This is a genomic window from Cellulomonas hominis (genome assembly GCF_901521055.1).
Taxonomy (GTDB): domain Bacteria; phylum Actinomycetota; class Actinomycetes; order Actinomycetales; family Cellulomonadaceae; genus Cellulomonas; species Cellulomonas endometrii.
The window spans coordinates 1-57,671 of record NZ_CABEGA010000015.1; the positions used below are offsets into that span (position 1 = coordinate 1).

Annotated in this window: 52 protein-coding genes (1 of these 52 running past the window's edge); 48 read left to right on the forward strand and 4 right to left on the reverse strand. The window is 72.7% G+C overall.

Annotated features, from left to right (window positions below; all coding sequences use genetic code 11):
• Positions 1 to 248 precede the first annotated feature (248 nt).
• Positions 249 to 4,451: a S8 family serine peptidase gene (locus KJP73_RS03440; RefSeq protein ID WP_213281365.1), complete on the reverse strand. Its 4,203-nt coding sequence runs from the start codon at positions 4,449 to 4,451 to the stop codon at positions 249 to 251.
• A gap of 555 nt (positions 4,452 to 5,006) precedes the next feature.
• Between KJP73_RS03440 and KJP73_RS03445 the strand changes: the two genes are divergently transcribed.
• From KJP73_RS03445 to tuf, 11 genes are all read left to right on the forward strand, one after another.
• Entirely contained in the window at positions 5,007 to 6,476 is a 1,470-nt protein-coding gene (locus KJP73_RS03445; protein WP_213281366.1) for a D-alanyl-D-alanine carboxypeptidase family protein, read from the forward strand.
• Positions 6,477 to 6,564: 88 nt separating this feature from the next.
• Positions 6,565 to 7,002 (forward strand): OsmC family protein, encoded by a 438-nt coding sequence (locus KJP73_RS03450; protein WP_213281367.1) that lies wholly within the window; start codon positions 6,565 to 6,567, stop codon positions 7,000 to 7,002.
• 134 nt (positions 7,003 to 7,136) lie between these two features.
• Positions 7,137 to 10,088 carry an FAD-binding and (Fe-S)-binding domain-containing protein gene (locus KJP73_RS03455; RefSeq protein ID WP_213281368.1) on the forward strand — a complete coding sequence of 984 codons (2,952 nt, stop codon included), beginning with the start codon at positions 7,137 to 7,139 and terminating at the stop codon, positions 10,086 to 10,088.
• Positions 10,089 to 10,387: 299 nt separating this feature from the next.
• On the forward strand, positions 10,388 to 10,918 hold the full coding sequence (gene rplJ, locus KJP73_RS03460; protein WP_213281369.1) for a 50S ribosomal protein L10: 531 nt from the start codon (positions 10,388 to 10,390) through the stop codon (positions 10,916 to 10,918).
• A gap of 82 nt (positions 10,919 to 11,000) precedes the next feature.
• Positions 11,001 to 11,393, forward strand: coding sequence for a 50S ribosomal protein L7/L12 (rplL, locus tag KJP73_RS03465; RefSeq protein WP_213281370.1), 393 nt, complete (start codon positions 11,001 to 11,003; stop codon positions 11,391 to 11,393).
• A gap of 498 nt (positions 11,394 to 11,891) precedes the next feature.
• Positions 11,892 to 15,398, forward strand: a complete 3,507-nt coding sequence (rpoB, locus tag KJP73_RS03470; RefSeq protein WP_213281371.1) for a DNA-directed RNA polymerase subunit beta — start codon at positions 11,892 to 11,894, stop codon at positions 15,396 to 15,398.
• A gap of 119 nt (positions 15,399 to 15,517) precedes the next feature.
• A complete protein-coding gene (locus KJP73_RS03475) occupies positions 15,518 to 19,387 on the forward strand; it encodes a DNA-directed RNA polymerase subunit beta' (protein ID WP_213281372.1) in 3,870 nt (1,289 codons plus the stop codon).
• 462 nt (positions 19,388 to 19,849) lie between these two features.
• A complete protein-coding gene (rpsL, locus tag KJP73_RS03480) occupies positions 19,850 to 20,218 on the forward strand; it encodes a 30S ribosomal protein S12 (protein ID WP_122147700.1) in 369 nt (122 codons plus the stop codon).
• A 4-nt stretch (positions 20,219 to 20,222) separates the two neighbouring features.
• Complete coding sequence (rpsG, locus tag KJP73_RS03485) at positions 20,223 to 20,693, forward strand: 30S ribosomal protein S7 (RefSeq protein WP_122147699.1); 471 nt, start codon at positions 20,223 to 20,225, stop codon at positions 20,691 to 20,693.
• Between the two features lie 45 nt (positions 20,694 to 20,738).
• Positions 20,739 to 22,856 (forward strand): elongation factor G, encoded by a 2,118-nt coding sequence (gene fusA / locus KJP73_RS03490; RefSeq protein ID WP_282948201.1) that lies wholly within the window; start codon positions 20,739 to 20,741, stop codon positions 22,854 to 22,856.
• Between the two features lie 119 nt (positions 22,857 to 22,975).
• Entirely contained in the window at positions 22,976 to 24,166 is a 1,191-nt protein-coding gene (gene tuf, locus KJP73_RS03495) for an elongation factor Tu (RefSeq protein WP_213281373.1), read from the forward strand.
• Positions 24,167 to 24,246: 80 nt separating this feature from the next.
• On the opposite strand, the gene KJP73_RS03500 is transcribed toward tuf, so the two are convergent.
• A complete protein-coding gene (locus tag KJP73_RS03500) occupies positions 24,247 to 24,642 on the reverse strand; it encodes a hypothetical protein (RefSeq protein WP_213281374.1) in 396 nt (131 codons plus the stop codon).
• A gap of 260 nt (positions 24,643 to 24,902) precedes the next feature.
• Between KJP73_RS03500 and KJP73_RS03505 the strand changes: the two genes are divergently transcribed.
• The 33 genes from KJP73_RS03505 to KJP73_RS03665 all read left to right on the forward strand — a co-directional run bounded on the left by KJP73_RS03505 (position 24,903) and on the right by KJP73_RS03665 (position 52,826).
• Positions 24,903 to 25,841: a type IV toxin-antitoxin system AbiEi family antitoxin gene (locus KJP73_RS03505; protein ID WP_213281375.1), complete on the forward strand. Its 939-nt coding sequence runs from the start codon at positions 24,903 to 24,905 to the stop codon at positions 25,839 to 25,841.
• A gap of 645 nt (positions 25,842 to 26,486) precedes the next feature.
• A complete protein-coding gene (gene rpsJ / locus KJP73_RS03510; RefSeq protein WP_122147693.1) occupies positions 26,487 to 26,795 on the forward strand; it encodes a 30S ribosomal protein S10 in 309 nt (102 codons plus the stop codon).
• Between the two features lie 22 nt (positions 26,796 to 26,817).
• Positions 26,818 to 27,477, forward strand: a complete 660-nt coding sequence (rplC, locus tag KJP73_RS03515) for a 50S ribosomal protein L3 (RefSeq protein WP_213281376.1) — start codon at positions 26,818 to 26,820, stop codon at positions 27,475 to 27,477.
• A 5-nt stretch (positions 27,478 to 27,482) separates the two neighbouring features.
• The gene (gene rplD, locus KJP73_RS03520) at positions 27,483 to 28,175 is read left to right on the forward strand and encodes a 50S ribosomal protein L4 (protein WP_213281410.1); all 693 of its coding nucleotides are present in this window, start codon (positions 27,483 to 27,485) and stop codon (positions 28,173 to 28,175) included.
• Entirely contained in the window at positions 28,172 to 28,474 is a 303-nt protein-coding gene (gene rplW, locus KJP73_RS03525; RefSeq protein ID WP_213281377.1) for a 50S ribosomal protein L23, read from the forward strand. The genes rplD and rplW overlap by 4 nt, the downstream gene beginning before the upstream one ends.
• Before the next feature lie 34 nt (positions 28,475 to 28,508).
• Positions 28,509 to 29,345, forward strand: a complete 837-nt coding sequence (gene rplB, locus KJP73_RS03530; RefSeq protein WP_213281378.1) for a 50S ribosomal protein L2 — start codon at positions 28,509 to 28,511, stop codon at positions 29,343 to 29,345.
• A gap of 15 nt (positions 29,346 to 29,360) precedes the next feature.
• A complete protein-coding gene (gene rpsS, locus KJP73_RS03535; protein ID WP_213281379.1) occupies positions 29,361 to 29,642 on the forward strand; it encodes a 30S ribosomal protein S19 in 282 nt (93 codons plus the stop codon).
• Between the two features lie 56 nt (positions 29,643 to 29,698).
• Positions 29,699 to 30,064, forward strand: coding sequence for a 50S ribosomal protein L22 (rplV, locus tag KJP73_RS03540; RefSeq protein WP_146838613.1), 366 nt, complete (start codon positions 29,699 to 29,701; stop codon positions 30,062 to 30,064).
• A 2-nt stretch (positions 30,065 to 30,066) separates the two neighbouring features.
• Entirely contained in the window at positions 30,067 to 30,912 is an 846-nt protein-coding gene (gene rpsC, locus KJP73_RS03545; RefSeq protein ID WP_213281380.1) for a 30S ribosomal protein S3, read from the forward strand.
• Between the two features lie 3 nt (positions 30,913 to 30,915).
• Positions 30,916 to 31,332: a 50S ribosomal protein L16 gene (rplP, locus tag KJP73_RS03550; RefSeq protein WP_013882863.1), complete on the forward strand. Its 417-nt coding sequence runs from the start codon at positions 30,916 to 30,918 to the stop codon at positions 31,330 to 31,332.
• The gene (rpmC, locus tag KJP73_RS03555) at positions 31,332 to 31,571 is read left to right on the forward strand and encodes a 50S ribosomal protein L29 (RefSeq protein WP_034625876.1); all 240 of its coding nucleotides are present in this window, start codon (positions 31,332 to 31,334) and stop codon (positions 31,569 to 31,571) included. Before rplP ends, rpmC begins: the two co-directional genes overlap by 1 nt.
• A 7-nt stretch (positions 31,572 to 31,578) precedes the next feature.
• Positions 31,579 to 31,872 carry a 30S ribosomal protein S17 gene (gene rpsQ, locus KJP73_RS03560; protein ID WP_213281381.1) on the forward strand — a complete coding sequence of 98 codons (294 nt, stop codon included), beginning with the start codon at positions 31,579 to 31,581 and terminating at the stop codon, positions 31,870 to 31,872.
• An 81-nt stretch (positions 31,873 to 31,953) separates the two neighbouring features.
• On the forward strand, positions 31,954 to 32,322 hold the full coding sequence (gene rplN / locus KJP73_RS03565; protein ID WP_213281382.1) for a 50S ribosomal protein L14: 369 nt from the start codon (positions 31,954 to 31,956) through the stop codon (positions 32,320 to 32,322).
• Between the two features lie 2 nt (positions 32,323 to 32,324).
• Positions 32,325 to 32,672, forward strand: coding sequence for a 50S ribosomal protein L24 (rplX, locus tag KJP73_RS03570; protein ID WP_213281383.1), 348 nt, complete (start codon positions 32,325 to 32,327; stop codon positions 32,670 to 32,672).
• The gene (rplE, locus tag KJP73_RS03575; RefSeq protein WP_282948214.1) at positions 32,672 to 33,250 is read left to right on the forward strand and encodes a 50S ribosomal protein L5; all 579 of its coding nucleotides are present in this window, start codon (positions 32,672 to 32,674) and stop codon (positions 33,248 to 33,250) included. The genes rplX and rplE overlap by 1 nt, the downstream gene beginning before the upstream one ends.
• A gap of 2 nt (positions 33,251 to 33,252) precedes the next feature.
• Complete coding sequence (locus tag KJP73_RS03580) at positions 33,253 to 33,438, forward strand: type Z 30S ribosomal protein S14 (RefSeq protein WP_122147680.1); 186 nt, start codon at positions 33,253 to 33,255, stop codon at positions 33,436 to 33,438.
• 82 nt (positions 33,439 to 33,520) lie between these two features.
• Positions 33,521 to 33,919 (forward strand): 30S ribosomal protein S8, encoded by a 399-nt coding sequence (gene rpsH / locus KJP73_RS03585; protein WP_213281384.1) that lies wholly within the window; start codon positions 33,521 to 33,523, stop codon positions 33,917 to 33,919.
• A 25-nt stretch (positions 33,920 to 33,944) separates the two neighbouring features.
• The gene (gene rplF, locus KJP73_RS03590; protein WP_213281385.1) at positions 33,945 to 34,481 is read left to right on the forward strand and encodes a 50S ribosomal protein L6; all 537 of its coding nucleotides are present in this window, start codon (positions 33,945 to 33,947) and stop codon (positions 34,479 to 34,481) included.
• A 2-nt stretch (positions 34,482 to 34,483) separates the two neighbouring features.
• A complete protein-coding gene (rplR, locus tag KJP73_RS03595) occupies positions 34,484 to 34,855 on the forward strand; it encodes a 50S ribosomal protein L18 (RefSeq protein ID WP_213281386.1) in 372 nt (123 codons plus the stop codon).
• A gap of 40 nt (positions 34,856 to 34,895) precedes the next feature.
• Entirely contained in the window at positions 34,896 to 35,531 is a 636-nt protein-coding gene (gene rpsE / locus KJP73_RS03600; protein WP_213281387.1) for a 30S ribosomal protein S5, read from the forward strand.
• The gene (rpmD, locus tag KJP73_RS03605) at positions 35,531 to 35,713 is read left to right on the forward strand and encodes a 50S ribosomal protein L30 (protein WP_168630730.1); all 183 of its coding nucleotides are present in this window, start codon (positions 35,531 to 35,533) and stop codon (positions 35,711 to 35,713) included. The genes rpsE and rpmD overlap by 1 nt, the downstream gene beginning before the upstream one ends.
• A 2-nt stretch (positions 35,714 to 35,715) precedes the next feature.
• Positions 35,716 to 36,417, forward strand: coding sequence for a 50S ribosomal protein L15 (gene rplO, locus KJP73_RS03610; protein ID WP_213281388.1), 702 nt, complete (start codon positions 35,716 to 35,718; stop codon positions 36,415 to 36,417).
• 241 nt (positions 36,418 to 36,658) lie between these two features.
• Positions 36,659 to 37,957 carry a preprotein translocase subunit SecY gene (gene secY / locus KJP73_RS03615; protein WP_213281389.1) on the forward strand — a complete coding sequence of 433 codons (1,299 nt, stop codon included), beginning with the start codon at positions 36,659 to 36,661 and terminating at the stop codon, positions 37,955 to 37,957.
• Positions 37,954 to 38,544, forward strand: coding sequence for an adenylate kinase (locus KJP73_RS03620; RefSeq protein ID WP_213281390.1), 591 nt, complete (start codon positions 37,954 to 37,956; stop codon positions 38,542 to 38,544). Before secY ends, KJP73_RS03620 begins: the two co-directional genes overlap by 4 nt.
• An 18-nt stretch (positions 38,545 to 38,562) precedes the next feature.
• Complete coding sequence (gene map, locus KJP73_RS03625) at positions 38,563 to 39,414, forward strand: type I methionyl aminopeptidase (RefSeq protein WP_213281391.1); 852 nt, start codon at positions 38,563 to 38,565, stop codon at positions 39,412 to 39,414.
• Positions 39,415 to 39,617: 203 nt separating this feature from the next.
• Positions 39,618 to 48,224 (forward strand): SdrD B-like domain-containing protein, encoded by an 8,607-nt coding sequence (locus KJP73_RS03630; protein ID WP_213281392.1) that lies wholly within the window; start codon positions 39,618 to 39,620, stop codon positions 48,222 to 48,224.
• Positions 48,225 to 48,709: 485 nt separating this feature from the next.
• Positions 48,710 to 48,931, forward strand: a complete 222-nt coding sequence (gene infA, locus KJP73_RS03635; RefSeq protein WP_013770189.1) for a translation initiation factor IF-1 — start codon at positions 48,710 to 48,712, stop codon at positions 48,929 to 48,931.
• A 77-nt stretch (positions 48,932 to 49,008) separates the two neighbouring features.
• Complete coding sequence (gene rpmJ / locus KJP73_RS03640; protein WP_013117849.1) at positions 49,009 to 49,122, forward strand: 50S ribosomal protein L36; 114 nt, start codon at positions 49,009 to 49,011, stop codon at positions 49,120 to 49,122.
• 217 nt (positions 49,123 to 49,339) lie between these two features.
• Positions 49,340 to 49,720, forward strand: coding sequence for a 30S ribosomal protein S13 (gene rpsM / locus KJP73_RS03645; RefSeq protein ID WP_122147671.1), 381 nt, complete (start codon positions 49,340 to 49,342; stop codon positions 49,718 to 49,720).
• Positions 49,721 to 49,820: 100 nt separating this feature from the next.
• Entirely contained in the window at positions 49,821 to 50,222 is a 402-nt protein-coding gene (gene rpsK, locus KJP73_RS03650; protein ID WP_213281393.1) for a 30S ribosomal protein S11, read from the forward strand.
• A gap of 151 nt (positions 50,223 to 50,373) precedes the next feature.
• Positions 50,374 to 51,384 carry a DNA-directed RNA polymerase subunit alpha gene (locus tag KJP73_RS03655; protein WP_213281394.1) on the forward strand — a complete coding sequence of 337 codons (1,011 nt, stop codon included), beginning with the start codon at positions 50,374 to 50,376 and terminating at the stop codon, positions 51,382 to 51,384.
• Between the two features lie 67 nt (positions 51,385 to 51,451).
• On the forward strand, positions 51,452 to 51,991 hold the full coding sequence (rplQ, locus tag KJP73_RS03660; protein WP_213281395.1) for a 50S ribosomal protein L17: 540 nt from the start codon (positions 51,452 to 51,454) through the stop codon (positions 51,989 to 51,991).
• Between the two features lie 100 nt (positions 51,992 to 52,091).
• Positions 52,092 to 52,826 (forward strand): alpha/beta fold hydrolase, encoded by a 735-nt coding sequence (locus tag KJP73_RS03665; RefSeq protein ID WP_213281396.1) that lies wholly within the window; start codon positions 52,092 to 52,094, stop codon positions 52,824 to 52,826.
• 7 nt (positions 52,827 to 52,833) lie between these two features.
• On the opposite strand, the gene KJP73_RS03670 is transcribed toward KJP73_RS03665, so the two are convergent.
• Complete coding sequence (locus KJP73_RS03670; RefSeq protein WP_213281397.1) at positions 52,834 to 53,601, reverse strand: ROK family protein; 768 nt, start codon at positions 53,599 to 53,601, stop codon at positions 52,834 to 52,836.
• A 42-nt stretch (positions 53,602 to 53,643) separates the two neighbouring features.
• On the opposite strand from KJP73_RS03670, the gene KJP73_RS03675 reads away from it, so the two are divergent.
• Complete coding sequence (locus KJP73_RS03675; RefSeq protein WP_249669074.1) at positions 53,644 to 54,585, forward strand: tRNA pseudouridine synthase A; 942 nt, start codon at positions 53,644 to 53,646, stop codon at positions 54,583 to 54,585.
• 118 nt (positions 54,586 to 54,703) lie between these two features.
• Here the strand turns inward: KJP73_RS03675 and KJP73_RS03680 are convergent, their stop codons facing one another.
• Positions 54,704 to 55,114: a DUF5709 domain-containing protein gene (locus tag KJP73_RS03680; RefSeq protein ID WP_213281398.1), complete on the reverse strand. Its 411-nt coding sequence runs from the start codon at positions 55,112 to 55,114 to the stop codon at positions 54,704 to 54,706.
• 88 nt (positions 55,115 to 55,202) lie between these two features.
• Between KJP73_RS03680 and KJP73_RS03685 the strand changes: the two genes are divergently transcribed.
• The 3 genes from KJP73_RS03685 to rpsI all read left to right on the forward strand — a co-directional run.
• A complete protein-coding gene (locus KJP73_RS03685; RefSeq protein ID WP_213281399.1) occupies positions 55,203 to 56,897 on the forward strand; it encodes an ABC-F family ATP-binding cassette domain-containing protein in 1,695 nt (564 codons plus the stop codon).
• Positions 56,898 to 57,134: 237 nt separating this feature from the next.
• Positions 57,135 to 57,581: a 50S ribosomal protein L13 gene (gene rplM / locus KJP73_RS03690; RefSeq protein ID WP_213281413.1), complete on the forward strand. Its 447-nt coding sequence runs from the start codon at positions 57,135 to 57,137 to the stop codon at positions 57,579 to 57,581.
• Positions 57,582 to 57,621: 40 nt separating this feature from the next.
• Positions 57,622 to 57,671, forward strand: the beginning of a protein-coding gene (gene rpsI / locus KJP73_RS03695) for a 30S ribosomal protein S9 (protein WP_213281400.1). 439 nt of this gene lie beyond the right edge of the window; only the first 50 of its 489 coding nucleotides appear in the window; the start codon lies at positions 57,622 to 57,624; the stop codon falls past the right edge of the window.

The window sequence follows — 57,671 nt, forward strand, 5'->3', positions numbered from 1 at the left end:
GGGGCGGTGCGGGGGGGGCTCCGCCGGCGGCCGCGGCCCCCCGGGCCCCAGGGGGGGGGCCCCCCCCCCCGGGGCCCCCCCTGCCCCCCGCCCCGGCGGTCGCCCCCCCCGGGGCCGCCCGCGGGGCCGCGGCGGCGGGAGGAGGCCGGGATCCCCCGGGCCCCCCGGGCCGCCCCCGGGGGGGGGGGGGGGGGGGGGGGGGGCCCCCCCGGGGCCCGCCGCACCGCGCCTGCGCGGGTGCGTCCCCCTCAGCGCACCCGCAGCACCCCCAGCGTGAGTGTCGGGGTGTAGCCGCCGTCGCCGGTGTACAGCGCGGTGACGGTGGTGGTGCGGTTGACCGCCGGCAGGGTGACCGTCGCGGCACCGTCGGTCAGCGGGACCGTGGCGACGGGGCGGATGCCCACGAGCACGGTGACCTTCCCGCCGGCGACGGGCCCGCCCTCGACCCCGGAGACGGTGACGGTCACGGGCGGCGTGGCGCCCTTCGCGACCGTCCACGACGGGGTGTCGAGCGTGATGGTCGGCACCGTGGCCAGCACGCGGTAGGCCCGCTGGCTCTTCGAGCCGTCGACGTCGGCGCTGCCGGTGAACACCGCGGTCAGGGTGTGGGACCCGGACTTCAGGTCCCGCGGCAGGGCGATCGTGACGGTCGCGTCGTTCCCCGTGCCGGCCACGAGCTCGCCGGTCCCCAGGACGGTGTCGCGCTCGCGGATCTCCACGGTGCCGGTGGGCACGGCGCCCTGACCGGTGACGGTGACGGTGGCGCTGACCTCGGACCCGTACCGCCCCGAGTTCTGCGACAGCGTGACCTTCGTGGTCGAGCCGGCCTTGCGGACGTCGACGGAGACGGCCTCCGACGTGGAGCCGGCCCACGCCGTGCTGTCCGGCGTGAACACCGCGGCGAGGCTGTGCGCCCCGCCGCCGAGCCGGACCGTGGCGGTGGCCGTGCCGCCGGCCACCGGCGCGGTGGCGATCTCCGTCTCGCCGTCCCGGAACGACACGGTGCCGGTGGCCTCCGCGGGGGCGACCGTGGCGGTCAGCGTGACGTCCTGGCCGACGCGGGGCGACCCGGAGACGGCGAGGGTGGTGGTGGTCGGCGTGGCCGCCGGGACGGTGACGTCGAGCACCTGGGCGCGGGTCGTCGGGTCGGCGTTGTGGCTGTGCAGCACCAGCAGCCGGTCGGGGGTGACGGTCGAGGTCGTCGACCGGTGCACGGTCAGCTCCGTGGTGTCGGAGCCGACGTACCAGAGGGCGTCGGTGACCCCGGCGTCGAACCAGTACGGCGGGTCGAACGGGTCGACGGTGAACGGCTCCACCGCGTCGAGCTGACCCGAGGGGTCGGCGGCGTAGTCGGAGTACGTCCACACCGTGGCGGTCGGCGTGGCACCCGGGGCGAGCCCGAGCGCCGCGATGCTGACCGGCGCGACGAGCACCGAGTTGTCGAACACCGTGGTGTCGACGTCCCCGAACGCGCCGTTGACGCCCTGGACGTCCAGGACCTCGCCGGAGTCGTAGTCGAACGTCGCGGCGACCGTGACGTCGGCCGCCTCGCTCAGCTTCTGCACGACCGTCTCGACGTCCGGCGTGCCGTCGGCGTCGACGTCCCAGTCGATGACCGGCAGCACGGCCTGGCCGAGCGTGGCCCAGTCGCCGTCCACCGCGATGCCCACGCCGAGGTACCCGTCGGCAGGGTCGCCGCCCGCGGCGGCCTGCTGCGGTGCGGTGGACGTCCAGCCGACCCAGCGCAGGTCGCCGGACGCGACGGCCGACTCCGAGGTGATGAAGCCGGGCACGTCCTCGAGCTTCGGGCTGGTGGCGGCGAGGTTCAGCGGCGCGACCAGGGAGGTCCAGCCGCCGGAGTCGACGCCCCGGCCCGACAGGGTGAGCGGCGCGGTGGTGGCACCCGCGTCGGCGAAGGACACGGGGTCCGCGGTGAGCTCGCTGACCAGCCGGGGAGCGGCCTGCACCGGGACGCGCAGCTCCTGCTCGCCCGAGGTCAGCACGAGCCGCCCGGACAGCGCCGCCACGTACTCGCGCGGCACGCCGCCCTGGGACGTCGCCGAGGTCGGGTCGATCTCCCGCTCGAGCGTGGCCGGGTCGGCCGTGAGGGTCAGGGTGACGAGCTCCTGCTGACCGGCGGGCACCGTGAGCGTGGCCGGCGAGGTGGTGATGGTCGCGCCGCCGGTGGTGGTCGCCGCGACGAACGCGGTGTCGAAGGTGGCCGCCTCCGTGCCGGTGTTCTGCACCGTGACGGTCTTGCGGAGCTCGACGGTCTCGTCGGCGACGTCGACGACGCCGAAGGTCACGGACACCTGGTCCGGGTCCTCCGAGCCGTACGCGAGCACCGTCTCGGCGACCGCCGCCCGGGCGTCCACGCGGCCGGAGCCGACCCGCTGCGGGCCGTACGTCGTGCCGGTCTGGCCCGCACCGGTCCACACGTCGTGCGTCGCGGTGTTCATCACGGCGGCCTTCACCTGGGCCGGCGTCCAGCCCGGCTGGGTGGCGCGCACGAGGGCGGCGATGCCGGCGACGTGCGGGGATGCCATGGAGGTGCCGGACAGCGACTGCGCGGCGTTCCCGGAGCCCGAGGCGGCCGAGAAGATCAGCGTGCCGGGAGCGGCGACGTCGGGCTTGATGATGCCGAGCGAGCCGTGCGCCCCGCGGGACGAGCCCGGGTTCAGCGCGTCGCCGACCTCGTCCGCGGTGACCGCGGCGGCGAGCGACGGGCCGATGTGCGCGGTGACGCCGCCCGCCTGGATCGCCGGCAGCAGCGCGTCGGTGGAGGACGCGGTGAGCTGCGCGCCGGGGATGGTCGCGTTGCCCGAGATGCCGGCGGCGAACACCGTCGACTCCGTGCCGAGCAGCACGCCGGCCGCTCCGGCGGCCTCGGCCGCGTTGAACCGGGCGACGCTGCCGCACGCGCGGGTCGCGTCGTCGTCGTCCCACCACAGGTAGACGATGTTCCCGGCGATCTGGTCGGCGTACGGCGTCAGCGGCGTGCAGCCGTCCACGTCGTCGCCCAGGTACACGACCGGTGCGGTGACGTCCGCGGCGCCCGCGTAGGCGATGGAGTTCTGCGCCGACCAGGTGCGGACGAGCGCCGGGTCCGGGGCCTGCGTGACCTCGACGCCGTCGTAGGTCTGCGGGCTGCCGACCGAGTTCGCGACGGTCAGGCCGGATGCCGCGGACCCGGGGGAGCCGCCGACGTCGGTGATGTCCGCCGAGTTGCCCGCGGACAGCACCGCGAGGGTGCCGAGGTCGGACAGGCGGTCGATCAGCAGGTTGTCCGGGTCGTCGGACGGGGTGGCGGAGGCGCCGAGCGACAGGTTCACGACGTCGAGGTGGTCCCCGAAGTCGCCGTCGCCGTCCGGGTCCGCCGCCCAGTCCAGGGCGAGGCCCGTCAGGTCGGTCGAGCCGCCGATGTCGCCGAAGACCTTGAGGGCGTAGAGGCCCGCCTCGGGAGCGGCGCCCGGCCCGACCTGCCAGTCCGACAGGTCGGTGAGCGAGGCGTAGTCGCCGGTGAAGGTGGTGCCGTCGGCCTGCACGCCGTAGCCCGCGGCCGAGCCGGCGACGTGCGTGCCGTGGCCGGAGTTGTCGGACGTGTAGACCGAGTCGATCGGGTTGGTGTCCTCGGTCGGCGTCAGCGTCGCGCCGGGGAGCTCCGAGGCGGGGTCCGCGTCGTACAGCGGGCCGGCGAAGTCGTGGCCGCCGAGGAACTTGGCGGGGTCGTACAGGCCCTCGGGGACCGGCTGCGTGCCGTCTTCGCCGTAGGCGGCGGCGTAGGCCTCGAGGGTGCCGGGACCGCCGAAGTCGGCGTGGGTGTAGTCCAGGCCGGTGTCGATGATGCCGATGCGGATGCCCTCGCCGGTCTCACCGGTGTCCTGCCACACCTGCAGCGCCCGCGTGAAGGCGTCGGTGGAGGAGTTGTCGGCGGTCTTGGTCGTGACGCGGTACACGGCGACGACGTCGTCGGAGCCCGCGAGCGCCCGCACCTGGGCGGCGTCACCGGTGACGAGGGCGCCGGACACGAGGTTCGACAGGGTGGCGATGCGCTGCGGCTCGACGGCGGCGGCCCGCGCGGCGGGGTCGACCTCGGCGGGCACGACGGCCTCGGCGACCTGCTCGACCTGCGCGGTGGCCTCCTGCACGGCGGCGGCGTCGCCACCGTCCTCGGCGACGTCCAGGCCGGACGGGGTGTCGAGCTGCACGAAGGCGGTGACGGTGCCGTCCGCCTCGGCGAGCCCCGAGCTGACCTTGTCCTCGGTGCCCGCCAGCACGTCGTCCGAGGCGACGGGGTCGCCGGCACCGGTGGCGAGATCGCCGGGCGACAGGGGTGCCGGCGGTGACGCGGCACCCGGGCCGCCGGCGGTGGCGACGCCCCCGGCCCCGAGGGTGGTGGTGGCGGCGAGCGCCAGGACGGTCAACGAGGCACGGAGCGAGCGACGCGTCATGCGGGGATCCGATCTAGGGCGAGGGCCAGACGCCGCCACCTCGTGACTGACGGTCACGGTGGTGGTGACAGGTGGCACACGCTACAAAGTTCTGGGCGATTCGTCACGGTTTCCCCACACATTGGTTGCTCAGCGCACGCACAGCCGTCGCTAGGATGGGTGACCTGGACCACATCGGGTGTGCTCACGGCCTCGGCCGGCACCTGGGCGCTCTGAGGACCACGGCTGTGCGGATCTCGTGAAGATCGCGCGGCCTCATCGTCACGGGATCTTCGCGTCCCTGTCGCGTCACCCTTGAACGGCCCCGCGGTCCGTTGCCTAACCTCGTGCCCCGTGAGTGACCGCATGCCCGCCCCGCGGAGCGCCTCCCGGGGACGGCATGCCGCCCCGCGCGGCGCATCCGAGCCGGCCTTCGCGACGACACCCACGCCCCCTGCACGGGAGGCGGGCGTCGGCGCGCCTGCCGGTCGGCCCGACGCCGCCACCGTCGCCCCCGCGACGGCCGAGCCCGCGTCGACCGCGACGACCCCGACCGAAGGTGCAGCTACCCGCCCCGTGACGTCCTCGCCCTCCACCCCCACCCCCGCGCTCCCCGACACCACCTCCGCGCTCCCCGGCGCCCGCACGCCCGACGCCGGCACCGCCGCGACGGCGCGTGCCCACGGCCGCCGCGCCGCCGGCCCCGCCGACGAGCACGCCACGGACAGCCCGCGCCGGTCGGCTCCCACGGGCCGCCGCGCCGCCGCCCCCGGTGGCCGCCGCGTCGCCGAGCCCGCCGACCGGCGCGGCTCCCACCGCGCCGAGGGCCGCCCCTCCGTGCGCACCCCCGCCCGCGGCGTCCCGGTCCCCGCGACCCTGGCGACCGCGGACGCCCCGGCGAACCGTGCCGAGCGCCGGCGGCGGCGCGCCCCGCGCCGGTCCGCGACCCGGGTGGCGCAGGGTGCCGTCGCGGTCGGCCTCGCGTTCGGCGTCGGGGGCTTCGCGATCGCCCCGGCCGCCGTCGAGCGGGCCGCGGCCGGTGCCGCGCGCGCCGCGACCGCGGACCCGACGCAGGACGCCTCCGTCACCGAGCCGGCGGCGACCCTCGAGCCGGAGGTCGTCGAGGAGCGTCAGGCGGCCGTCGTCCTGGCGAGCACCACCGCGCAGCAGGCCGACACCGCGAAGGCCGACGCCGTGGCCTCCGCCGTGCCGACCGACGCCGTCGCCGCGCTCAGCACCGCGGTCGCCGAGCTCGACACGCTCATCGCCGCGACGCAGTCCGAGCAGCCCGCGCTCCGGGCGCTGCAGCCGGCGGACCCGCCCGCGCCGGTGCTCTCCGGTGACGTGCTGGCCCAGGCCGTCGAGGTCGCCGGCGCCGCGGGTCAGGCCGACGCCGCCGCGTCCGCGGGAGCGGTCACGACGTCGGACGACGCCGCGGCGCCCGAGCCGACGGCCGAGGTCTCCGAGCCCGCCGTCGCCGCGGAGGACCCCGAGGACCCGGCCGCCGCGCGCCTCACCGCCGCGGTCGAGCGGGTCGCGACGCTCACCGCCGAGCTGCAGGTCGTCACGCAGCAGACCCAGGAGGCCGCGGCTGCAGCGGCCGCCGCCGCGGAGGCCGCCCGCAAGGAGGCCCAGCGCACCTCGCTCGACAGCTACGACAACGGGCAGATCCCGGCGTCGGCGCTGTGCGACCTCGGGTTCGCGCCGGGCCAGCAGTTGCGCTGCGACGCGGCCGAGGGCCTCGAGCGGCTCAACACCGCCTTCACCGCGCAGTTCGGCACCAACCTCGTGATCACCGACTCCTACCGGTCGTACGGCCAGCAGGTCGCGTGCCGCCGCCAGAAGGGCAGCCTGTGCGCGACGCCGGGCACGTCCAACCACGGCAACGGCACGGCGATCGACCTCGGCGGCAACGCCTACTCGTTCGGCACGGACCAGCACGACTGGATGCTGGCGCACGCCGAGGAGTACGGCTGGACGCTGCCGGACTGGGCACGTGCGTCCGGGTCCAAGCCGGAGCCGTGGCACTGGGAGTTCGTGGGCTGAGGCGCGTGCGCGGGTGCCCGGCGCGACCTACGGTGGGTCGCGCGGGCGGCCGGCCGGTCGCCCTCCCGTACTCGTGAGGAGCCCCGACATGCCCACACGCACCGCACGCACCGCCTGGAACGGCACCCTCAACGAGGGCGGCGGCCAGGTGGAGCTCAGCAGCTCGAAGGTCGGCACCTACGACGTGTCGTTCCCGAAGCGCGCGGCCGAGGAGGCCGGTGGCACCACCAGCCCCGAGGAGCTGATCGCGGCCGCCCACTCGTCCTGCTTCGCGATGCAGCTCTCGGCGCTGATCGGTGAGGCGGGCGGCACCCCCGAGTCCCTGGAGGTCACGGCCGACGTCACCCTCGGCCCGGACCCCGCCGGCGGCTTCCGGATCACCGGGATCGCGCTGAAGGTGCGCGGCGAGGTGTCCGGCCTCGACGAGGCGGGCTTCCTGCAGGCCGCGCAGGACGCGAAGGCGACCTGCCCGGTCAGCAAGGCGCTCACCGGCACCGAGATCACGCTGGACGCCGCGCTCGACTGAGCGACGCCGTCGACGACGCCCCCGCGGACCCGGTCCGGCGGGGGCGTCGTCGTCCTCGGGGACATCGCGCCCGCCCCGCCCGGGTGCTGGACGTCCCGGCCGACCCGCGCCGGGCCGGTGCGAGACTGGGGCGCGTGTCGACCGCCACGTCCCTCCCCCCGGGCGCCACGCCGCGCGCCGACACCGCCGCCGAGGCCGCCGAGCTCGTCCGGGCCCTGCGCTCCGCGGTCGCCGGCGGCGTGGACGACTCCTCCCGGCGCCGGGCCGAGTACTCCACGGACGCGTCCAACTACCGGGTCGTCCCGTCCGTCGTCGTGTTCCCCCGCGACGTCGACGACGCCCTCGCGGCGCTGGAGGTCGCGCGGGGTCTCGGCGTCCCGGTGACGTCGCGCGGCGGCGGCACCTCGGTGGCCGGCAACGCGGTGGGCACCGGCGTGGTGCTCGACTGGTCCCGGCACGTCAACCGCGTGCTGGACGTCGACCCGGGCACCGCGACCGCGCGCGTCGAGCCGGGCGTCGTCATGGCGATGCTGCAGAAGGCCGCCGCCCCGCACGGCCTGCGGTTCGGCCCGGACCCCTCGACGCAGGCCCGGGCGACGCTCGGCGGGATGATCGGGAACAACGCGTGCGGGCCGCGCGCGGTGGCCTACGGGCGCACCGCGGACAACGTGCTGGAGCTCGACGTCGTGGACGGCCGGGGCCGCCGGTTCACCGCCGGCAAGGGCCTGGACCCGGTTCCGGGGCTGGACGAGCTGGTCCGCGCCGAGATGGCCACGCTGCGCACGGAGCTCGGGCGGTTCGGCCGCCAGGTCTCCGGCTACTCCCTGGAGCACCTGCTGCCCGAGCGCGGCGCCGACCTGGCCAAGGCCCTCGTGGGGACCGAGGGCACCGTCGTGACGCTGCTCGGCGCGACCGTCCGGCTGGTGCCCGTGTCCGCCGCGCCGGTGCTGGTCGTGCTCGGCTACCCCGACATGGCGACGGCCGCGGACGCGGTGCCCGCGCTGCTCGCGCACCGGCCGCTCGCGATCGAGGGGATGGACGCGCGGCTGGTCGACGTGGTCCGGCGCGTCAAGGGCGCCGCCGCGGTGCCGCCGCTGCCCGAGGGCGCCGGCTGGATGATGGTCGAGGTCGGCGGGGACACGCTCGACGAGGCGCTGGAGCGGGCGCGCGCCCTCGCGGCGGACGCCGGCACGCGAGCGGTCGGGGTCTTCCCGCCGGGGCCCGAGGCCGCCGCCATGTGGCGCATCCGCGAGGACGGCGCCGGGCTCGGCGGGCGCACCCCGTCGGGCGAGCAGGCGTGGCCCGGCTTCGAGGACTCCGCGGTGCCGCCCGAGCGGCTCGGGGCGTACCTGCGCGAGCTCGAGGCCCTGATGGCGAGCCACGGCGTGGACGGCCTCGCGTACGGGCACTTCGGCGACGGCTGCGTGCACCTGCGCCTGGACGTGCCGATGGAGCGGTCGGGCGACCCCCTGCGCGCCTTCATGACGGACGCGGCGCACCTCGTCGCCGCCCACGGCGGGTCGCTGTCGGGGGAGCACGGCGACGGCCGGGCGCGCTCCGAGCTGCTGCCCGTCATGTACTCCGAGAAGGCGCTGGCGGCGTTCGGCGCGTTCAAGGACCTGCTCGACCCCGACGACCTGCTCAACCCCGGCGTGCTGGTGCGCCCCCGCCCGCTGGACGCCGACCTGCGACGGCCGCACGCCCGCCCGATCCCCGCCGGCCACGGCGGCTTCGCGTACGCGCACGACCACGGGGACTTCACCACCGCGGTGCACCGTTGCGTCGGCGTGGGCAAGTGCCGCGCGGACTCGTCCGCCACCGGTGGGTTCATGTGCCCCTCGTACCTGGCCACGAAGGACGAGAAGGACTCCACCCGCGGCCGCGCCCGGGTCCTGCAGGAGATGGCGAACGGGTCGCTGGTGTCCCGCGGCTGGTCCTCGCCGGAGGTGCACGACGTCCTCGACCTGTGCCTCTCGTGCAAGGCGTGCTCGTCGGACTGCCCCGCGGGCGTCGACATGGCCCAGTACAAGGCGGAGGTGCTGCACCGCACCTACCGCGGCCGGCTCCGCCCGGTGAACCACTACGTGCTCGGCTGGCTGCCCCGCTGGACCCGGCTCGTCACCGGCGTGCCCGGCCTCGCGCGGCTGAGCAACGCGGTGCTGGGCGTCCGGCCGCTCGCCAAGGTCGTGCTCAGGCTCGGCGGCATGGACACCCGCCGGAAGATGGTCGACTTCGCCCCCGCGCCGTTCCGGTCGCGGGTGCGCCGCGGCGAGGTCGACGTGCGCCGCGGGGGAGCGCCGTCGACCGCGGGCGGGACCTCCCTGTCGGTGACCGGCACCTCCGGCCGGCCCCCGGTCCTGCTGTGGACCGACTCGTTCAGCGACGCGCTCGCCCCGTCGATCCCGGTCGCCGCGGTGCGGGTGCTCCGCGCCGCGGGCTACGAGGTGCTGGTCCCGGAGCACGACGCCTGCTGCGGCCTCACCTGGATCTCCACCGGGCAGCTCGACGGGGCCCGCAAGCGGCTCACGCACCTGCTCGAGGTGCTGGGCCCGTACGCCGTCAACGGCGTGCCGATCGTCGGGCTCGAGCCGTCCTGCACCGCCGTGCTGCGTTCCGACCTGCTGGACCTGCTCCCCGACGACCCGCGAGCCGTCGCGGTCGCCCGCGCGACGCGGACGCTCGCCGAGCTGCTGACCGCCCCGTCGCCGGTCGGCCCCGGCGACCGGTGGGAGCTCCCGGACCTGTCCGACGTCACCGCCGTCGTGCAGCCGCACTGCCACCACCACGCCGTCATGACGTACACCGCGGACCGGACGCTCCTGTCCGAGGCCGGGGCGTCGTTCTCGACCCTCGCGGGCTGCTGCGGCCTCGCCGGGAACTTCGGCATGGAGGCCGGGCACTACGACGTCTCCGTGCAGGTCGCCGAGCACGCCATGCTGCCCGCGCTGCGCGACGCCGCCCCGGGGGACGTGCTGCTCGCCGACGGGTACTCCTGCCGGACGCAGGCCGACCAGCTCGCCGGCGTGCAGGGCGTGCACCTCGCGGAGCTGCTCGCGTCGCACCTGCCCGGGGCGTCGCGCGACTGACGGGCGCCTCCGACGAGCCGCTCACGGCCGGTGACCGGCGGATTTGGGCCCCCGGCGCGCGTGCCGTAGTCTGGTCGCTGCCCAAGACCGCAGGTCGTCGGCTCCCGTGCTCCTCCCGCTTCCGTGGGGTGCGCCCGAGAGCCGCCCGAAGTCCCGCTCCGGCGGAGGCCCGCGCAGGTTTCGAAGTTCGATGGTCGTGCGTGAAGACGTGCGTGCTGCGAGCCCCGGCCTGCGCCGGGGCTCTTTCGCGTTCGGGGTCGAGGACGACGCCCTGCGGCACCACCATCGGAAGGATCGACATGGCGAGGCCGGACAAGGCAGCCGCAGTCGCCGAGCTCACGGACCAGTTCCGTGACTCGAACGCGGCCGTGCTGACCGAGTACCGCGGGCTCACCGTCGCGCAGCTCAAGTCGCTGCGTCGGTCGCTCAGCGGCAACGCGAACTACGCCGTGGTGAAGAACACGCTGACCGCGATCGCGGCCAAGGAAGCCGGCATCGAGGGGATCGCGGACGAGCTCAAGGGCCCGTCCGCCATCGCCTTCGTCACCGGTGACCCGGTCGAGGCCGCCAAGGGTCTGCGGGACTTCGCTCGCGCGAACCCCGCGCTGGTCATCAAGGGTGGTGTCCTCGACGGACGCGCCCTGACCGCCGCGGACGTCACCAAGCTCGCGGACCTCGAGTCCCGCGAGGTCCTGCTGGCCAAGGCTGCCGGTGCGATGAAGGCCAAGCTGTTCCAGACGGCTTACCTCTTCACCGCGCCCGCGTCGAAGGCCGTGCGCACCGTCGAGGCTCTCCGCGCCCAGCAGGAGACCGCCGACACCGCTGCCTGAGCCGACCAGGCTCAGCCGCCCCACACCCTGCCCCTGCCGGTCGCCGTGACCGGAGGGGATCGAGACGGAAGGAACCGCCACCATGGCGAAGCTCACCACCGACGAGCTCATCTCCGCGTTCAAGGAGCTCACCCTCATCGAGCTCTCCGAGTTCGTGAAGGCGTTCGAGGAGACCTTCGAGGTCACCGCTGCGGCCCCGGCCGCCGTCGCCGTCGCCCCCGCTGCCGGCGGTGCCGGTGCGGACGCCCCGGCCGAGGAGGAGAAGGACGAGTTCGACGTCATCCTCGAGGCCGCCGGCGACAAGAAGATCCAGGTCATCAAGGAGGTGCGCGGCCTCACCTCGCTCGGTCTGAAGGAGGCCAAGGACCTCGTCGACGGCGCGCCGAAGCCGGTCCTGGAGAACGTCAACAAGGAGACCGCGGACAAGGCCAAGGCCGCCCTCGAGGGCGCCGGCGCCACCGTCACCCTCAAGTGACCCGCCCCGGGGGCCCGGCGCTCACGCGCTAGGCCGCCCGGACGCTCCACGCGAAGGCCCGCACTCCCTCCGGGGGGTGCGGGCCTTCGCTGCGCCTGCCCCCGGCGCGGCGACGGCACCCCGCGGCGCCGACGGCACCCCGCGGCCGAGACTGCGCCCCGTGCACAGTGCGCGGTCCCGGCTACCGGGCGCACTCCGTGGCGCGCGCCAGCGCAGCCGGGGGAGCGGGAATGTTCCGGGGGAGGGGCGGCGTTGCAGCGTCCGGACCCCGCGACGTGGCCGGGTCCCCGGCGGGTGTGGCGCACGTCCCATACCACGGCCGTTGGACTTGCCGCCACATTCGTACTACGCTAGCGCTTTGCGCTGGCCTGTGCCCGCGATCCCGTATAACCCGCGCTCACCAGCATCGTAGTACGCGATGCCCGGAGGCCCGAGGCCGGGGGGTCGCGAACCGCCGGGCACGGCGCAGGGAACTCGATCTGCTGGGAAGGACCCCTCTTGGCTGCCTCGCGCACCTCCTCCGCAACGTCCGAAGCCATCGCGAACCGCACCGCATCCCGCCGCCTCTCCTTCGCCCGGATCGACGAGCCGCTGGAGGTCCCCGACCTCCTCGGCCTGCAGACGGAGAGCTTCGACTGGCTGCTGGGCAACGAGAAGTGGCAGGCCCGGGTCGCCGCCGCTCTCGAGACCGGTCGCCAGGACGTACCGGAGACCGCTGGACTGGAGGAGATCTTCGAGGAGATCTCCCCCATCGAGGACTTCGGCGGCACCATGTCGCTGTCGTTCCGCGAGCACCGTTTCGAGCCGCCGAAGTACACGGCCGACGAGTGCAAGGAGAAGGACTTCACCTACGCGGCGCCGCTGTTCGTCACCGCGGAGTTCGTGAACTACACCACCGGTGAGATCAAGAGCCAGACCGTCTTCATGGGCGACTTCCCGCTCATGAGCGAGCGCGGCACCTTCATCATCAACGGCACCGAGCGCGTCGTCGTCTCGCAGCTGGTGCGTTCCCCGGGCGTGTACTTCGAGCGCACCGCCGACAAGACGTCCGACAAGGACATCTTCACGGTCAAGATGATCCCGAGCCGCGGTGCGTGGCTGGAGTTCGAGATCGACAAGCGCGACAACGTCGGCGTCCGCGTCGACCGCAAGCGCAAGCAGAACGCCACCGTGCTGCTCAAGGCCCTCGGCATGACGGAGTCGGAGATCCGCGAGGAGTTCGCGCAGTTCCCGGCCGTCATCGACACCCTGGAGAAGGACCACGTCCAGACCCAGGACGAGGCGCTGCTCGACCTGTACCGCAAGATCCGCCCGGGCGAGCCGCCGACGGTCGAGGCCGGCCGCGCGCTGATCGAGAACTTCTACTTCAACCCGAAGCGCTACGACCTCGCGAAGGTCGGCCGCTACAAGGTGAACAAGAAGCTCGGCATCGACGTGCCCCTGGCCGACTCGGTGCTGTCCAAGGACGACATCGTCGCCGCGATCAAGTACATGGCCGCGCTGCACGCCGACGTGACGACCCTCCCGGGCCGCCGCAACGGCGAGGCGATCGAGGTCCGCGTCGAGACCGACGACATCGACCACTTCGGCAACCGCCGCATCCGCGCGGTGGGCGAGCTCATCCAGAACCAGGTCCGCACGGGCCTGTCCCGGATGGAGCGCGTCGTGCGCGAGCGCATGACGACGCAGGACGTCGAGGCGATCACGCCGCAGACGCTGATCAACATCCGCCCCGTCGTGGCCTCCATCAAGGAGTTCTTCGGGACGAGCCAGCTGTCGCAGTTCATGGACCAGAACAACCCGCTCGCCGGCCTGACGCACAAGCGTCGTCTGTCCGCGCTGGGCCCGGGTGGTCTGTCCCGCGACCGCGCCGGCATGGAGGTCCGTGACGTCCACCCGTCGCACTACGGCCGCATGTGCCCGATCGAGACCCCTGAGGGCCCGAACATCGGCCTCATCGGCTCGCTCGCGACGTTCGGGCGGATCAACCCGTTCGGCTTCGTCGAGACCCCGTACCGCAAGGTCGAGAACGGCCGCGTGACGGACGAGGTGCACTACCTCACCGCCGACGACGAGGACCGCTACGTCATCGCCCAGGCCAACGCGGCCGTGCGCGAGGACGGCCGGTTCGCCGAGGACACGGTCCTGGTCCGCGTCAAGGGTGGCGACACCGAGGACGTCGCGGCCGAGGTCGTCGACTACATCGACGTCTCGCCGCGCCAGATGGTGTCGGTCGGCACCGCGCTGATCCCGTTCCTCGAGCACGACGACGCCAACCGCGCCCTCATGGGTGCGAACATGCAGCGCCAGGCCGTGCCGCTGGTCCGCTCCGAGGCGCCGCTCGTCGGCACCGGCATGGAGTGGCGCGCGGCGGTCGACGCGGGTGACGTCATCGTCGCCACGAAGCCCGGTGTGGTCACCGAGGTGTCGGCGGACCTCATCACGGTCGCGAACGACGACGCCACCACGACCACGTACCGCGCGGCGAAGTTCCGCCGCTCGAACCAGGGCACGAGCTACAACCAGCGCGTCCTGGTCGACCAGGGCCAGCGCGTCGAGGTCGGCTCGGTGCTGGCGGACGGCCCGGCGACGGACGAGGGCGAGCTCGCGCTCGGCCGCAACCTGCTGGTCGCGTTCATGTCGTGGGAGGGCCACAACTACGAGGACGCGATCATCCTGTCGCAGCGCCTCGTGCAGGACGACGTCCTGTCCTCGATCCACATCGAGGAGCACGAGGTCGACGCCCGCGACACCAAGCTCGGCCCGGAGGAGATCACGCGGGACATCCCGAACGTCTCCGAGGACGTCCTGGCGGATCTGGACGAGCGCGGCATCATCCGCATCGGTGCCGAGGTCGCGGCCGGCGACGTGCTGGTCGGCAAGGTCACCCCCAAGGGCGAGACCGAGCTGACCCCGGAGGAGCGCCTGCTGCGCGCGATCTTCGGCGAGAAGGCGCGCGAGGTCCGCGACACGTCGCTCAAGGTCCCGCACGGCGAGTCCGGCACGGTCATCGAGGTGCGCACGTTCAACCGCGAGGACGGCGACGAGCTGCCCGCCGGCGTGAACGAGCTCGTCCGGGTGTACATCGCCCAGCGCCGCAAGATCACGGACGGCGACAAGCTCGCCGGCCGTCACGGCAACAAGGGCGTCATCTCGAAGATCCTGCCCGTCGAGGACATGCCGTTCCTCCCGGACGGCACGCCGGTCGACATCGTCCTGAACCCGATGGGTGTCCCGGGGCGCATGAACGTCGGCCAGGTCCTGGAGGTCCACCTCGGGTGGATCGCCAAGCAGGGCTGGAACGTCGAGCTGGCCGAGGGCGACCTCTCCTGGATCGACGAGGTCCCGGAGATCGCCAAGTCCTCGACCCCGGGCAACCCGGTCGCGACGCCGGTGTTCGACGGCGTGCCGGAGGAGACCCTCACCGGTCTGCTCGGCTCGACGCTGCCGAACCGCGACGGCGAGCGCATGGTCGGCGTCGACGGCAAGGCGCGGCTCTTCGACGGCCGCTCCGGCGAGCCGTTCCCGGAGCCGGTGGCCGTGGGCTACATGTACATCCTCAAGCTGCACCACCTGGTGGACGACAAGATCCACGCCCGGTCGACCGGCCCGTACTCGATGATCACGCAGCAGCCGCTGGGTGGTAAGGCGCAGTTCGGTGGCCAGCGGTTCGGCGAGATGGAGGTGTGGGCCCTCGAGGCGTACGGCGCCGCCTACACGCTGCAGGAGCTCCTGACCATCAAGTCGGACGACATCCCGGGCCGCGTCAAGGTGTACGAGGCGATCGTCAAGGGGGAGAACATCCCCGACTCGGGCATCCCGGAGTCGTTCAAGGTCCTCCTCAAGGAGATGCAGTCGCTCTGCCTGAACGTGGAGGTGCTGTCCTCGGACGGCGTGTCCATCGACATGCGCGAGAACGACGACGAGGTGTACCGCGCCGCCGAGGAGCTGGGCATCGACCTGTCCCGGCGCCCGAACGCCGCCAGCTCCATCGACGAGATCTGACGCCGAGCGTCCGCCGGCCCACCGTGAGGAGGGCCGGCGGGCCGCCCGCACCCCTTGCACCATTCCGTTCCGCCGGACCGCGTACCGCGAGAACCGGCAAGCGAAGGAAGTAGGACCCCTTGCTCGACGTCAACGTCTTCGACGAGCTGCGTATCGGCCTGGCCTCGGCCGACGACATCCGTGCCTGGTCGCACGGTGAGGTGAAGAAGCCCGAGACCATCAACTACCGGACTCTCAAGCCTGAGAAGGACGGTCTGTTCTGCGAGAAGATCTTCGGTCCCACCCGGGACTGGGAGTGCTACTGCGGCAAATACAAGCGCGTGCGCTTCAAGGGCATCATCTGCGAGCGCTGCGGCGTCGAGGTGACCCGCTCGAAGGTCCGTCGTGAGCGCATGGGCCACATCGAGCTCGCCGCGCCCGTCACGCACATCTGGTTCTTCAAGGGTGTGCCGTCGCGCCTCGGCTACCTGCTCGACCTCGCCCCGAAGGACCTGGAGAAGGTCATCTACTTCGCGGCCTACATGATCACGTGGGTCGACACCGAGGGTCGTCAGGAGGACCTCCCGAACCTCCAGAACGAGATCGACCTGGAGCGCAAGGAGATCGCGGACCGCCGCGACAACGACATCAACACCCGCGCGCAGAAGCTCGAGGCCGACCTGGCCGAGCTCGAGGCCGAGGGTGCGAAGGCCGACGCCCGCCGCAAGGTGCGCGACTCGGCCGAGCGCGAGATGGCCCAGATCCGCAAGCGTGCGGACGCGGAGATCGAGCGTCTCGACACCATCTGGGACAAGTTCAAGAACCTCAAGGTCGCGGACCTCGAGGGCGACGAGCTGCTCTACCGCCAGCTGCAGGACCGCTACGGCAACTACTTCGAGGGCTCGATGGGCGCGCAGGCGATCCAGAAGCGCCTGGAGGCCTTCGACCTGGAGGCCGAGAGCGAGAACCTGCGCGAGATCATCCGGTCGGGCAAGGGCCAGCGCAAGACCCGTGCGCTCAAGCGCCTCAAGGTCGTCAACGCGTTCCTCACCACGACGAACTCGCCGACCGGCATGGTGCTGGACGCCGTCCCGGTCATCCCGCCGGACCTGCGCCCCATGGTGCAGCTCGACGGCGGCCGGTTCGCCACGTCCGACCTGAACGACCTGTACCGCCGCGTCATCAACCGGAACAACCGCCTCAAGCGGCTCCTGGACCTGGGCGCGCCGGAGATCATCGTCAACAACGAGAAGCGGATGCTCCAGGAGGCCGTGGACTCGCTGTTCGACAACGGCCGCCGCGGCCGCCCGGTCACGGGCCCCGGCAACCGCCCGCTGAAGTCGATCTCCGACATGCTCAAGGGCAAGCAGGGACGGTTCCGCCAGAACCTGCTCGGCAAGCGCGTCGACTACTCGGGCCGTTCGGTCATCGTCGTCGGCCCGCAGCTCAAGCTGCACCAGTGCGGTCTGCCCAAGCAGATGGCGCTCGAGCTGTTCAAGCCGTTCGTGATGAAGCGCCTGGTCGACCTGAACCACGCGCAGAACATCAAGTCGGCCAAGCGCATGGTCGAGCGCGCGCGCCCGGTCGTGTGGGACGTGCTCGAGGAGGTCATCACCGAGCACCCCGTGCTGCTCAACCGTGCACCCACGCTGCACCGTCTGGGCATCCAGGCGTTCGAGCCGCAGCTCGTCGAGGGCAAGGCGATCCACCTGCACCCGCTCGTCTGCGGCGCGTTCAACGCCGACTTCGACGGTGACCAGATGGCTGTCCACCTGCCCCTGAGCGCGGAGGCGCAGGCCGAGGCCCGCATCCTCATGCTCTCGAGCAACAACATCCTGAAGCCGTCGGACGGCCGTCCGGTGACCATGCCCTCGCAGGACATGATCATCGGCCTGTTCCACCTGACCTCCGACAAGGAGGAGCCGGTGGGTGCCGGCCGCGCGTTCAGCTCGGTCGCCGAGGCGATCATGGCGTTCGACCAGGGCAGCCTGGACCTCAACGCGGTCGTGCGGATCCGCATGGACGGCCTGGTGTTCGCGCCGGGCACCGAGCCGGAGGGCTTCGTCGCCGACGAGCCGTTCCTGTTCGAGACCACGCTGGGCCGCGCGCTGTTCAACGAGCTGCTGCCGGTCGACTACCCGTACGAGAACGGGGTCGTCGACAAGAAGCGCCTGTCGGTCATCGTCAACGACCTGGCCGAGCGGTACCCGAAGGTCGAGGTCGCCGCGTCGCTGGACGCCCTGAAGGAGGCCGGCTTCCGCTGGGCCACCCGCTCGGGCGTCACGATCTCCATCTCGGACGTCGCTGCGCCGACGGCCAAGGCGGAGATCCTGACCGAGCACGAGGCGCGCGCGACGAAGGTGCAGGGCCAGTACGACAAGGGCCTCATCACCGACGACGAGCGTCGCCAGGAGCTCATCGAGATCTGGACGCAGGCCACCGACAAGGTCGCCAAGGCGATGCAGGAGAACTTCTCGGCCCGCAACACCGTGTTCCGCATGGTCGGCTCCGGTGCGCGAGGCAACTGGATGCAGGTCCGGCAGATCGCCGGTATGCGCGGCCTGGTGGCGAACCCGAAGGGCGAGATCATCCCGCGCCCGATCAAGGCGAACTACCGCGAGGGCCTCTCCGTCCTCGAGTACTTCATCGCGACGCACGGTGCCCGCAAGGGTCTGGCGGACACCGCTCTGCGGACCGCCGACTCGGGCTACCTGACCCGTCGTCTGGTGGACGTCTCGCAGGACGTCATCGTCCGCGAGGAGGACTGCGGCACCGAGCGCGGCCTCACCATGCCGATCGGCGTCAAGGGTGCCGACGGCACGCTGCGCCGGCACGACAAGGTCGAGACCTCGGTCTTCTCCCGCACGCTGGCGACCGACGCCGAGATCGACGGCGAGGTCATCGGGCACGCGGGTGAGGACATCGGCGACGTGCTGCTGGACCGCCTGCTGGCGGCCGGTGTCGAGTCGCTGAAGGTCCGGTCCGTCCTGACCTGCGAGTCGCGCGTCGGCACCTGCGCGAAGTGCTACGGCCGTTCGCTGGCCACCGGCAAGCTCGTCGACATCGGCGAGGCCGTCGGCATCATCGCGGCCCAGTCGATCGGTGAGCCCGGCACCCAGCTGACGATGCGTACCTTCCACACCGGTGGTGTCGCGTCGGCGGAGGACATCACGCAGGGTCTGCCGCGTGTCCAGGAGCTCTTCGAGGCCCGCACCCCCAAGGGTGAGAGCCCCATCGCGGAGTTCTCCGGCCGGATCACGATCGACGAGGCGGACCGCACGCGCCGCATCGTCCTCACCCCGGACGACGGCTCCGAGGAGATCGCCTACCCGATCACCAAGCGCTCGCGCCTGCTGGTCAGCGACGGCGACCACGTCGAGGTCGGCACGCAGCTCGTGCAGGGTGCGGTGGACCCGAAGAAGGTCCTGCGCATCCTCGGCCCCCGCGCCACCCAGAAGCACCTGGTGGACGAGGTCCAGGAGGTCTACAACTCCCAGGGCGTGGACATCCACGACAAGCACATCGAGGTCATCGTGCGGCAGATGCTGCGTCGCGTGACCGTGCTGGACTCCGGGGACACGGGCCTCCTGCCGGGCGAGCTCGCCGAGCGCGGCCGGTTCGAGGACTTCAACCGCCGTGCGGTCGCCGAGGGTGGCCAGCCGGCCTCGGGCCGTCCGGAGCTGATGGGCATCACGAAGGCGTCGCTCGCGACGGACTCGTGGCTGTCGGCGGCGTCCTTCCAGGAGACGACGCGCGTCCTCACCGAGGCCGCGATGTCGGGCCGGTCCGACCCGCTGCTGGGCCTGAAGGAGAACGTGATCCTCGGCAAGCTGATCCCCGCCGGCACCGGTCTTCCCCGGTACCACGAGGTGGCGGTCGAGCCCACCGAGGAGGCGAAGGCCGAGCTGTACCCGTCCTTCGGCTACGACGAGATCGACTTCCCCGCCCTGGGCCTCGGCTCGGGCGAGGCGATCCCGCTCGAGGACATCGACTTCGGCGACTACCGCTGACGTCACGCCTCACCGGTCCGAGGGGGTCCGCCGTGCTCGTCACGGCGGGCCCCCTCGGCCGTGCTCCGGCCGCCCGGGTCCTCCCGCCGGGGCGGCCGGGAACACACGGCGGGGGAGCGACGTTGTGCTTCCTGACCGACGTGGCAGGCCGGCACCCTCAGGCTTTGACGGGTGCGCGGACCGCCGAGTAACGTTGGACACCGTGCCCGCGCCGTCGGGCCCTCACGCGCGCTCGACTCACGAGCGCAGGGTGGTCACCCCCACCGCACCGCACCTCGACCCCGGTCTCCCGGGGGATGGTGTGCGGGACGGGACCGGGACGACACGCCCGGGTGCGGGGGTCGGTGCGGGAGGAAAGACCCACCGGGGTAGTCGCGCGACGGGCGACGATCCGGACCAAGCCGGCCGTCCAGGGTGACGGGTGCCGGTCAGACCAGACTTCCTCAACATGACGGAGACGTAGTGCCTACGATCCAGCAGCTGGTCCGCAAGGGCCGGACGCCGAAGACCAACAAGTCGAAGACGCCCGCACTGCAGGGCAGCCCGCAGCGCCGCGGCGTCTGCACCCGCGTGTACACGACCACCCCGAAGAAGCCGAACTCGGCTCTCCGCAAGGTCGCCCGCGTCAAGCTCTCCTCGGGCATCGAGGTCACGGCCTACATCCCCGGTGAGGGCCACAACCTGCAGGAGCACTCCATCGTGCTCGTCCGCGGCGGTCGCGTGAAGGACCTGCCCGGTGTCCGCTACAAGATCATCCGAGGCGCTCTGGACACCCAGGGCGTGAAGAACCGTAAGCAGGCGCGTAGCCGCTACGGCGCGAAGAAGGGCTGAACCGATGCCTCGCAAGGGTCCGGCCCCTCGGCGGCCGCTCATCGTCGACCCGGTCTACGGATCCCCGGTCGTCACCCAGCTGATCAACAAGGTCCTGCTCGACGGCAAGAAGTCCGTCGCGGAGGCCATCGTCTACGGCGCGCTCGAGGGCGTCCGTGAGAAGACCCAGGGCGACCCGGTCGTCGTCCTCAAGCGCGCGCTGGACAACGTCCGCCCGTCGCTCGAGGTGCGCTCCCGCCGTGTCGGTGGCGCGACCTACCAGGTCCCGGTCGAGGTCCGCCCCGTCCGCCAGACCACCCTCGCGCTGCGCTGGCTCACGGACTACTCCCGCGCCCGTCGCGAGAAGACCATGACCGAGCGCCTCATGAACGAGATCCTCGACGCCAGCAACGGCCTGGGCGCCGCGGTCAAGCGCCGCGAGGACATGCACAAGATGGCCGAGTCCAACAAGGCGTTCGCCCACTACCGCTGGTGATCCCAGCGGGACCGGCGGACCCGAGCCAACTGAAGGGCTGAACCTGTGGCACTGGACGTGCTGACGGACCTCAACAAGGTCCGCAACATCGGCATCATGGCGCACATCGATGCCGGCAAGACCACGACGACCGAGCGGATCCTGTACTACACGGGCGTCAACTACAAGATCGGCGAGACCCACGACGGTGCGTCGACCACGGACTGGATGGAGCAGGAGCAGGAGCGTGGCATCACGATCACGTCCGCTGCTGTGACCGCCTTCTGGAACAAGGGCAAGTCGAACGAGACGCAGATCAACGTCATCGACACGCCCGGTCACGTCGACTTCACCGTCGAGGTGGAGCGTTCGCTGCGCGTGCTCGACGGCGCGGTCGCGGTGTTCGACGGCAAGGAGGGCGTGGAGCCCCAGTCGGAGACCGTCTGGCGCCAGGCCGACAAGTACGAGGTCCCCCGCATCTGCTTCGTCAACAAGATGGACAAGCTGGGTGCGGACTTCTACTTCACGGTCGACACCATCGTGAACCGCCTCAAGGCCAAGCCGCTGGTCATCCAGCTGCCGATCGGCTCCGAGAACGACTTCATCGGCGTCGTCGACCTGGTCGAGATGCGCGCGCTCGTGTGGCGTGGCGAGACCGAGATGGGCGCGAAGTACGAGGTCGAGGAGATCCCGGCCGACCTCCTGGAGCGGGCCGAGCAGTTCCGCAGCGAGCTGCTCGAGGCCGTCGCCGAGACGGACGACGACCTGCTCGAGAAGTTCCTGGGCGGTGAGGAGCTCACGGTCGCCGAGATCAAGTCCGGCATCCGCAAGCTCACCATCTCCGGCGAGGCGTTCCCGGTCCTGTGCGGCTCGGCGTTCAAGAACAAGGGCGTCCAGCCCATGCTCGACGCCGTCGTCGACTTCCTCCCGTCGCCCCTCGACGTCCCGGCCATCCAGGGCCACGACGTCAAGGACGAGGAGGTCGTCATCGAGCGCCACCCGGACGCCTCCGAGCCGTTCTCGGCCCTGGCGTTCAAGATCGCCGCGCACCCGTTCTTCGGCAAGCTCACCTTCATCCGCGTGTACTCGGGGAAGGTCGTCCAGGGCGCCCAGGTGCTCAACGCGACCAAGGGCAAGAAGGAGCGCATCGGGAAGATCTTCCAGATGCACGCCAACAAGGAGAACCCGGTCGACGAGGCCACGGCGGGCCACATCTACGCGTTCATCGGCCTGAAGGACGTCACCACCGGTGACACCCTCTGCGCCCTCGACGCGCCGGTGGTCCTCGAGTCCATGACCTTCCCGGAGCCCGTCATCGACGTGGCGATCGAGCCGAAGACCAAGGGTGACCAGGAGAAGCTCTCCACGGCCATCCAGAAGCTCGCCGAGGAGGACCCGACCTTCCGCGTCCGCCTGGACGAGGAGACCGGCCAGACCGTCATCGGCGGCATGGGCGAGCTCCACCTCGACATCCTCGTCGACCGCATGCGTCGCGAGTTCAAGGTCGAGGCGAACGTCGGCAAGCCGCAGGTGGCGTACCGCGAGACGATCCGCCGCAAGGTGGAGAAGATCGACTACACCCACAAGAAGCAGACCGGTGGGTCGGGCCAGTTCGCGAAGGTGCAGATGACCTTCGAGCCGCTGGAGTCCGAGGACGGCGCGCTGTACGCGTTCGAGAACGCGGTCACCGGTGGCCGCGTGCCGCGCGAGTACATCCCGTCGGTCGACCAGGGCATCCAGAGCGCGATGCAGCTCGGTGTGCTGGCCGGCTTCCCGCTGGTCGGCATCAAGGCCACGCTGCTCGACGGTGCCGCGCACGACGTCGACTCGTCCGAGATGGCGTTCAAGATCGCCGGCTCCATGATCCTCAAGGAGGCAGTCCGCAAGGCGGACCCGGTCCTCCTCGAGCCGATCATGGCGGTCGAGGTCCGGACGCCCGAGGACTACATGGGCGACGTGATCGGCGACATCAACTCGCGGCGCGGCATGATCCAGTCCATGGAGGACGCGACGGGCGTGAAGGTGATCCGCGCCCAGGTCCCCCTCTCCGAGATGTTCGGGTACGTCGGTGACCTGCGGTCGAAGACCCAGGGTCGCGCGGTGTACTCGATGCAGTTCGACAGCTACGCCGAGGTGCCTCGGAATGTTGCCGACGAGATCATCAAGAAGACCCGGGGCGAGTAGTCCCACAGGTCGAACCGAGTACGACCAATCAACCCGACCCGTAGGACCGCACGTCCGCAGGGGCACTGAGCCCCTGCATCGTTCGGCAATCTCTACACCAGAGTCCTGAGGAGGACCCAGTGGGCAAGGCGAAGTTCGAGCGGACCAAGCCGCACGTCAACATCGGGACCATCGGTCACGTCGACCACGGCAAGACGACGCTGACTGCTGCGATCTCGAAGGTGCTGCACGACAAGTACCCCGACCTGAACCCCTTCACGCCTTTCGACGAGATCGACAAGGCGCCCGAGGAGAAGCAGCGCGGCATCACGATCAACATCGCGCACGTCGAGTACCAGACGGAGAAGCGTCACTACGCTCACGTCGACGCGCCGGGTCACGCCGACTACATCAAGAACATGATCACGGGTGCGGCGCAGATGGACGGCGCCATCCTCGTGGTCGCCGCCACCGACGGCCCGATGGCCCAGACGCGTGAGCACGTCCTGCTCGCCCGTCAGGTCGGCGTGCCGTACCTGCTCGTGGCGCTCAACAAGTCCGACATGGTCGACGACGAGGAGATCCTCGAGCTCGTCGAGATGGAGGTCCGCGAGCTGCTGTCGTCGCAGGGCTTCGACGGTGACGAGGCGCCGGTCATCCGCGTCTCCGGCCTGAAGGCCCTCGAGGGCGACCCGGAGTGGGTCAAGTCCGTCGAGGACCTGCTGGACGCCGTGGACGAGTCCGTGCCGGAGCCGGTGCGTGACATGGACAAGCCGTTCCTCATGCCGATCGAGGACGTCTTCACGATCACCGGTCGTGGCACCGTCGTCACCGGCAAGGTCGACCGCGGCAAGCTGCAGATCAACTCCGAGGTCGAGATCGTCGGCATCCGCCCGGCGCAGAAGACCACGGTCACCGGTATCGAGATGTTCCACAAGCAGATGGACGAGGCGTGGGCCGGCGAGAACTGCGGCCTCCTGCTCCGTGGCACCAAGCGTGAGGACGTCGAGCGCGGCCAGGTCGTCGTGAAGCCGGGCTCGATCACGCCGCACACCGAGTTCGAGGGTCAGGTCTACATCCTGGCCAAGGACGAGGGCGGGCGTCACAACCCGTTCTACTCGAACTACCGTCCGCAGTTCTACTTCCGGACGACCGACGTCACCGGCGTCATCACGCTGCCCGAGGGCACCGAGATGGTCATGCCGGGCGACAACACGGAGATCTCCGTGACGCTGATCCAGCCCATCGCGATGGAGGAGGGCCTCGGCTTCGCCATCCGCGAGGGCGGCCGCACCGTCGGCTCGGGCCGCGTCACCAAGATCGTCAAGTGATCTGACCCCTTCGGGGAGCTAGACCACACCGGGAGGGCCCGGGTGCTTCGGCACCCGGGCCCTCCTGCGTCCCCGCTCGGTCAGTGGCTGTCGGCGTAGCCCGCGGACCCGTCGCCGTCGAGGTCGGTGCACAGCCCGTGCGCCTCGTCGCGGCCGGCCGACGCCCACTCGGCGACGCAGTCGGCGTACCCCGCGATGTGCCGGAACGTCTCGTCCACCGTCGCGTCCGTGCAGTCCGGGTCGCCGGCGGCCGGGTCGCACGGGTCGCCGGGGGTGGGCGTGGCCCCGGAGGCGGGGGTGTCGTCGGTGGCGGCCGGCGCCGGGGTGGGCGAGCCGGCCCACTCCGCGGCCGGGACGGGGTCGGAGGTCGTGCCGGCGTCGGGCTGACCGGTGCAGCCGGCCAGGGCGAGCGCGAGGGCGGCGCAGGCAGCGGCGCCGGTGAGCCACCGGCGGTCTCGCTGGGAAGGTGTCGTCATGTCCGGCACGGTAGCGCCGCCCCCGCCGCCTCCCGCGAGGCGCGGCCGGGCCGGAGCCGGAACCTCCCGGCCCGGTGCTCGGGTTCGCGCCCGGTCCGCGGGTTCGCGCCCGATGCTCGGGTTCGCGCCCGGTGCAGAGGGCGCAGGCGCGTGCGCCGGGCGCAGTCTCGGCGGCCGGCGCAGGAGGCGCATCGACCTGCTACGGATGTGGGTTGGGGACGACGGGCTGCCGGGCCGGGGGCCGTGCGAGCGTGGCCGGCATGGAGTCTCCCGTCCTTCCTCTGGCGCCCGGCGCGGTGCTGTCCGCCGCCGAGGCCGGCGCCCGGGGTGCGGGGCCCGACGTCCTCGCGGCCGCCGTCCGCTCGGGAGCGCTCGTCCGGGTGCGGCGCGGGATGTACGCGGACGGCACGGGGTGGCGGGACAGTGCAGACGTGCAGCGGCACCTCCTCCGCGTGCGGGCGGCGGCCCGGGCCCTGGGCGACCCCGTGTTCTCGCACCGGTCGGCTGCCGCCGCGTGGGGCATCCCGGTGCTGGGCGGGTGGTCGGACAGGGTGGAGGTCGCGGTCGGCCCCGCTGCAGGCGGTCGGTCACGGAACGGGGTCCGCCGCCGGACCTCCACCGCGCCGCCGCGCTCCGTGGTCCGCGACGGGCTGCGCGTGACGCCGCCGGCGACGACGGTCGTGGACCTGGCGAGGACGGAGAGCTTCGCCTCCGGTCTGGTCGCGGTGGACCATGCGCTGCGGGAGCTGGTCCGCGACCGGGCGGTGCTCGAGTCAGAGCTGGACCGTCTCGGGACGGCCTGGGGGGTGCGCCGCGCGCGGCGGGTGCTGGCCGCTGCCGATCCGCTCTCGGAGTCGCCGGGGGAGTCCCTGAGCCGCGCACGCATGGTCGAGCACGGTGTGCCGGCTCCGGTGCTGCAGCACGTGGTCGCCGATGCCCTAGGCGCCGTAGGCCGCGTCGACTTCTGGTGGCCGGACCTTCGGTTGGTGGGGGAGTTCGACGGGCGGATGAAGTACCGGGTGGCGGGCGTCCGGGACGGTCGAGCACTGGAGGAGCGCGTCTGGGCGGAGAAGCTCCGGGAGGACCGGCTCCGGGCGCTGGGCCTCTCGGTCGTCCGCTGGACCTGGGCCGACGCGTTGGACGGCGCGCCTCTCCTCCGTCGCCTGTCGGCCGCGGGCCTCCTACCGGCCCGGCGCTGAAGCCGGCCGTGCGGGCCTGAGTCTCCCGCACGGACTGCGCCTCCTGCGCGGACTGCGTCCCCCGCATGGACTGCCTCGCGCGCGGACTGCGCCCCCCGCACGGACTGCCTCGCGCAGAGTGCGCCTGGCGCACGGGACTGCGCCCGTTGCTGGGGGCGCAGTCCCGTGGGGCGGGCGCACTCTCTGATGGGGCAAGGGGCGCACTCTCTCCGGGCCGCCGGGCGCGCTCGCTCACGGGGCGCGGGTCCGGCTTCCCCAGCGGGCGTGGATGCCCCGCAGCCGTGGCGGTCGCGGCCGCCCGCGGGGCCCCGGTAGCATCGCCTGGCGCGTGATCATGCGGGTGTGACGCAGGTCCGGTTGGCTTTATCGCGCCGTGCCTGGCACACTAGACAAGTTGCCCGGGGAGGGGCCTGTCTGTGCGCGTGCGCTCGGACGGCCGGAACCCCAGGGCAGGGACGCGTTGAGAGCCCAGCTGGAAGCCCGGGGTCACCCGGTGCACGGGCTCCATCCATCAACGACCTCGTCCCCGTCAGCGCGCCCCGTGCGCACGACGGAGACCGGCGCAAAGGTACGTCGCGAAAAGCGACACGCCCGAGTGCGGGGGTCGGACAGCAGCAGGACGAAGAGAGAGAAGCAGACGACGCCATGGCGGGACAGAAGATCCGCATCCGGCTCAAGTCCTACGACCACGAGGTCATCGACAGCTCGGCGCGCAAGATCGTCGACACGGTGAGCCGCGCTGGTGCGACGGTCGTTGGCCCGGTGCCGCTCCCGACGGAGAAGAACGTCTTCGTCGTCATCCGGTCGCCCCACAAGTACAAGGACAGCCGCGAGCACTTCGAGATGCGCACGCACAAGCGGCTCATCGACATCATCGATCCCACGCCGAAGGCCGTCGACTCGCTCATGCGTCTCGACCTGCCCGCGGACGTGAACATCGAGATCAAGCTCTGACGCTGGGAAGGAACTGATCTTCATGGTTACCCAGCAGAACGCGCGCCCCGTCACGGCGGTGCTCGGCACGAAGCTCGGTATGACGCAGGTCTGGGACGCCGATGGCCGTCTCGTCCCCGTCACCGTGGTCGCTGTCGGCACCAACGTCGTGACCCAGGTCCGCTCCGCTGAGGCTGACGGTTACTCCGCGATCCAGCTGGCCTACGGCCAGATCGACCCGCGCAAGGTGACCAAGCCGCTGAAGGGCCACTTCGAGAAGGCGGGGGTCACCCCCCGTCGGCACGTGGCCGAGATCCGCACGTCCAACGCCGCCGAGTTCACCCTCGGCCAGGAGATCACCGCGGAGGCCTTCGCGGCCGGCGCGCTGGTCGACGTGATCGGCACCACCAAGGGCAAGGGCACCGCCGGTGTCATGAAGCGCCACGGGTTCTCCGGCGTCGGCGCCTCGCACGGTGCGCACCGCAACCACCGCAAGCCGGGCTCGATCGGTGGCGCCTCGACGCCGTCGCGCGTGTTCAAGGGCGTGCGGATGGCCGGTCGCATGGGCCACGCCCGCCAGACCACCCAGAACCTGACCGTGCACTCGGTCGACGTCGAGAAGGGTCTGCTGCTGCTCAAGGGCGCGGTTCCCGGCCCGAAGCGTGGCGTCGTCGTCGTGCGTACCGCCGTGAAGGGGGCATGAACCCCATGTCCGAGACGCTGACCGTCGACGTCGTCGACACCACGGGCAAGAAGGCCGGCACGGCCGAGCTGCCCGGTGAGGTGTTCGACGCCCAGACGAACATCCCGCTGATCCACCAGGTCGTCGTGGCGCAGCTCGCCGCGGCGCGCCAGGGCACCCACGACACGAAGAACCGTGGCGAGGTCCGTGGTGGCGGCAAGAAGCCGTACAAGCAGAAGGGCACCGGCCGCGCCCGTCAGGGCTCGACCCGTGCGCCGCAGTTCGCCGGTGGTGGCGTCGTCCACGGCCCCACCCCGCGTGACTACTCCCAGCGGACCCCGAAGAAGATGAAGGCCGCGGCGCTCCGCGGTGCTCTCTCGGACCGCGCCCGCGCAGGCCGCGTCCACGTCGTCACCGGCTTCGGTGTCAACGAGGCGCCCTCGACCAAGGCCGCCGTGAGCGTGCTGGACCAGCTGTCCGGCCGCAAGCACGTGCTGGTCGTCGTCGAGCGTGCGGACGAGCTGGCGTGGAAGTCGCTGCGGAACGTCGAGCGGGTCCACCTGCTCGTCGCCGACCAGCTCAACACCTACGACGTGCTCGTCTCCGACGACGTCGTGTTCACCCAGGGCGCGCTCGACTCGTTCCTCGCCGGTCCCGCCAAGGGCCGCACGGCGACCGCTGTCGCGACGTCGTCCGAGGTCGAGGAGGACGCCAAGTGACCACCGTCGTCAAGGACCCCCGCGACATCCTGATCGCACCGGTCGTCTCGGAGAAGAGCTACGGGCTGCTCGACGAGGGCAAGTACACCTTCATCGTCGACCCGCGTGCGAACAAGACCGAGATCAAGATCGCCGTGGAGCAGGTCTTCGCGGTCAAGGTCGAGTCCGTGAACACGATCAACCGCAAGGGAAAGACGCGGCGGACGAAGTTCGGGATGGGCAAGCGCAAGGACACGAAGCGCGCGATCGTCACCCTCCGCGAGGGCACGATCGACATCTTCGGCGGACCGGTCGGCTGACCGGGTCCTGAGAGCAGATTGAGGACAGATCCCCATGGGAATCCGTAAGTACAAGCCGACGACGCCGGGCCGCCGCGGCGCCAGCGTCGCCGACTTCGTCGAGATCACGCGCTCGGAGCCGGAGAAGTCGCTGGTCCGTCCGCTGCACAAGACCGGTGGTCGTAACTCGACCGGCCGCGTCACCATGCGGCACCAGGGCGGCGGGCACAAGCGCGCCTACCGCGTGATCGACTTCCGTCGTCACGACAAGGACGGCGTGCCGGCCAAGGTCGCGCACATCGAGTACGACCCGAACCGCACCGCGCGCATCGCGCTCCTGCACTACGCCGACGGCGAGAAGCGCTACATCATCGCGCCGAACAAGCTGAAGCAGGGCGACGTCATCGAGAACGGTGCCGGCGCCGACATCAAGCCCGGCAACAACCTGCCGCTCCGCAACATCCCGACCGGTACGGTCATCCACGCCATCGAGCTCAAGCCCGGTGGCGGCGCGAAGATCGCCCGCTCGGCCGGTGCGTCGGTGCAGCTGGTGGCGAAGGACGGCCCGTACGCGCAGCTGCGCATGCCGTCCGGCGAGATCCGGAACGTCGACCTGCGCTGCCGCGCGACGATCGGCGAGGTCGGCAACGCCGAGCAGTCGAACATCAACTGGGGCAAGGCCGGCCGCATGCGCTGGAAGGGCAAGCGCCCCTCCGTCCGTGGTGTCGCGATGAACCCGATCGACCACCCGCACGGTGGTGGCGAGGGCAAGACGTCCGGTGGTCGTCACCCGGTGAGCCCCTGGGGCCAGCCGGAGGGCCGCACGCGTCGTCCGAACAAGCCGAGCGACAAGCTCATCGTCCGTCGCCGCCGCACCGGCAAGAAGCGCTGATAGGAGCCTAGCGATATGCCTCGCAGCCTGAAGAAGGGGCCCTTCGTCGACGGCCACCTGCAGAAGAAGGTCGACGCACAGAACGCCAGCGGGTCCAAGAACGTCATCAAGACGTGGTCCCGCCGTTCGATGATCACGCCGGACTTCCTCGGCCACACGTTCGCGGTGCACGACGGCCGCAAGCACACGCCGGTGTTCGTGACGGAGTCGATGGTCGGGCACAAGCTCGGCGAGTTCGCCCCGACGCGCACGTTCCGCGGCCACGAGAAGGACGACCGTAAGGGCCGTCGCCGCTGACCCCCGGGTCAGCCAGGCGACTGCCCTGACGGCAGAGACAAGAAGGCAGGACAGCAATGGAAGCCAAGGCGAAGGCGCGGTTCGTCCGCGTCACGCCCCAGAAGGCCCGGCGCGTCGTGGACCTCATCCGTGGCAAGCAGGCCGGCGAGGCCGTGTCGACGCTGAAGTTCGCGCCGCAGGCCGCGGGGGAGACGGTCCTCAAGGTCGTCGAGTCCGCGATCGCCAACGCCCGCGAGGGCGCCAAGCGTGCCGGTGAGCGCTTCGACGAGACCAACCTCTACGTCGCCGAGGCGTACGTGGACGAGGGTCCGACGCTCAAGCGGTTCCGCCCCCGGGCGCAGGGTCGTGCGAGCCAGATCCTCAAGCGCACGAGCCACATCACCGTGGTCGTCGCCGAGCGTGAGACGAAGGGAAGGGCCTGACAGTGGGACAGAAGGTCAACCCGCTCGGGTACCGCCTGGGCATCACGACCGATCACCGTTCGCGGTGGTTCGCCGACTCGACCAAGCCGGGTCAGCGGTACCGCGACTACGTCCGCGAGGACGTGCAGATCCGCAAGCTCATGAGCACCGGTCTCGAGCGCGCGGGCATCGCCAAGGTGGAGATCGAGCGGACGCGTGACCGCGTGCGCGTCGACATCCACACGGCGCGCCCGGGCATCGTCATCGGTCGCCGTGGCGCCGAGGCGGACCGCATCCGTGGCGAGCTCGAGAAGCTCACGGGCAAGCAGGTCCAGCTGAACATCCTCGAGGTCAAGAACGCCGAGATCGAGGCCCAGCTGGTCGCCCAGGGCATCGCCGAGCAGCTGGCGAGCCGCGTGTCCTTCCGTCGTGCGATGCGCAAGGGCATGCAGTCCGCGCAGCGCGCCGGCGCCAAGGGCATCCGCGTCCAGGTCTCCGGCCGCCTCGGTGGCGCGGAGATGAGCCGCACGGAGTTCTACCGCGAGGGCCGCGTGCCCCTGCACACGCTCCGCGCGAACATCGACTACGGCTTCTTCGAGGCCCGCACGACCTTCGGCCGCATCGGCGTGAAGGTCTGGGTCTACAAGGGCGACATGACCGAGCGCGAGTTCGCTCGCGAGCAGGCCACCCAGGCCCCGCGCCAGAACCGCGGTCCGCGTGCGGACCGTGGCGGCGAGCGCGGCGGCGACCGTGGCCCGCGCGGCGGCGGCCGTCGGAACGAGCGGACCGAGGCCCCGGCCGAGGCGACCGCTGCTCCGGCTGCGGCCTCCGGCGAGACGACCGCTCCTGAGACCGGAACGGAGGCCTGAGCCGTGCTGATCCCGCGCAGGCTGAAGCACCGCAAGCAGCACCACCCCGGGCGCTCCGGCGCCGCGACCGGTGGCACCGCGATCTCGTTCGGCGAGTACGGCATCCAGGCTCTCGAGCCCGCCTACGTCACGAACCGCCAGATCGAGGCTGCTCGTATCGCGATGACCCGCCACATCAAGCGTGGCGGCAAGGTCTGGATCAACATCTACCCGGACCGTCCGCTCACCAAGAAGCCCGCCGAGACCCGCATGGGTTCCGGTAAGGGTTCCCCGGAGTGGTGGATCGCCAACGTCAAGCCCGGCCGAGTGATGTTCGAGCTCGCCGGCGTCCCGGAGCCGCTGGCTCGCGAGGCCATGCGCCGCGCGCAGCACAAGCTCCCGATGAAGACCCGTTTCGTGGTTCGCGAGGGTGGTAACTGATGGCTATCGGCACCAAGGACCTGGCTCCCAGCGAGCTGGACGCCTTCGACGACGAGCGCCTCGTGGCCGAGCTGAAGAAGGCCAAGGAGGAGCTGTTCAACCTGCGCTTCCAGTCGGCCACCGGTCAGCTCGAGAGCCACGGCCGCCTCAAGGCCGTGCGTCGCGACATCGCCCGGATCTACACGATCCTGCGCGAGCGCGAGCTCGGCATCCGGACCGCACCGAGTGCGAGCGAGTGAGGACTCGATGAGCGAGAACACCAACGAGGCCACCACCGCTGTTGCGGCGAGCCGTCCGTACCGCAAGACGCGGCGCGGCTACGTGGTCAGCGACAAGATGCAGAAGACCGTCGTGGTCGAGGTCGAGGACCGGGTCAAGCACCCGCTCTACGGCAAGGTCATCCGGCGCACCAGCAAGGTCAAGGTCCACGACGAGGCCAGCACGGCCGGCGTCGGCGACCTCGTCCTCATCATGGAGACCCGCCCGCTGTCCGCGACCAAGCGGTGGCGCGTGGTGGAGATCCTCGAGAAGGCGAAGTAAGCCGCGCCCTCTTCGGCCATATTCCGTTCGGCCAGGCTCGCCCTCGCGGTGAGAACCGGCAGACGACAGGAGTTGAAGTAGATGATTCAGCAGGAGTCGCGACTTCGGGTCGCCGACAACACGGGTGCGAAGGAGATCCTCTGCATCCGTGTGCTCGGTGGTTCGGGCCGTCGCTACGCCGGTATCGGTGACGTCATCGTCGCCACCGTCAAGGACGCCATCCCCGGCGGCAACGTCAAGAAGGGCGACGTCGTCAAGGCCGTCGTCGTGCGCACCCGCAAGGAGCGCCGGCGCGTGGACGGCTCGTACATCAAGTTCGACGAGAACGCCGCGGTGATCCTCCGCAACGACGGCGAGCCGCGCGGGACCCGCATCTTCGGTCCCGTGGGCCGCGAGCTGCGCGACAAGAAGTTCATGAAGATCATCTCGCTGGCTCCGGAGGTGCTCTGACCATGGCGAAGATCAAGAAGGGCGACCTCGTGGTCGTCATCTCCGGCTCCCGCAAGGACCGGGGCAAGCAGGGGCGCGTGCTCGAGGTGCTCGCCGACCGTGACCGCGTGCTGGTCGAGGGCATCCACCGGGTGACCAAGCACACGAAGGTCGGCCAGAGCCAGCGCGGTTCCCGCACGGGTGGCATCGAGACCGTCGAGGCCCCCATCCACGTCAGCAACGTGATGCTGGTGGACCCGGAGACCAAGCGTGGCACCCGGGTCGGCTACCGCACCGAGCAGGTCGAGCGTGACGGCCGGACCCGCACCGTTCGGGTCCGCGTCGCCAAGCGCTCCGGTAAGGACATCTGATGACCGCCATCGACGAGACCACCCGGTCCTACCCGATGCCGCGCCTCAAGGTGCGGTACAACGACGCGATCCGTGGGGCGCTCCGCGAGGAGTTCCAGCACGAGAACGTCAACCAGGTCGCGCGCCTCGTGAAGGTCGTCGTGAACATGGGTGTCGGTGACGCGGCCAAGGACTCCAAGCTGATCGAGGGCGCCATCCGCGACCTCCAGCAGATCACGGGTCAGAAGCCGCAGGTCACCAAGGCCCGGAAGTCCATCGCGCAGTTCAAGCTGCGTGAGGGCATGCCGATCGGCGCGCACGTCACGCTGCGCGGCGACCGTGCGTGGGAGTTCCTGGACCGCCTGCTGTCGACCGCGCTGCCGCGCATCCGCGACTTCCGCGGGCTGTCGCCCAAGCAGTTCGACGGCCACGGCAACTACACCTTCGGTCTGACCGAGCAGTCGATGTTCCACGAGATCGACCAGGACAAGATCGACCGGGTCCGCGGCATGGACATCACGGTGGTCACCACCGCCACGACAGACGCGGAGGGCCGGGCGCTGCTGAAGCACCTGGGCTTCCCCTTCCAGGAGGCATGAGCATGGCGAAGACCGCCCTGATCAACAAGGCCGCCGGCAAGCAGAAGTTCGCCGTCCGCGCCTACACCCGGTGCCAGCGGTGCGGGCGTCCGCACTCCGTGTACCGCAAGTTCGGCCTGTGCCGGATCTGCGTGCGGGAGATGGCCCACGCGGGCCAGCTCCCCGGTGTGACCAAGAGCAGCTGGTAAATAACGACGTCGTAGGTCCGCGACCGCCCGTCCTGACGGACGGGCGGCGTGGAAACCACGGCGAGGAAGGGCGATAGCCCCCATGACGATGACCGACCCGATCGCAGACTTCCTGACGCGTCTGCGCAACGCGAACTCGGCGCACCACGACTCGGTGACCATCCCGTACTCGAAGCTGAAGTCGCACATCGCCGAGATCCTCCAGGCGGAGGGTTACATCTCCGGCTGGACCGTCGAGGACGCCCGTGTGGGCAAGAGCCTCGTGGTCGAGCTGAAGTACGGCCCCAGCCGCGAGCGTGCGCTCGCCGGCATCAAGCGCGTGTCGAAGCCCGGTCTGCGGGTCTACGCGAAGTCGACCAACCTGCCGAAGGTCCTCGGCGGCCTGGGCGTGGCGATCCTGTCCACGTCCTCGGGTCTCCTGACGGACAAGCAGGCCGCCAAGAAGGGCGTGGGTGGGGAAGTCCTCGCCTACGTCTGGTAAGTCCGAGACGGAAAGGAGCTAGCCCATGTCTCGTATCGGCAGAATCCCCGTCCCGGTCCCGGCCGGGGTCGACGTGTCCATCAACGGTGCCGTCGTGACGGTCAAGGGTCCCAAGGGCACCCTGACGCACACGGTCCCGTCGCCCATCGAGGTCGCGCGCGACGGCGAGGACCTCGTGGTCACCCGCCCGAACGACGAGCGCCTCTCGCGGTCGCTGCACGGCCTCACGCGCACGCTGCTCGCCAACCTCGTGACCGGCGTGACCGCCGGCTACGAGAAGAAGCTGGAGATCGTCGGCACCGGTTACCGCGTGACGGCCAAGGGTGACGCGCTCGAGTTCGCGCTCGGCTTCAGCCACCCGGTGTCCGTGACGCCGCCCTCCGGCATCAGCTTCGCCGTCGAGAGCCCCACGCGGTTCTCGGTGGCCGGCATCGACAAGCAGCAGGTGGGCGAGGTCGCCGCCAACATCCGCAAGATCCGCAAGCCTGAGCCGTACAAGGGCAAGGGTGTGCGTTACGCGGGCGAGAACGTCCGCCGCAAGGTCGGAAAGGCTGGTAAGTAGCCATGGCGATCACGGTTATGGGCAAGGGCAAGTTCAAGGCCCGCAAGCGTCGCCACCTCCGGCTGCGCAAGAAGGTCGCCGGCACCGCTGCGCGTCCGCGCCTGGTGGTCACCCGGTCGAACCGGAACCTCGTGGCGCAGGTCGTCGACGACGCCGTGGGTCGCACCCTGGTGTCGGCCTCGACGCTCGAGGCCGACCTGCGTGGCGGCGAGGGCGACAAGACGGCGAAGGCGCGTCGCGTCGGCGAGCTGATCGCCGAGCGTGCCAAGGCGGCCGGCATCGACGCGGTGGTCTTCGACCGCGGCGGCAACAAGTACCACGGCCGGGTGGCTGCGGTCGCAGACGGGGCCCGCGAAGGCGGTCTCGCGCTGTGACGACGTCGACCATCCCCGCATCGAAGAAGAGGATCCACTGATGGCTGCTCCTCAGCGCAGCAACACGGGCGCTCCCCAGGGCGGCGGTGACCGCCGCGACGGTGGTCGCCGCGACGGTCGCCGGGGCGACGCCGCAGAGAAGAGCGCGTTCCTGGAGCGCGTCGTGTCCATCAACCGCGTCGCCAAGGTCGTCAAGGGCGGTCGCCGGTTCAGCTTCACCGCCCTGGTCGTCGTCGGTGACGGCGACGGCACGGTCGGTGTCGGCTACGGCAAGGCCAAGGAGGTGCCCGCCGCGATCGCGAAGGGTGTCGAGGAGGCGAAGAAGAACTTCTTCCGCGTCCCCCGCATCCAGGGCACCATCCCGCACCCCATCCAGGGTGAGGCCGCTGCCGGCGTCGTGTTCCTGCGTCCCGCGTCGCCGGGTACCGGTGTGATCGCCGGTGGTCCGGTGCGTGCGGTGCTGGAGTGCGCCGGCGTCCACGACATCCTGTCGAAGTCCCTGGGCTCCTCCAACGCCATCAACATCGTGCACGCCACGGTGGCGGCGCTGCAGGGCCTCGAGGAGCCGGCCGCCGTGGCCGCGCGCCGTGGCCTGCCGCTCGAGCACGTCGCCCCGGCGTCGCTGCTCAAGGCGCAGGCGGCGGGCCGCCCGTCGGCAGAGAAGGTGGGTGCCTGATGGCCCGCCTGAAGGTGACCCAGACCAAGTCCGCCATCGGCGGCAAGCAGAACCAGCGCGACACGCTGCGCACCCTGGGCCTGAAGCGGATCGGCGACGTCGTCGTCAAGGAGGACCGCCCTGAGATCCGCGGCATGGTCAACACGGTGACGCACCTCGTCGCGGTCGAGGAGGTGGAGTGACGATGGCGGAGAAGGAGACCGACAAGGTCGAGGAGACCGCTGCCGCGGCTCCCAAGGCGACCCGCGCCAAGAAGGCGGCGACCACCGAGTCCGCCGCCGAGAAGCCGGCCGCCAAGAAGCCCGCCGCCCGCACCACCAAGGCCAAGGCCGAGGCGGCTGCGGCGGCGGAGGAGAAGCCCGCTGCCAAGGCGAAGGCCCCGGCGAAGGCTGCTCCGAAGGCCGAGCCGAAGGCCAAGGCCGAGGCTGCGCAGACCGGCGCCGGTGGCACCCTCAAGGTGCACCACCTGCGTCCCGCGCCGGGCGCCAAGACCGCCAAGACCCGCGTGGGTCGTGGTGAGGCGTCCAAGGGCAAGACGGCCGGTCGCGGTACCAAGGGCACCAAGGCCCGGTACCAGGTCTCGGCCGGCTTCGAGGGCGGGCAGATGCCGCTGCACATGCGGCTGCCGAAGCTCCGCGGCTTCAAGAACCCGTTCCGGGTCGAGTACCAGGTGGTCAACCTGGACAAGCTGTCCTCGCTGTACCCCGAGGGTGGCGACGTCACGGTGGCCGACCTGGTCGAGAAGGGTGCCGTCCGCAAGGGCGCCCCGGTGAAGGTGCTCGGCACCGGCGAGCTCACGGTCAAGCTGACCGTGGCCGTCGACGCGTACTCCGGCTCCGCCAAGGAGAAGATCCTGGCGGCCGGCGGCAGCGTCGCGCAGGACTGATCCCTCGGAACGGGGTCGGCGGAGGCACCACGCCCCTGCCGGCCCCGTTCTGCATCTCCACCCGGGGCGGGACCGCCCGTCCGGGTTCCACGAGGCCGCCGCGCCCGGGCCGTGCCCGAAGGATCGGCGAAGTCGGTTAGGGTTCCGCAGGGCGACGGACGGGCACCGCCCGCCGGACGAGGCCGGGCCCCGGGCGCCCGACCGGTAGACGACATCCCGCTTCGGCGGAGCAGGAGGACACGTGCTCAGCGCATTCGTGCGGGCGTTCAGGACACCCGACCTGCGGCGCAAGCTGCTGTTCACGATCGGGATCATGGTGGTCTTCCGGATCGGCTCGTTCCTGCCGACCCCGGGCGTGTCCTACCCGAACGTCCAGGTCTGCATCGACCAGGTGAGCGGCTCGAACACGCTCCTGGGCCTGGTGAACCTGTTCAGCGGCGGTGCGCTGCTGCAGCTGTCGGTGTTCTCGCTCGGGATCATGCCGTACATCACGGCGAGCATCATCATCCAGCTGCTGCGCGTGGTGATCCCCCACTTCGAGGCCCTGCACCGTGAGGGCCAGTCCGGCACCGCGAAGCTCACGCAGTACACGCGGTACCTGACGATCGGCCTGGCGGTCCTGCAGTCGACGACGGTCATCATCACCGCCCGCAACGGCCAGCTGTTCCCGGGCTGCTCCGTGGACGTGATCCCGGACGGCGGCATCGTCACCACGCTCATCATGATCGTGACGATGACGGCCGGTACCGGTCTGATCATGTGGCTGGGCGAGCTCATCACCGAGCGCGGTGTCGGCAACGGCATGTCGCTGCTCATCTTCACGTCGATCGCCGCGTCCTTCCCGGGCGCCATGTGGTCGATCGCCGGCGGCTCGGGCGGCATCGGCGCCTTCCTGGTCATCCTGGCGATCATCGTGCTGGTCATCGCGCTCGTCGTCTTCGTCGAGCAGTCGCAGCGCCGGATCCCGGTGCAGTACGCGAAGCGGATGGTCGGCCGGCGGATGTACGGCGGCTCGTCCACCTACATCCCGATCAAGATCAACATGGCCGGCGTCATCCCCGTCATCTTCGCGTCGTCCCTGCTGCAGGTCCCGGCGCTGCTGTCCGGCTTCGGGGACCCGACCGCGGGCTGGCGGCAGTGGGTGGCGAACAACCTGGCCGCCACGGACGCGCCGCTGCACATCGCGCTCTACGTGCTGCTGATCATCTTCTTCTGCTACTTCTACACGGCGATCACGTTCAACCCGGACGAGGTCGCGGACAACATGAAGCGGTACGGCGGGTTCATCCCCGGCATCCGCGCCGGCCGCCCGACGGCCGAGTACCTGGACTACGTGATCACGCGCATCACCGCGCCCGGGTCGATCTACCTCGCGCTGGTCGCGCTCATCCCGACCATCGCGTTCATCGTGCTGGGGGTCGGGACGAACATCCCGTTCGGCGGCTCCTCGATCCTCATCGTCGTGGGCGTCGGCCTGGAGACGGTGAAGCAGATCGAGTCGCAGCTCCAGCAGCGGCACTACGAAGGGTTCCTGCGATGACCGCCCGCCCCACCGCCCGTCTCGTCCTGCTCGGCCCTCCCGGGGCTGGCAAGGGCACCCAGGCGGCCCGGCTCGCCGAGCAGCTGGGCGTCCCGGCGATCTCGACCGGGGACATCTTCCGGGCGAACATCAAGGGCGGCACGGAGCTCGGCCGCACGGCGCAGGAGTACACCGCCCGCGGTGCGCTCGTCCCGGACGAGGTCACGAACGCCATGGTCCGCGACCGGCTCGCGCAGCCGGACGCCGCCGACGGGTTCCTGCTGGACGGGTACCCCCGCAACGTGGCGCAGGTCGCGGAGCTGGACGCGATCCTGTCCGAGACGGACCGCGCGCTCGACGCCGCGCTCGAGATCACCGCGGACGCCGACGTGGTCGTGGAGCGCCTGCTGAAGCGCGCCGAGATCGAGGGCCGGGCGGACGACACGGAGCCGGTCATCCGGCACCGGCTGGACGTGTACGCCGAGCAGACGGCGCCCATCTCGGGCGTCTACGCCGAGCGCGGCCTGCTCGTGCAGGTCGACGGCATCGGCGAGGTCGACGAGGTGACGGAGCGGCTGCTCGCGGCCCTCGCGTCCCGCGTCGGCTGACCGCGACGGGGAGCCGACGTGTTCGGACGTGAGCGGATCGAGCTGAAGACGCCCGACCAGGTGCTGCTGATGCGGCGGGCCGGGCTGGTCGTCGCGGACGCCCTGGCCGCCGCGCGCGCCGCGGCGGTGCCGGGTGCGACGACGGCCGACATCGACGCCGTGGCGGCCGCGGTCATCGCGGACGCGGGCGCCCAGCCGTCGTTCCTCGGGTACATGGACTACCCGGCGACCGTGTGCGTCTCGGTCAACGACGAGGTCGTGCACGGCATCCCCTCGGGGCGCGTGCTGGAGCCGGGCGACGTGGTGTCGATCGACTGCGGGGCGATCGTCGAGGGCTGGCACGGGGACTCCGCGCTGACCGTCGTGCTGCCGGACGCGGACCCGGCCGACCTGGCGCTGTCCGCCGTCACCGAGAAGGCCATGTGGGACGGCATCGCCGCGCTGGCCTCGGGCAGCGGCCTGGCGGACCGCCTGGGCGTGGTCGGGGAGGCCGTCGAGCTGGCGGTCGAGGAGGCGGACCCGGCGCCCAACGGCGGCGTGCCGTTCGGCATCGTGCAGGACTACGTGGGCCACGGGATCGGCTCGGCCATGCACCAGCCGCCGGACGTGCTGAACTACCGCACCCGGGACCGCGGGTCCCGGCTGAAGCCGGGCATGTGCCTGGCCGTCGAGCCGATGATCACGCGCGGGTCCGCCGGGACCGAGGTGCTCGAGGACGACTGGACGGTCGTGACCGTCGACGGGTCGCGGGCGGCGCACTGGGAGCACTCGGTGGCGCTGCACGAGGGCGGCATCTGGGTGCTGACCGCCGTGGACGGCGGTGCGGCGGAGCTCGCCGCGCGCGGGGTCACGGTCGCGCCGCTGGGCTGAGCGCCGGCCCTCGGGCTCACCCGTCCGGGTGAGCGCGTTCCCCGGCGTGGGTGCCACCACCCGGGACGGATGCGGTCGAACCGGACGAAGGGGTGCTTTCACCCCATTTCGGATTCATGTCGGCTCAGGCAACTGCCGAAGAGATGTCGTTCCCCGCGCCACGGCCCCGGTCGTCGCGCGCCCGTGCGACCTCCCGGACCGACATGAACCTGCTGCACCGTCTCCGCCGCCCCGCCGTGCTCTCCGCCGTCGGGGCGCTGCTCGCGCCGATCGTCCTCGGCACCGCCGCCGCGCCCGCGACGGCCGCCGGCGACGCCCCGGCGCCGACGCTGCAGGTCACCTCGTTCACGGTGACGGCCGGAGCGGCCGCCGCGAACCCCCAGCCGGCGGCAGACCCGGCCTACGCGTCCGACCTGCAGTACGCGGCGAGCGCGGCGACCGGCACGGTGACGTCGACGTTCGGGTACCGGTGCGCCAGCGACACCGAGGACTGCGTGGACGCCGCGGCGATGGTGGTGCTCGGGCAGCTGCGGCTGACCGGCCCCCTGCCCGCGGTCGACCTCGACCCCACGACCGTCGTCACGTACTTCAGCGACGCCGCCGCCACGACGACCACCGCCGACCCGGCGCAGGCCGCGGCGTTCCGGGTCGCGTTCCGCAGCGCGCTAGACGACGGCGGCACGGGGCTGCGTGCGGGCAGCAACGGCTCGCTGCGGTTCGACTCGGTGCTGGTGGCGCCCTCGGCCGGCGGTGCGCAGACCGGGTCTGCCGTCGCGACCCCGTCGTCGCAGGCCGGCGCCGGGCTGCCGTCCCGGGTCCGGGTCACCGGTCAGTTCCCGGTGAACCTCGCCACGACGACGGCCCTGTCGTGGTCGCGGACGAGCTACCTGTCCGGCGTCGACGACGGCGTCGAGCAGCCCACCAACACCGCGACGGTCGTCGCGACGAGCACCGGGGACCCGGCCGAGCAGCTGACCGTGACCTGGGGCGGCGCCGACCCGTCGCTCCGCCCGGCTGCCGGCACCGCGGGGATGCTCACGGACCTGACGAGCACGGCCGTGACCGGCTGGCCGGCGGGCGCGGCGAGCCTCGTGGTGACCGGGTGGCGCTGGACCGGCGCGTCGTCGGCGACGGCCCAGGTCGCGGTCGGGACGTTCACCCCGGCCGACCAGGGCCGCGACCTGCTCGCCGGCCTGGACGCGGGCACCCGCGCCGGGCTGACCGGGCTGCGCCTGGTGTTCGCGGCGGCCGACGGCACGCTGCTCGACGCTGGGGCCGTGGCGACCACCGTCATCGCGGTCCGCGAGCACGGCAGCGCTGGGTCGACCCCGGTCGCCCGCACCGGCGCCGCCGCGGAGTACGTCACCACCGCCCCGGCCGCGACGTTCGACGTCGCGTCCGACCTCAACACCCTCGCCGTGGCGGGCACCGCGACGTCGTCCGCGAAGCGCGGCGCGAACGTCACGGGCGCCGCCGCCGTCACGCGCGGGTTCCGCGTCTTCGACCCGCGGGCGTACGCGGGCTCGGCGACGTCGCTCCGGGGCCTGTCCGCCGGGACCGTGTACGGCGGCGGCTACGTCGTCGCGACGGCGGCCGGGACCAACTGGTCGCGCCGCGCGGTCGAGCAGCTCGAGCTGGCCGTGCCGTCCGCGGCGTCCGACGTGACGGCGACCAACGCGGCGCTCGACCCCGACCTGCCGGCGCTCGACGCGCGCGTGCTCGGGACCGGCCTGACGTTCGCGGGCTTCGGCGCGGCGCGCAGCGGCGCGGCGGGCGACGGGTCCGGGATCGTCGTCTCGGGGCTCACCGGTCCGGCGCAGCTCGTGCTGGCGGTGCGGACCTCGAGCGGCCCGGCCGGCTCCGTGGTGCTCGACGCCGCGGCGCCCGTCGTGCCGACCGGCGCGGCCTCGTTCGGCCTGACCGACTGGTCGCAGGTGACCGGGTTCACCGCGACGCTCCGGAGCGCGGACGGCACCGGCGCGCCCGTGCCGATGGGCGCGTCCGTCGCCGTGCCGTACCTGGTGCGCGCGGCGACCTCCGCTCAGGCGCAGACCTACGCCGCGCACACCACGGCCGCGACGGTGCTCGGCGGCACCCGGTCCGCGCTCACGCCCCGCACGGCGCAGAGCGGCAACCGCCCGGTGACGGCCGCGACGGTGGCCGTCGCGGTGCCGACCGTCGGCGTCGACGGCACCAAGTACGTCGCCGAGCCGTACGTCCCCACTACCGCGGGCAGCACCGTGACCGCGATCCTGGAGGCCGTGGCGCGCGCCGGCGCGAGCGGGCACCTGCCGGACACGCTGACGATCGAGGACAGCGCCAGGGCGGCGACCTCCTCGAGCGCCACCGGCGCGGCGTGGTGGAACGCGTTCCGGCCCGTCTCCGTGGACCCCGGCGCACCCGCCGGCGTGACCGCGACGGTGCAGTACTACACCAACACCGGCGGCGCCCCGGCGTGGCAGGACTACGCCGGCGACCGCGCGGACCTGTCCGGCTCCGACGCGTGGCGCGGCATGCGCGTCGTGGCCGTGCGGGCCGACGGCACGACGTTCGCCGACGGCACCGTCCTGCGCACCCGCATCACGTTCGCCGTGCGGGACGCGGTCCTCGACACCGCGGCCTGGAAGGACGGCGCCGTCCCGCGCAACGTCGCGGAGATCACCTCGTCGGCGACGATCGAGGGCAACGTGGTCACGAGCGTGGTCCGGCGGCCCTCGGACACGGTGTCGGTGCTGGGCGTCGCGGCCGGCGCCGGCGCTCCGGCGCTGCTGAAGACCCTGAGCCGGCTCGACGGGACGGAGGGCACGGCGCAGACGACGACGGCCACGCTCACCTGGGGCACCGGCGGGAACGACCTCGCCTCGGCGACCGTCGCGGACGGGAACGGGCTCGCCGACGGGCAGGGCACGCCCGACGTCGGCGGTGCCGCGAGCTTCTTCGACACGTTCGACCTCACGGGGATCACGCCGATCACCTCCGGCGCGTCCCCGTCGGGCGTGCACGACCCGTACCTCGTGTTCGACCAGGTGACCGACGTGCGCGTGTACGACGCCGTCGCCCGGGAGTGGCACTCGCTGCGCACGCAGAAGTGGGACGGCACCGGCTGGGTCGCCGTGGGCGCCTCCCGCGACGACGTCCGGTTCACGAGCGGCGCCGCGGTCGGCGCGTTCCCCTACAAGGGGTCGTTCCCCGGGCTGACGGTCAACGCGTCGCTGCAGGCCCGGGTCGGTGGCGTGCAGCTCGTGTACGAGGCCCGGACCGACGCCGAGCGTGACGCGCTGCCTGCCGGTGACTGGCGCCGCGCCCTGCTGCCGACGCTCACGCCGGGCGCCGTCGCGTCGACCGACGGCCCCGCCCGCCCGGTCGCCCTCACGCTGGCCCTGCGCGACACCTCGCGGGCGACGGGCACGCCGGTGAACAACGCGTTCCGCTACACCGGGACCGCCGCGGGCACCGTCGTGAACTCCGGGCGCGTCACCGGCTGGACCGGGCCGGGCGGCACGGGTGACGACCTCGACCTCGGCGGCCCCGTGAACCCGGTGGGCCAGCAGACGTTCACGGTGCAGCCCGCGTCCCTCGGCGTGACGGCCACCAAGACGTGGCTCCGTGACGAGAACGGCACGCCGCTGGAGCCGAGCACCGACCTGGACGAGCTCGCCCTGCCCGTTGAGGGCCAGGACGCGCCGGCGGACCAGTGGCCGACCGCCACGCTGACGGTCACGGGCACGAGCACCTCCACGACCCGGGTGGACGCGCTGACCCTGACGGAGCCGAGCGGGATCGACCGCACGGCCACGCTCGACCCGGCCGCGCTCGACCCGTCCGCGCCGTTCGCCCGGTTCGCGATCACCCGCATCACCGGTGTCACCACCGCCGCGGCCGTCACGGGCGCCACCGACGCGCAGGTCGTGCTCTACCGGTGGACGGCGGAGGACGGCGTCACGGCGTCCGCGCCCGTGCCGGTCGCGACCGCGCTCGGCTACGACGCGACCGCGCTCGCCGACGTGGTCGGCGTCCAGGTCCGGTACACCGGCCGGATCCAGGCCGACAGGACGGCCCGCCTCACGCTGGCGACGCGGCTGCTGCCGCAGAACCGCGTCAGCGGCCTGGCAGTGTCGGCCGACACGGTCGTGACGAACGACGTCGAGGCGACCGTGTCCGACGCGCGCGTCTGCGCGGACGAGACCGGCAGCCCGACCGCGGCGACCGGCTGCACCGCCGCCGTGCGCGCCGCTGAGGCGAGCGCCACCACGACGGTCCGCGAGCCGGACGTGCAGGCGTTCCCGGCGCTGGAGGTCACGCCCGTCGACGTGCAGCGCGACGCGACCGTGCCGACGGTGACCGCCGTCCTGTCGACCCAGAACTTCGGTCTGACCCCCGCGGACGCGCTGCTGGTGACCGACGCGGACCCGCGCTACTTCAACGCCGTGGCCGCGCGCAGCGTGCGCGTCGACCGGGTGCCCACCGGCGCGGAGCGGGCGGACCTCGAGGTGCTCGTCGCCGGCGCGGACCTGGAGATCGGGGCCGACGGCACGTACGACGGCGCCCGCACCTGGCGCGCGTGGGGGAGCGGCGCGCTCGGCACCACCTGGGACCTGGCGACGCTGGCGGCGGCGCACGGCGCGACCGCGGACGACGTCGTGGGCGTGCGGGTGCGGTTCGTCGACACCGACCAGGACCGGATCACCGCCCCCGGCCAGGGCTTCGGCGAGGCGACGCTGGCCGGCGTGCTGCGCGAGGAGCTGCGCACCGGCGGCCTGCCGAGCGCCGTGGGCGCGGACGGCTGGCGGTACGAGGGCGCCGAGGAGCACGCGACCAACCCCGGTGAGACGACGCGCGGCGTGGTCAGCAACCACGTCACGGCGCAGGCGCTGCGGGACGGCCTGACCTCCACCGAGCAGACGACCGCCGACGTCCCCGTCGCGGTGCACGCGGGGAGCGCCACCGTGCGGGTGCAGAAGGCCGAGCTCGACGTGGCCCCGCGCAAGCCCGGCGACGCGGTCCGGTACCGGATCACCGTCACCAACACCGCCACGGGGACCGGCGCTGCCGACCTCACCGGGCTGGTCGTGACCGACCGGCTCCCGGAGGACGGCTCCCTGGTCTACGGCACGGCGCCCGACGGGCAGCAGCCGTGGACGGTGCAGGGGCCCGGCGGGACCCCGAGCCCGCTCGCCGCGCCGGTCGTGCAGGCGGACGAGTCGGCCGTCGTGCTGACGTTCGGCGCGGACGACCGGCTCGCCCCGGGCGCCAGCGTCGAGGTCCTGCTGTGGCTGCGCGTCGCGACCGACCTGTCCACGACCTCCGTCGTGAACACCGCGACGGCCGCGTCGACGTCCCGCCCGCTCGTGGCCGCGCCGTCGGGGTCGGACGGCGGGACGGGCTGCGCGCCCGGCACCTACGACGTTGACGCGGCGGCCTGCCTCGTCCGTGCGGCGGCGCTGACCATCGGCGGCGCGAACGTGTACGTGTCGGAGGAGTGGGTCCGCGACGCCGCGCCCGGGACCGGCGCGGTGCGCACCACGCCCGCGAAGCCCGGCGCGCCCAGCGCGTGCGCCCCGCGCGGCACCGGCGTGGACGCCGACTGGTACCGCTACCCGTGCTCGGTGGTCTCGACGGCCGGCGCGACGACGCAGTGGCAGGTGCAGGTCACCAGCCGCGCCAGCATCGCCGCCGACCGGCTCGAGATGGTCGACATGCTGCCGACCGTCGGCGACTACCCGGCGATGGACGGCAGCGCGTCGGGGAGCCGCGGCAGCGCCTGGCGGCCGGTGTGGGACGGCCACGTGCCGACCCTGGTGAGCATGGCGGGCCTGCCGGCCGGCGCGACGCTCGCCGTGTACACGACCACCGCCGACTACCGGGCGGGCGGTCTGCCCGCCAGCGCGGACTTCGACCCCGTGCCCGGCACGTGGAGCAGCACCCCGCTCGCGCCGGGCAGCACCGTGCCGGCGGCGCAGGCCGCCCGGGTCACCGGCTTCAAGCTCGTCGTCACCTTCGCGGGCGCGGACAAGCTGTCGTCGGGCGAGTCCGTCCGCGTCGGCTGGTCCATGCGCACGCCGCTGACCGGCGCCCCGAAGGAGGCGGACACCTGGAACTCGTTCGCCTTCCGGGTACCCGCCGACGCCGGCGCCGGCCGGCCCGTGGACGTCACCTCCGTGCCGCTGAAGGCGGGCGCCCGGTACGCCGTGGCGGTCGCCACCGGTGACCCCCTGGTCGCCGTCGGGGACCGGGTGTGGCTCGACCTCGACCGCGACGGCGTCCAGGACGCCGGCGAGGACGGCGTGCCCGGTGTGGTCGTCGACCTGTACCAGGGCAGCGGCGCCGCCGCGGGCTGGGCGGCCGAGACCACGACGGGCGCCGCGGGCGACTGGCTGGTGGACGGCCTGCCCGCCGGCACCTACCAGGTGCGGCTCACGCTGCCCCCGGCGCTCGCGGCGCAGTACCGGTTCACCGGTGCCGACGCCGGCTCGGACGACCTGGACTCCGACGCCGTCCTCGACGCGGACGGCGCGCTGATCGCCGACGTGGTGCTCGGCGCGGGCGGGCCGGGCACGGTCGCCGTCGCCGCCATGCCGACCGCGTGGCAGGACGCGCACCCCGGCCTCGCCGCGACGCACGTCGACGCCACCCGCGACGCCGGGCTGCAGTGGCGGCCGCTGGCCGTGGGCGACACCGTGTGGTTCGACGCGGACCGGGACGGCCGCCAGGATGTGGGCGAGGACCCGGTGCCCGGCGCGACCGTCCGGCTCCTGGCCGCGGACGACGCGGTGGTCGGCTCCACGACCACCGCGGCCGACGGCCGGTACCGGTTCGACGCGCTCGACCCCGGGACGTACCGGGTCGAGGTCGAGCTGCCGGACGCGCTCGCGGGGCGCTGGACGTTCACCGGCGCGCTCGCCGGGGACGCCACCGGCGACTCCGACGTGGTGCCGGTGACAGCGCGGCTCGGCCGCACCGCCGCGTTCACGCTGACCCCCGGGAGCGGGCTCGTCACCGTGGCGGAGCTGGCCGGGGACCCGCTGTGGGCCGCGGCCGACGCCGACTACGCCGACCCCAGCCAGGACGCCGGCCTCGCGGAGCGCCCCGTGCGTGTCGGTGACCGCGTGTGGGTCGACCTGGACGACGACGGCGTGCAGGACGCCGGCGAGCCCGGGCTGCCCGGCGTGGTGCTCACGCTGACCGACGCGCTCGGTGCTCCGGTCACCGGCACGGACGGTGCGCCGGTCGGGCCGGTCACCACCGACGCCGACGGCCGGTACGCCTTCACCGGCCTGCTCCCGGGTGCCTACACCGTCACCGTGGACGCTGCCGCGTCGGCCGCCGCGCTGGCGCCGTACGTCCCGACGCCCGCCGGGACGCCCGGCGACCCGGCGACCGACTCCGCGACGGGCTCGGCCACCTCGGCCGTGCTCGTCGGCGGCGGCGCGGACGACACCCTCGACTTCGGCTACCGCCCGCTGCGGGCGCTGGGGGACCGGGTGTGGCTGGACGCCGACCGCGACGGCAAGCAGGACGCCGGCGAGGACGCTCTGCCGGGCGTGACGGTCCGGCTCCTCGACGGGACCGGGGTCGTGCTCGCCACGACGGTCACCGGCGCCGACGGCACCTGGCGGTTCGACCTGCTGGAGCCGGGCACGTACCGGGTCGAGCTCGAGCTGACCCCGGCCGACGCGGCCCGGTACACGTGGACCGCACCGCGCTCCGGCACGGCTCCGCGCGCCGACGCCGACTCGGACGCCGAGGACACCGGCACGCCGGGGACCGGGCGGACCGCGGCCATCACCGTCGGACCCGGCGCACCGGGACTCCGCGCGGCCACCGCGGCGGACGGCGTCACCGCGGCGTACGTGGACAGCACCTGGGACGCCGGCCTCGTCGAGCGCTCCGTCTCCGTCGGGCACCTCGTGTGGTTCGACGCCGACGAGGACGGGATCCAGGACGCAGGCGAGCGCGGCCTGCCGGGCGTCGTCCTGGAGCTCCGGACCCCGGACCTGCGGGCCGTCACCGCCGCCGACGGCACCGAGGTGGCAGCGGTCACCACGGACGCCGACGGGCGGTACGCGTTCACGGGCCTGCTGCCCGGGGAGTACGTCGTGCGGGTGGACCGCCTGGCGTCCGCGTCGGCGCTCGCGGGGTACGCCCCGACCGTCGCCGGCGCGGGGACGGACCCGGCGGCGGACTCCGCCACGTGGTCGGCCCCGTCGCGGCAGCTCGTGGGCGGCGAGGAGGACACCACCCTGGACTTCGGGATGGTGCTCGCGGACGACGTGCAGCTCGCGCTCCGCAAGACCGCCGTCGCGCGCACCGCGGACTCCATCACCTGGGACGTGACGGTGGCCTCCACCGGCACGCAGGACGCCTACGCCGGGTTCGCCGTCGTGGACGCCCTGCCCGGCGCCCTGTCGTTCCGGACCGCGTCGGGCACCGGCTTCGCGTGCACCGCGGTGGGCCAGGTCGTGACCTGCGACCACGACGGCTCGCTGCCGGCGGGGGAGACCGCCACGGTCCGGATCGTCACGGGGCTCACCGCCGCGGACGCCGACGTCACGAACACCGCGACGGTGGACGTGACGGGCCGGGGGTACCTGTTCGAGGTGCTGGCCGCGCAGGACGTCGCCTGGAGCGAGCCCGGTCCGACCGGCCCTGCCGACCCGGCCGACCCGGCGGCGGACCTCGCGGTCACGGGTGCGACGCCGGCGGCGCCGCTCGGGGGTGCCGCGGCGCTGATCGTGCTCGGCGCGGCGCTGCTGGCCCTCGCGGGCTCACGCGGCCGGCTCGGCAGCGGCTCCCACCGGCACCGGGCCTGACGCGCGGGGACTGCGCCCGACGGACGGGACTGCGCCCCGAAGCCGGGACTGCGCCCCGTAGCCGGGACTGCGCCCGGCAGCCGCGACTGCGCCCCGTAGCGGGGACTGCGCCCTCCAGCGGCGACTGCGCCTCCTGCAGGGGGCGCAGTCGCCGCCACGGGGCGCACACCGCGTCGCCGGCGAGGCGGCGGACGGGAAGAAGCTGGGCGGCCCGGGCGTTGGGAGCGGTGTGCCGGAGTGCGGCGCGTCCGCTGACGGCCGCCGCCACGGTTTCTCCCGCGAGGCCCGATGGCGTATGATCGTCCGTTGGGTGTGCGCCCTGTCGCTGCTGCACGTCCCGCCCGAGCCCGACCGCTTCCGTGGTCGTGCCGTGCGGGTGGACCGCGGCGCAGGCCACGGGGCACGTCCACCACCTCCCGCCCGCCGGTCGTGCCGGCGGACACGGGGCGTGGACCGGAAGTTCAGGACAAGAGTTAGCGGAGGACATGGCGAAGAAGGACGGTGTCATCGAGATCGAGGGCAGCGTGGTCGAGGCTCTGCCGAACGCGATGTTCCGCGTGGAGCTGACGAACGGCCACAAGGTGCTCGCCCACATCTCGGGCAAGATGCGCCAGCACTACATCCGGATCCTCCCGGAGGACCGGGTGGTGGTCGAGCTGAGCCCGTACGACCTGTCCCGCGGGCGCATCGTCTACCGCTACAAGTAAATCGACCGAACGAGCATCGCCGTCGGCCACGCCCCCGCTCGCGGGGACGAGGTGCATCGGCGGCGGAGGAACAGGCCATGAAGGTCAAGCCCAGCGTCAAGAAGATCTGCGACAAGTGCAAGGTGATCCGCCGGCACGGTCGCGTCCAGGTGATCTGCGAGAACCTGCGCCACAAGCAGCGCCAGGGCTGAGCACAAGAGCCCTGCCGCCGCTCGGCACCTGATCGAGCAGCAGCACCCGGCCGCTCCCTGACCCCAGGGGACGGCCACCAGCGCACCGCCGAACCGGCACCGCACCCGCACGACGGGATCGGACCGGTGAACCCCTGGCTCGGAGGCCGGGGCCCGCAGCCAAGCGGGAGGACGGTGCGGCAGACCTCCGAGGAGAAGTACAGGAGCCGGAAGGCACATGGCACGTCTTGTCGGCGTCGACCTCCCCCGCGAGAAGCGGCTCGAGATCGCGCTCACCTACATCTACGGCGTCGGCCGTACCCGCGCCCAGCAGACGCTGGCCGCGACCGGCATCAGCCCCGACGTCCGGGTCAAGGACCTGGACGACGCCCAGCTCGTCACGCTGCGTGACTACCTCGAGGGCAACTTCAAGCTCGAGGGTGACCTGCGACGCGAGGTCGCCGCGGACATCCGCCGCAAGGTCGAGATCGGCAGCTACGAGGGTCTGCGTCACCGCCGCGGGCTCCCCGTGCGCGGTCAGCGCACGAAGACCAACGCGCGTACCCGCAAGGGCCCGAAGCGCACCGTCGCCGGCAAGAAGAAGGCCGGCCGGAAGTAGCCCGACCGCGGCCCGCCGAGCCCGCGCCCTCACGGACGCGCCGGCCGAGCCGCGTCGGACACCCGACCTCACCTGAGCAGCAGCGAGAGAGAACGAGCAGATGCCTCCCAAGACCCGCAGTTCCGTGCGCAAGCCGCGCCGCAAGGAGAAGAAGAACGTCTCCCACGGCCAGGCGCACATCAAGAGCACCTTCAACAACACGATCGTCTCGATCACCGACCCGAGCGGCGCCGTGATCTCCTGGGCGTCCGGCGGCGACGTGGGCTTCAAGGGCTCGCGCAAGTCGACCCCCTACGCCGCGGGCATGGCCGCCGAGGCCGCCGCGCGCAAGGCGCAGGAGCACGGCATGAAGAAGGTCGACGTCTTCGTCAAGGGCCCGGGCTCCGGTCGCGAGACCGCGATCCGCTCGCTGACGGCCGCCGGCCTCGAGGTCGGCTCGATCCAGGACGTGACGCCGCAGGCCCACAACGGCTGCCGTCCGCCGAAGCGCCGCCGCGTCTGACACCCCGTAGCCGGGCCGCCACGGGCGGGGGAGCGATCTCCCGCCCGTGCGCGGTGCCGGCCGGTCGTCCGGGTGGACCGAGACCCGAGGCGGCCAGCGAGTACACCTGCGCTGCGTCATATGGCGGACGCACGCTGAGAGGAACCCCGAAGTGCTCATCGCACAGCGCCCCACCCTGACCGAAGAGGTCATCTCGGAGTACCGCTCGCGGTTCTCCATCGAGCCGCTCGAGCCGGGCTTCGGCTACACGCTCGGCAACTCCCTGCGCCGGACCCTGCTGTCGTCCATCCCGGGCGCGGCCGTGACGAGCATCCGGATCGACGGCGTGCTCCACGAGTTCAGCACGGTGCCGGGCGTCAAGGAGGACGTCACCGAGATCATCCTCAACATCAAGAACCTCGTCGTCTCCTCGGAGAACGACGAGCCGGTCGTGATGTACCTGCGCAAGCAGGGTGCCGGTGAGGTCACCGCGGCGGACATCGTCCCGCCGGCCGGTGTCGAGGTGCACAACCCCGACCTGCAGCTCGCCACGCTGAACGAGAAGGGCAAGCTCGAGATCGAGCTGACCGTCGAGCGCGGCCGTGGCTACGTGTCGGCGAACCAGAACAAGTCGTACGAGGCCGAGATCGGTCGCATCCCCGTCGACTCGATCTACTCGCCCGTCCTCAAGGTGACCTACAAGGTCGAGGCGACGCGTGTCGAGCAGCGGACCGACTTCGACAAGCTCATCGTCGACGTCGAGACCAAGCCGGCGATCACCCCGCGGGACGCGCTCGCCTCGGCCGGCAAGACCCTGGTCGAGCTGTTCGGCCTGGCCCGCGAGCTGAACGTCGAGGCCGAGGGCATCGAGATCGGCCCGTCGCCGACGGACGCGGCCCTGGCCGCCGACCTGGCGCTGCCGATCGAGGACCTGCAGCTGACCATCCGGTCGTACAACTGCCTCAAGCGCGAGGGCATCCACACGGTGGGCGAGCTCGTGGCACGGTCCGAGGCCGACCTGCTCGACATCCGCAACTTCGGTGCGAAGTCGATCACCGAGGTCAAGGAGAAGCTGGCCGAGCTGAACCTGTCCCTGAAGGACAGCCCGCTCGACTTCGACCCGAGCGCCGCCGCGTACTACGACGGCGACGAGGGCGACTTCACCGAGGACGAGCAGTACTGACGCCGGGGAGGCGGCGCGTGGCTGACGCGCGCCGCCCGCCCATCACTGGAACCAAGGAGTAAAGACCATGCCTACGCCCACCAAGGGTCCCCGGCTCGGTGGCGGCCCGGCGCACGAGCGGCTGATCCTGGCCAACCTGGCCACGGCGCTGTTCGAGCACAAGCGCATCACGACGACGGAGGCCAAGGCCAAGCGCCTGCGCCCCCTCGCCGAGCGCCTCGTCACGTTCGCCAAGCGCGGTGACCTGCACGCCCGCCGCCGCGTCCTGACCGTCGTCCGCGACAAGTCGGTCGTCCACGAGCTGTTCGTGGAGATCGCCCCGCAGATGGCCGAGCGCCAGGGTGGCTACACCCGCATCACGAAGATCGGCCCCCGCAAGGGCGACAACGCGCCGATGGCCGTGATCGAGCTCGTCCTCGAGCCCGTCTCGCCGAAGCAGGCCGTCGTCCGCGAGGCCACGAAGGCCGCCGCGAAGGCCGCGCCGAAGGCCGAGGAGGCGCCGGTCGAGGAGACCGCCGCCGACGAGACCGTCGAGGAGACCACCGAGGCCCCGGCCGAGGAGTCGACCGCGACCGAGGCGACGACCGACGAGGCCGACAAGGCCTGACCGATCGGTCCGCACCGACAGGGCCCGGTCCGCGAGCTGCACGCTCGTGGGCCGGGCCCTGTCGCGTCCCCCGGGGAGCCGGCGGGTACGGTCGGGGGGCATGAGCGTCCCTGTCGTCCTGGTGCACGGGCTGCGGACGTCCCGCACGATGTGGCGCGCGCAGGTCGAGGCTCTGGAGGCGTACGGCTCGCGCGCGGTGGCGGTTGACCTGCCCGGGCACGGGGAGCGGCTCGGGGAGCGGTTCACGCTCGACGGAGCGGTGACGGCGGTCGCCGACGGGGTGGACGCGGCCGGCGGGCGCGCGCTCGTGGTCGGGCTGTCGCTCGGCGGGTACACCGCGATCGCCCACGCCGCCCGGCACCCGGATCAGGTGGCGGGGCTGGTCGCGGCGTCGTGCTCGACCCGGCCGCTGGCCGCGCTGGTCGACGGGTGGGCGCTGCTGGCCCGCGGGATCGCGCGGCTGCCGGACGCCGGCGCGGGGCTGAACCAGGGGATGGTGGACCGGGTGCTGCCCGTCGAGGGCGCCCGGGACGTCGCCGCCGGCGGGTTCGCGCTCGACGTGGTGGACGACGCGCTGCGGGCGATGCGGTCCGCGACGCCGGTCGAGGACCTGGCGGCGGTGGAGGCGCCGGTGTGGCTGGTGAACGGGCGCTACGACCACTTCCGGGGCGAGGAGCGCCGGTTCCTGCGCGCCTGCCGGGACGGTCGCCTGGTGATCGTCCCGGGCGCGACGCACCTGGTGTCGCTGGTGGCGCCGGTGGGGTTCACGCGGGTGCTGCTCGACGCGGTCGACGCGGTGACGGCGCGGGAGCGGGACGCCGCGCCGCGGCGCTAGACCGCCGTCAGACCCCGAGCTGCCACGCCCGGACGCCGCCGACGATGCCCGCCTGGTTCGGCACCACCACGACGTCGTCGCCGAGCCGGGCGAGCACCTGCGGCGTGATCTGCCGGGCGTTGCCGCCACCGAGGTACACGCGGTCCCAGAGCACGACCGGCCGGAGGCCCTCGACGACCTGCCGCACGCGGCGGGACCACAGGGCGTCGCCGAGCCGGGCCCGCTGGATCTGGCCGATGTACTCGTCGTAGGTGGTCATGCGGCGGACCGGGGCGTGCGACCACTCGAGGTGCGGCGCCAGCTGCCCGCCGTCGAACAGGGCGGAGCCGAGCCCGGTGCCGAGGGTCAGGACGAGCTCCACGCCGGTGCCGGACACGACGCCGGCGCCGTGCACCTCGGCGTCGTTGAGGACGAGGGCGGGCACGCCGAGCTGCTGCTCGACGGCCGCCCGGATGTCGCAGCCCGCCCACGCCGCGACGAGCTCGGGGTCGACCCGGGTGTGCGGGCCGGAGCGGGTGACGTAGTGCGGGGTGGCGACGACGACGCCGTGCCGGATCATCCCCGGCATGCCGACCGTCGCCCGGTCGAAGGCGGGCAGCCGCGCGGCGATCTCCGCGATCGTCGCGACCAGGCGCTCCGGCGGCAGGGGGTACGGGGTCGGCACCCGGACCGCGGGGGCGTGCAGCGTGCCGGACGCGTCGAGCACCGAGGCCTTGATGCCACCGCCGCCGCAGTCGACGGCGAGCGTGTACGGGGTCGACGCGGGCGCTGGCACCGGTCCACCGTAGAGCAGCCGCCCGCCCCGTACGCTCAATGCGTGCGCGACCAGCCCCTCGACCCCTCCGGCGTGCTCCCGTACGAGGCGCAGTCCGTCCGCGTCCGCGTCGACCTCTCCTACGACGGGACGGACTTCGCGGGCTGGGCGCGCCAGCCGGGGCTGCGCACCGTGCAGGGCGTCGTGGAGGACGGGCTGGGGCTCGTGCTGCGCTCCGCTCACCGGGGGCAGCAGCCGCCACGGGTGACGGTCGCCGGGCGGACGGACGCCGGCGTGCACGCGCGGGGGCAGGTGCTGCACGTGGACGTGCCGGACGACGCGTGGCGGGCCGTGCCGGGGCGCTCGGACCGCTCCCCGGAGGAGTCGCTGCTGACGCGGCTGGCCGGCGTGCTGCCCGCGGACGTCGTCGCGACGCGGGTGCGGGTCGCGCCGGAGGGCTTCGACGCGCGGTTCTCGGCGGTGGCGCGGCGGTACGTGTACCGGATCTGCGACGACGAGGCCCTGCGGGACCCGCTGCGCCGGCACCACGTGCTGTGGACCCGCCGGCCGCTCGACGTCGACGCGATGCACGAGGGGGCGGCCCGGGTGCTCGGGCGGCACGACTTCGCGGCGTTCTGCAAGCCGCGGCCGGGGGCGACGACGATCCGGACCCTGGACGAGCTCCGGTGGGAGCGGCCCGCCGACGGGCCGGACGCCGGGCTGGTCGTGGCGACGGTCCGCGCGGACGCGTTCTGCCACAGCATGGTGCGGGCCCTCGTGGGGGCCAGCATCGCCGTGGGGGAGGGCCGGCGGGGCGTCGACTGGCCGGCGGAGCTGCTCGTCGGCGGCCGGCGGGACCCCGGCGGTGCGGTCGTCGCCGCGCACGGCCTCACCCTCGAGGAGGTCGTGTACCCCCCGGACGCCGAGCTCGCCGACCGGCAGCAGCGCACCCGCGCGCTGCGCTCGCCGGACGACGTCCACCCGCACCCGCTGCGCGCGGACTGACGGGCCCCGGCCGCTGGCGATCGCCGAGATCGGCAGTCCGGCGCCGAGCTCGGCACCCGGACCTGCCGACCTCGACCGGGCACTGCCGACCTCGGCGTGAGGGCTCAGGACGGAACCGTCACGGCTCCTCGTCGACGACGTGCACGGCGGCCTCCTCGGCCGACGCCGCGCCGCCGTCGATGCCCGCGTCCACGGCGAACTGGTCGTTGCCGCCGGACTCCACGGCGTCGTCGTCCTCGAGCAGCCGGCCGGCGCGGTCGGGCTCGCGGCCCGCGTCCGGCGCGGGGTCGGCCTCCCAGACCTCGGGCTCCTCCTGGGCGACGCGCTGGTCGAGCGTCTCGCCGCGGGACTCCTCCCAGGGGGTCTCGCCCCAGTGGCTCACCGCGGGGCGGTCGCGCTCGGGCAGCGTGAACCCCTCGTCCATGGGGTCGACACCGCGGTCGGACAGGGTGTCCTCGCCGGGCAGCTGGTTGTCGTCGCCCTCGGAGCCGAGGGCCGGGTCGGTGCTGGTGGCTGGGGTGTCGCTCATGCCTCCGAGCGTGGCACCGGCTCCCGCAGGATGCCACCGCAGGCATATCGGGTTGGGGACGGGGCCGTGGTGCTGGGACCATCGGGGCATGGGTCATCTCGAGGTGCACGACGTGCGCTACGTGCTCCCCGACGGCCGGCCGCTCCTCGGGGGCATCGACCTGCGGGTGGGCGAGGGGCAGCGCACCGCGCTGGTCGGGCCGAACGGCGCCGGCAAGTCGACGCTGCTGCGCATCGTCGCGGGCGACGAGCAGCCGCACGAGGGCGCGGTCGTGCGCACCGGCGGGCTCGGCGTCATGCGCCAGGACGTGGGGCGGATCGCCGACGACCGCTCCGTGCGCGACCTGCTCGCCTCGCTCGCGACCGGCGCGATCGGGGCGGCCGCGGCCGAGCTCACCGCGTCCGAGCTGCGGATGATGGAGGTCGACGACGAGCCGTCCCAGATGCGGTACGCGCAGGCGCTCGCGGACTGGGCGGACGTCGGCGGCTACGAGGTCGAGGCCGACTGGGACCGCGTGACCGACGCCGTGCTGTCGATCCCGTTCGACCGGGCGCAGCACCGCAGCGTCCGCACCCTGTCCGGCGGCGAGCAGAAGCGCCTGGTGCTGGAGGCGCTGCTGCGCGGTCCGCAGGAGGTGCTGCTTCTCGACGAGCCGGACAACGCGCTCGACGTGCCCACGAAGCGCTGGCTGGAGGAGCGGCTGCTCGCGAGCCCCAAGACCGTCCTGCTGGTCAGCCACGACCGCGAGCTGCTGTCCCGGGTGCCCACGCACGTGGCGACGCTGGAGCCCGCGCGCGCCGGCGCGACCGTCTGGGTGCACGGCGGCACGTTCACCACCTACACGGAAGCCCGGGAGGCGCGCCGCGACCGGCTGGCGGAGCTCGCCCGCCGCTGGGACGAGGAGCACGCCAAGCTCGTCACCCTGGTCCAGACGCTCAAGACCAAGGCCGCGTTCAACGACGGCCTCGCGTCGCGGTACTCCGCGGCCCAGACCCGGCTGCGCAAGTTCGAGGAGGCCGGCCCGCCGGAGGAGGTCGCGCGCGACCAGCAGGTCCGGGTGCGGCTGCGGGGCGGGCGCACCGCGAAGCGCGCCGTGGTCGCCGAGGGCCTGGAGCTCACCGGGCTGATGCAGCCGTTCGACCTGGAGGTGTGGTTCGGCGAGCGCGTCGCGGTGCTCGGGTCCAACGGGTCCGGCAAGTCCCACTTCCTGCGGCTGCTCGCCGCGGGCGGCACCGACCCGCAGCCCGAGCAGGCCCCCACCGAGGGGGAGATGCCCATCGACCCCGTGCGGCACTCCGGCGTCGCGCGCCTGGGCTCGCGCGTCGTGCCCGGGTTCTTCGCGCAGAACCGGCAGCACGCGCAGGACGCGGCGTTCGCGGGCCGGACGCTGCTGGAGATCCTGCACCGCGGGGAGGGGCGGCGGCCGGGCATGGGGCGGGAGCCCGCGAGCAAGGCCCTGGACCGGTACGAGCTGGTCGCCTCCGCCGAGCAGCGGTACGACACCCTGTCCGGCGGGCAGCAGGCGCGGTTCCACATCCTGCTGCTCGAGCTCGGCGGCGCGACCCTGCTGCTGCTCGACGAGCCGACGGACAACCTCGACCTGCACTCCGCGGAGGCCCTGGAGGCGGGGCTCGCGGCGTTCGAGGGCACCGTGCTGGCCGTGACCCACGACCGCTGGTTCGCGCGCGGGTTCGACCGGTTCCTCGTGTTCGGCGAGGACGGCGCCGTGGTGGAGACCCCGGAGCCGGTGTGGGACGCCGGGCGGGTGGCGCGGGCGCGCTGACAACCCGCTCGCGGCCGCGCCGCGCGTGACCGACGTCGCACGGGTCCCCGTCCGGCCGCTTTGACCGGGCGCGGTGGCGGCGGCTACCCTGGTGAGTCGTTGTGCGTTGAGTCCGTGTCGATCGGTGCGTTCCCATTCACCGGTCCATGGACGACGCACCGACGGTACTCATCGGCTGACCCCGGCTTCTACGGGATTGCCGTGGACACAGTCAGAGACAACGAGAAGGCAACGACCGTGCGCACGTACACCCCGAAGCCCGGCGACGTCCAGCGGACCTGGTACGTCATCGACGCGACCGACGTCGTCCTGGGCCGCCTGGCCACTCACGTGGCGACCCTGCTGCGCGGGAAGCACAAGGCGACCTTCGCCCCGCACGTCGACGGCGGTGACTTCGTCATCGTCATCAACGCGGAGAAGATCGCGCTGACCGGCAACAAGCGGGAGACCAAGCTCGCCTACCGTCACTCGGGCTACCCGGGCGGCCTGCGGGCGACCACGTACACCGACCTCCTCGAGAAGCACCCTGAGCGTGCGATCGAGAAGGCCGTGCGTGGCATGCTCCCGAAGACCTCCCTGGCCCGCCAGCAGCTCTCCAAGCTGAAGGTCTACGCGGGTGCCGAGCACCCGCACGCCGCCCAGCAGCCGAAGCCCTTCGAGATCACCCAGGTCGCGCAGGGCTGACGCCCGCGAGGACACCGAGACAGGACGCGAGGACACATCAGTGGCCGAGACCACGGTCGACATCGACCTTGAGGGCGGCGAGACGCCCAG

Bases quoted from the DNA above. Each gene is read 5' to 3' on its own strand.
- rplX (WP_213281383.1), top strand. From the start codon at position 32,325: ATGGCGAAGATCAAGAAGGGCGACCTCGTGGTCGTCATCTCCGGCTCC.
- rpsJ (WP_122147693.1), top strand. From the start codon at position 26,487: ATGGCGGGACAGAAGATCCGCATCCGGCTCAAGTCCTACGACCACGAG.
- KJP73_RS03580 (WP_122147680.1), top strand. From the start codon at position 33,253: ATGGCGAAGACCGCCCTGATCAACAAGGCCGCCGGCAAGCAGAAGTTC.
- rpsK (WP_213281393.1), top strand. From the start codon at position 49,821: ATGCCTCCCAAGACCCGCAGTTCCGTGCGCAAGCCGCGCCGCAAGGAG.
- rplO (WP_213281388.1), top strand. From the start codon at position 35,716: ATGGCGGAGAAGGAGACCGACAAGGTCGAGGAGACCGCTGCCGCGGCT.
- KJP73_RS03620 (WP_213281390.1), top strand. From the start codon at position 37,954: ATGACCGCCCGCCCCACCGCCCGTCTCGTCCTGCTCGGCCCTCCCGGG.
- rplC (WP_213281376.1), top strand. From the start codon at position 26,818: ATGGTTACCCAGCAGAACGCGCGCCCCGTCACGGCGGTGCTCGGCACG.
- KJP73_RS03665 (WP_213281396.1), top strand. From the start codon at position 52,092: ATGAGCGTCCCTGTCGTCCTGGTGCACGGGCTGCGGACGTCCCGCACG.
- rplV (WP_146838613.1), top strand. From the start codon at position 29,699: ATGGAAGCCAAGGCGAAGGCGCGGTTCGTCCGCGTCACGCCCCAGAAG.
- KJP73_RS03500 (WP_213281374.1), bottom strand. From the start codon at position 24,642: ATGACGACACCTTCCCAGCGAGACCGCCGGTGGCTCACCGGCGCCGCT.
- KJP73_RS03440 (WP_213281365.1), bottom strand. From the start codon at position 4,451: ATGACGCGTCGCTCGCTCCGTGCCTCGTTGACCGTCCTGGCGCTCGCC.
- KJP73_RS03450 (WP_213281367.1), top strand. From the start codon at position 6,565: ATGCCCACACGCACCGCACGCACCGCCTGGAACGGCACCCTCAACGAG.
- rplQ (WP_213281395.1), top strand. From the start codon at position 51,452: ATGCCTACGCCCACCAAGGGTCCCCGGCTCGGTGGCGGCCCGGCGCAC.
- KJP73_RS03685 (WP_213281399.1), top strand. From the start codon at position 55,203: ATGGGTCATCTCGAGGTGCACGACGTGCGCTACGTGCTCCCCGACGGC.
- rpmC (WP_034625876.1), top strand. From the start codon at position 31,332: ATGGCTATCGGCACCAAGGACCTGGCTCCCAGCGAGCTGGACGCCTTC.
- rplE (WP_282948214.1), top strand. From the start codon at position 32,672: ATGACCGCCATCGACGAGACCACCCGGTCCTACCCGATGCCGCGCCTC.
- rpsE (WP_213281387.1), top strand. From the start codon at position 34,896: ATGGCTGCTCCTCAGCGCAGCAACACGGGCGCTCCCCAGGGCGGCGGT.
- rplR (WP_213281386.1), top strand. From the start codon at position 34,484: ATGGCGATCACGGTTATGGGCAAGGGCAAGTTCAAGGCCCGCAAGCGT.
- rpsQ (WP_213281381.1), top strand. From the start codon at position 31,579: ATGAGCGAGAACACCAACGAGGCCACCACCGCTGTTGCGGCGAGCCGT.
- KJP73_RS03505 (WP_213281375.1), top strand. From the start codon at position 24,903: ATGGAGTCTCCCGTCCTTCCTCTGGCGCCCGGCGCGGTGCTGTCCGCC.
- rpsM (WP_122147671.1), top strand. From the start codon at position 49,340: ATGGCACGTCTTGTCGGCGTCGACCTCCCCCGCGAGAAGCGGCTCGAG.
- rpmD (WP_168630730.1), top strand. From the start codon at position 35,531: ATGGCCCGCCTGAAGGTGACCCAGACCAAGTCCGCCATCGGCGGCAAG.
- rpsH (WP_213281384.1), top strand. From the start codon at position 33,521: ATGACGATGACCGACCCGATCGCAGACTTCCTGACGCGTCTGCGCAAC.
- infA (WP_013770189.1), top strand. From the start codon at position 48,710: ATGGCGAAGAAGGACGGTGTCATCGAGATCGAGGGCAGCGTGGTCGAG.
- rplF (WP_213281385.1), top strand. From the start codon at position 33,945: ATGTCTCGTATCGGCAGAATCCCCGTCCCGGTCCCGGCCGGGGTCGAC.
- KJP73_RS03680 (WP_213281398.1), bottom strand. From the start codon at position 55,114: ATGAGCGACACCCCAGCCACCAGCACCGACCCGGCCCTCGGCTCCGAG.
- rpmJ (WP_013117849.1), top strand. From the start codon at position 49,009: ATGAAGGTCAAGCCCAGCGTCAAGAAGATCTGCGACAAGTGCAAGGTG.
- rplN (WP_213281382.1), top strand. From the start codon at position 31,954: ATGATTCAGCAGGAGTCGCGACTTCGGGTCGCCGACAACACGGGTGCG.
- KJP73_RS03630 (WP_213281392.1), top strand. From the start codon at position 39,618: ATGAACCTGCTGCACCGTCTCCGCCGCCCCGCCGTGCTCTCCGCCGTC.
- rplJ (WP_213281369.1), top strand. From the start codon at position 10,388: ATGGCGAGGCCGGACAAGGCAGCCGCAGTCGCCGAGCTCACGGACCAG.
- rpsG (WP_122147699.1), top strand. From the start codon at position 20,223: ATGCCTCGCAAGGGTCCGGCCCCTCGGCGGCCGCTCATCGTCGACCCG.
- rplB (WP_213281378.1), top strand. From the start codon at position 28,509: ATGGGAATCCGTAAGTACAAGCCGACGACGCCGGGCCGCCGCGGCGCC.
- rpsS (WP_213281379.1), top strand. From the start codon at position 29,361: ATGCCTCGCAGCCTGAAGAAGGGGCCCTTCGTCGACGGCCACCTGCAG.
- rplL (WP_213281370.1), top strand. From the start codon at position 11,001: ATGGCGAAGCTCACCACCGACGAGCTCATCTCCGCGTTCAAGGAGCTC.
- rplD (WP_213281410.1), top strand. From the start codon at position 27,483: ATGTCCGAGACGCTGACCGTCGACGTCGTCGACACCACGGGCAAGAAG.